General features: G+C 61.1%; 60 protein-coding genes, 1 tRNA gene and 2 pseudogenes (2 of these 63 only partly in view). 32 read left to right on the top strand and 31 right to left on the bottom strand.

Going from position 1 to position 53265, the window contains the following annotated elements:
- The 5 genes in view from ACQ4WO_RS10550 to wrbA are tightly spaced (at most 5 nt apart) and all read right to left on the bottom strand, a layout consistent with a single transcriptional unit that may run on beyond the window.
- A protein-coding gene (locus ACQ4WO_RS10550; RefSeq protein ID WP_436481352.1) for an FtsX-like permease family protein crosses the window boundary here: on the bottom strand, positions 1-2110 show its 5' portion. Its footprint begins 482 nt before the window's first position; the window shows 2110 of its 2592 coding nt (coding positions 1-2110); its start codon is at positions 2108-2110; the stop codon falls past the left edge of the window.
- The gene (locus ACQ4WO_RS10555) at positions 2098-2526 is read right to left on the bottom strand and encodes a DUF4124 domain-containing protein (RefSeq protein ID WP_436481353.1); all 429 of its coding nucleotides are present in this window, start codon (positions 2524-2526) and stop codon (positions 2098-2100) included. Before ACQ4WO_RS10555 ends, ACQ4WO_RS10550 begins: the two co-directional genes overlap by 13 nt.
- On the bottom strand, positions 2523-3944 hold the full coding sequence (locus ACQ4WO_RS10560) for an FAD-binding oxidoreductase (protein ID WP_436481354.1): 1422 nt from the start codon (positions 3942-3944) through the stop codon (positions 2523-2525). The genes ACQ4WO_RS10555 and ACQ4WO_RS10560 overlap by 4 nt, the downstream gene beginning before the upstream one ends.
- 5 nt (positions 3945-3949) lie before the next feature.
- Entirely contained in the window at positions 3950-4360 is a 411-nt protein-coding gene (locus ACQ4WO_RS10565; RefSeq protein ID WP_436481687.1) for a DUF2069 domain-containing protein, read from the bottom strand.
- Positions 4360-4968: an NAD(P)H:quinone oxidoreductase gene (gene wrbA, locus ACQ4WO_RS10570; protein ID WP_035827487.1), complete on the bottom strand. Its 609-nt coding sequence runs from the start codon at positions 4966-4968 to the stop codon at positions 4360-4362. Before wrbA ends, ACQ4WO_RS10565 begins: the two co-directional genes overlap by 1 nt.
- Before the next feature lie 67 nt (positions 4969-5035).
- Between wrbA and ACQ4WO_RS10575 the strand changes: the two genes are divergently transcribed.
- Together ACQ4WO_RS10575 and ACQ4WO_RS10580 are read left to right on the top strand one after the other, a co-directional pair.
- Complete coding sequence (locus ACQ4WO_RS10575) at positions 5036-6412, top strand: YihY family inner membrane protein (protein WP_436481355.1); 1377 nt, start codon at positions 5036-5038, stop codon at positions 6410-6412.
- Between the two features lie 121 nt (positions 6413-6533).
- On the top strand, positions 6534-7931 hold the full coding sequence (locus ACQ4WO_RS10580; RefSeq protein WP_436481356.1) for an esterase-like activity of phytase family protein: 1398 nt from the start codon (positions 6534-6536) through the stop codon (positions 7929-7931).
- A 22-nt stretch (positions 7932-7953) separates the two neighbouring features.
- Here the strand turns inward: ACQ4WO_RS10580 and ACQ4WO_RS10585 are convergent, their stop codons facing one another.
- From ACQ4WO_RS10585 to ACQ4WO_RS10600, 4 genes are read right to left on the bottom strand one after another with little or no spacing between them, the layout of a single operon-like run.
- Positions 7954-9942 carry a DUF6630 family protein gene (locus ACQ4WO_RS10585; RefSeq protein WP_436481357.1) on the bottom strand — a complete coding sequence of 663 codons (1989 nt, stop codon included), beginning with the start codon at positions 9940-9942 and terminating at the stop codon, positions 7954-7956.
- 29 nt (positions 9943-9971) lie between these two features.
- Positions 9972-11363, bottom strand: coding sequence for a PoNe immunity protein domain-containing protein (locus ACQ4WO_RS10590; protein WP_436481358.1), 1392 nt, complete (start codon positions 11361-11363; stop codon positions 9972-9974).
- A gap of 24 nt (positions 11364-11387) precedes the next feature.
- The gene (locus ACQ4WO_RS10595; RefSeq protein WP_436481359.1) at positions 11388-12200 is read right to left on the bottom strand and encodes an alpha/beta fold hydrolase; all 813 of its coding nucleotides are present in this window, start codon (positions 12198-12200) and stop codon (positions 11388-11390) included.
- 1 nt (position 12201) lies between these two features.
- The gene (locus ACQ4WO_RS10600) at positions 12202-13512 is read right to left on the bottom strand and encodes an O-acetylhomoserine aminocarboxypropyltransferase (protein ID WP_436481360.1); all 1311 of its coding nucleotides are present in this window, start codon (positions 13510-13512) and stop codon (positions 12202-12204) included.
- Between the two features lie 284 nt (positions 13513-13796).
- Between ACQ4WO_RS10600 and ACQ4WO_RS10605 the strand changes: the two genes are divergently transcribed.
- Both ACQ4WO_RS10605 and ACQ4WO_RS10610 read left to right on the top strand, forming a co-directional pair.
- Positions 13797-14420 (top strand): 2OG-Fe(II) oxygenase, encoded by a 624-nt coding sequence (locus ACQ4WO_RS10605; protein ID WP_436481361.1) that lies wholly within the window; start codon positions 13797-13799, stop codon positions 14418-14420.
- Between the two features lie 258 nt (positions 14421-14678).
- On the top strand, positions 14679-15125 hold the full coding sequence (locus tag ACQ4WO_RS10610) for a CBS domain-containing protein (protein ID WP_436481362.1): 447 nt from the start codon (positions 14679-14681) through the stop codon (positions 15123-15125).
- 67 nt (positions 15126-15192) lie between these two features.
- Here ACQ4WO_RS10610 and ACQ4WO_RS10615 read toward each other — a convergent pair whose 3' ends face one another.
- Positions 15193-17454, bottom strand: a complete 2262-nt coding sequence (locus ACQ4WO_RS10615) for a putative bifunctional diguanylate cyclase/phosphodiesterase (protein WP_436481363.1) — start codon at positions 17452-17454, stop codon at positions 15193-15195.
- Positions 17455-17872: 418 nt separating this feature from the next.
- Between ACQ4WO_RS10615 and aroC the strand changes: the two genes are divergently transcribed.
- Positions 17873-18967, top strand: coding sequence for a chorismate synthase (aroC, locus tag ACQ4WO_RS10620; RefSeq protein ID WP_046682932.1), 1095 nt, complete (start codon positions 17873-17875; stop codon positions 18965-18967).
- A gap of 153 nt (positions 18968-19120) precedes the next feature.
- Here aroC and ACQ4WO_RS10625 read toward each other — a convergent pair whose 3' ends face one another.
- Both ACQ4WO_RS10625 and ACQ4WO_RS10630 read right to left on the bottom strand, forming a co-directional pair.
- Positions 19121-20617: an HDOD domain-containing protein gene (locus ACQ4WO_RS10625; protein WP_436481364.1), complete on the bottom strand. Its 1497-nt coding sequence runs from the start codon at positions 20615-20617 to the stop codon at positions 19121-19123.
- Positions 20614-22353, bottom strand: a complete 1740-nt coding sequence (locus ACQ4WO_RS10630; RefSeq protein WP_436481365.1) for a putative bifunctional diguanylate cyclase/phosphodiesterase — start codon at positions 22351-22353, stop codon at positions 20614-20616. The genes ACQ4WO_RS10625 and ACQ4WO_RS10630 overlap by 4 nt, the downstream gene beginning before the upstream one ends.
- Positions 22354-22749: 396 nt before the next feature.
- Here ACQ4WO_RS10630 and ACQ4WO_RS10635 point away from each other — a divergent pair, with 396 nt between their 5' ends.
- The 4 genes from ACQ4WO_RS10635 to ACQ4WO_RS10650 all read left to right on the top strand — a co-directional run bounded on the left by ACQ4WO_RS10635 (position 22750) and on the right by ACQ4WO_RS10650 (position 26116).
- On the top strand, positions 22750-24432 hold the full coding sequence (locus ACQ4WO_RS10635; RefSeq protein WP_436481366.1) for an isovaleryl-CoA dehydrogenase: 1683 nt from the start codon (positions 22750-22752) through the stop codon (positions 24430-24432).
- Positions 24433-24578: 146 nt separating this feature from the next.
- A complete protein-coding gene (gene upp / locus ACQ4WO_RS10640) occupies positions 24579-25229 on the top strand; it encodes a uracil phosphoribosyltransferase (protein ID WP_046682928.1) in 651 nt (216 codons plus the stop codon).
- A gap of 22 nt (positions 25230-25251) precedes the next feature.
- The gene (locus ACQ4WO_RS10645; protein ID WP_436481367.1) at positions 25252-25614 is read left to right on the top strand and encodes an Hpt domain-containing protein; all 363 of its coding nucleotides are present in this window, start codon (positions 25252-25254) and stop codon (positions 25612-25614) included.
- A gap of 298 nt (positions 25615-25912) precedes the next feature.
- On the top strand, positions 25913-26116 hold the full coding sequence (locus ACQ4WO_RS10650) for a cold-shock protein (protein ID WP_010398811.1): 204 nt from the start codon (positions 25913-25915) through the stop codon (positions 26114-26116).
- 258 nt (positions 26117-26374) lie between these two features.
- Here ACQ4WO_RS10650 and ACQ4WO_RS10655 read toward each other — a convergent pair whose 3' ends face one another.
- Positions 26375-27286: a LysR family transcriptional regulator gene (locus tag ACQ4WO_RS10655; RefSeq protein ID WP_035819455.1), complete on the bottom strand. Its 912-nt coding sequence runs from the start codon at positions 27284-27286 to the stop codon at positions 26375-26377.
- A gap of 215 nt (positions 27287-27501) precedes the next feature.
- On the opposite strand from ACQ4WO_RS10655, the gene aceB reads away from it, so the two are divergent.
- Positions 27502-29100, top strand: a complete 1599-nt coding sequence (gene aceB / locus ACQ4WO_RS10660; protein ID WP_436481368.1) for a malate synthase A — start codon at positions 27502-27504, stop codon at positions 29098-29100.
- A gap of 79 nt (positions 29101-29179) precedes the next feature.
- Here aceB and gloB read toward each other — a convergent pair whose 3' ends face one another.
- Complete coding sequence (gene gloB, locus ACQ4WO_RS10665) at positions 29180-29989, bottom strand: hydroxyacylglutathione hydrolase (RefSeq protein WP_230518602.1); 810 nt, start codon at positions 29987-29989, stop codon at positions 29180-29182.
- A gap of 19 nt (positions 29990-30008) precedes the next feature.
- Between gloB and ACQ4WO_RS10670 the strand changes: the two genes are divergently transcribed.
- From ACQ4WO_RS10670 to ACQ4WO_RS10685, 4 genes are all read left to right on the top strand, one after another.
- Positions 30009-30785, top strand: a complete 777-nt coding sequence (locus tag ACQ4WO_RS10670) for a class I SAM-dependent methyltransferase (protein ID WP_070302723.1) — start codon at positions 30009-30011, stop codon at positions 30783-30785.
- Positions 30778-31215 carry a ribonuclease HI gene (gene rnhA, locus ACQ4WO_RS10675; RefSeq protein ID WP_034755581.1) on the top strand — a complete coding sequence of 146 codons (438 nt, stop codon included), beginning with the start codon at positions 30778-30780 and terminating at the stop codon, positions 31213-31215. The genes ACQ4WO_RS10670 and rnhA overlap by 8 nt, the downstream gene beginning before the upstream one ends.
- An 87-nt stretch (positions 31216-31302) precedes the next feature.
- Complete coding sequence (dnaQ, locus tag ACQ4WO_RS10680; RefSeq protein WP_034755584.1) at positions 31303-32019, top strand: DNA polymerase III subunit epsilon; 717 nt, start codon at positions 31303-31305, stop codon at positions 32017-32019.
- Positions 32020-32100: 81 nt separating this feature from the next.
- Positions 32101-32175, top strand: a tRNA-Val gene (locus ACQ4WO_RS10685).
- Positions 32176-32263: 88 nt separating this feature from the next.
- Here the strand turns inward: ACQ4WO_RS10685 and ACQ4WO_RS10690 are convergent.
- From ACQ4WO_RS10690 to ACQ4WO_RS10725, 8 genes are all read right to left on the bottom strand, one after another.
- The gene (locus tag ACQ4WO_RS10690; protein WP_436481369.1) at positions 32264-33274 is read right to left on the bottom strand and encodes a tyrosine-type recombinase/integrase; all 1011 of its coding nucleotides are present in this window, start codon (positions 33272-33274) and stop codon (positions 32264-32266) included.
- A 17-nt stretch (positions 33275-33291) separates the two neighbouring features.
- On the bottom strand, positions 33292-33522 hold the full coding sequence (locus ACQ4WO_RS10695; RefSeq protein WP_436481370.1) for a helix-turn-helix transcriptional regulator: 231 nt from the start codon (positions 33520-33522) through the stop codon (positions 33292-33294).
- Positions 33519-33956 (bottom strand): hypothetical protein, encoded by a 438-nt coding sequence (locus ACQ4WO_RS10700; RefSeq protein ID WP_436481371.1) that lies wholly within the window; start codon positions 33954-33956, stop codon positions 33519-33521. The genes ACQ4WO_RS10695 and ACQ4WO_RS10700 overlap by 4 nt, the downstream gene beginning before the upstream one ends.
- Positions 33953-34186 (bottom strand): hypothetical protein, encoded by a 234-nt coding sequence (locus tag ACQ4WO_RS10705; RefSeq protein WP_436481372.1) that lies wholly within the window; start codon positions 34184-34186, stop codon positions 33953-33955. The genes ACQ4WO_RS10700 and ACQ4WO_RS10705 overlap by 4 nt, the downstream gene beginning before the upstream one ends.
- Entirely contained in the window at positions 34183-34503 is a 321-nt protein-coding gene (locus ACQ4WO_RS10710; protein ID WP_436481373.1) for a hypothetical protein, read from the bottom strand. The genes ACQ4WO_RS10705 and ACQ4WO_RS10710 overlap by 4 nt, the downstream gene beginning before the upstream one ends.
- Before the next feature lie 9 nt (positions 34504-34512).
- Entirely contained in the window at positions 34513-34671 is a 159-nt protein-coding gene (locus ACQ4WO_RS10715) for a hypothetical protein (RefSeq protein ID WP_436481374.1), read from the bottom strand.
- Between the two features lie 207 nt (positions 34672-34878).
- Positions 34879-35250, bottom strand: coding sequence for a hypothetical protein (locus ACQ4WO_RS10720; protein ID WP_436481376.1), 372 nt, complete (start codon positions 35248-35250; stop codon positions 34879-34881).
- A 56-nt stretch (positions 35251-35306) separates the two neighbouring features.
- A complete protein-coding gene (locus ACQ4WO_RS10725) occupies positions 35307-35504 on the bottom strand; it encodes a hypothetical protein (protein ID WP_436481378.1) in 198 nt (65 codons plus the stop codon).
- Between the two features lie 192 nt (positions 35505-35696).
- Between ACQ4WO_RS10725 and ACQ4WO_RS10730 the strand changes: the two genes are divergently transcribed.
- The 4 genes and pseudogenes from ACQ4WO_RS10730 to ACQ4WO_RS10745 all read left to right on the top strand — a co-directional run bounded on the left by ACQ4WO_RS10730 (position 35697) and on the right by ACQ4WO_RS10745 (position 39258).
- Positions 35697-36227, top strand: a complete 531-nt coding sequence (locus ACQ4WO_RS10730) for a hypothetical protein (protein WP_436481379.1) — start codon at positions 35697-35699, stop codon at positions 36225-36227.
- Complete coding sequence (locus ACQ4WO_RS10735; RefSeq protein WP_436481380.1) at positions 36224-36658, top strand: helix-turn-helix domain-containing protein; 435 nt, start codon at positions 36224-36226, stop codon at positions 36656-36658. Before ACQ4WO_RS10730 ends, ACQ4WO_RS10735 begins: the two co-directional genes overlap by 4 nt.
- Positions 36655-37692, top strand: a pseudogene (locus ACQ4WO_RS10740) (DNA cytosine methyltransferase); the annotation flags it as partial. The gene ACQ4WO_RS10735 and the pseudogene ACQ4WO_RS10740, both read left to right, overlap by 4 nt.
- 1137 nt (positions 37693-38829) lie before the next feature.
- Positions 38830-39258, top strand: a complete 429-nt coding sequence (locus tag ACQ4WO_RS10745) for a DNA cytosine methyltransferase (RefSeq protein ID WP_436481688.1) — start codon at positions 38830-38832, stop codon at positions 39256-39258.
- 2 nt (positions 39259-39260) lie between these two features.
- On the opposite strand, the gene ACQ4WO_RS10750 is transcribed toward ACQ4WO_RS10745, so the two are convergent.
- Positions 39261-39932, bottom strand: a complete 672-nt coding sequence (locus ACQ4WO_RS10750) for a hypothetical protein (protein WP_436481382.1) — start codon at positions 39930-39932, stop codon at positions 39261-39263.
- Between the two features lie 215 nt (positions 39933-40147).
- Here ACQ4WO_RS10750 and ACQ4WO_RS10755 point away from each other — a divergent pair, with 215 nt between their 5' ends.
- Both ACQ4WO_RS10755 and ACQ4WO_RS10760 read left to right on the top strand, forming a co-directional pair.
- Complete coding sequence (locus ACQ4WO_RS10755; RefSeq protein WP_436481383.1) at positions 40148-40378, top strand: hypothetical protein; 231 nt, start codon at positions 40148-40150, stop codon at positions 40376-40378.
- Positions 40375-40677 (top strand): hypothetical protein, encoded by a 303-nt coding sequence (locus tag ACQ4WO_RS10760; protein WP_436481385.1) that lies wholly within the window; start codon positions 40375-40377, stop codon positions 40675-40677. Before ACQ4WO_RS10755 ends, ACQ4WO_RS10760 begins: the two co-directional genes overlap by 4 nt.
- 237 nt (positions 40678-40914) lie before the next feature.
- On the opposite strand, the gene ACQ4WO_RS10765 is transcribed toward ACQ4WO_RS10760, so the two are convergent.
- The gene (locus ACQ4WO_RS10765) at positions 40915-41622 is read right to left on the bottom strand and encodes a hypothetical protein (RefSeq protein ID WP_436481386.1); all 708 of its coding nucleotides are present in this window, start codon (positions 41620-41622) and stop codon (positions 40915-40917) included.
- An 80-nt stretch (positions 41623-41702) separates the two neighbouring features.
- Here ACQ4WO_RS10765 and ACQ4WO_RS10770 point away from each other — a divergent pair, with 80 nt between their 5' ends.
- From ACQ4WO_RS10770 to ACQ4WO_RS10800, 7 genes are all read left to right on the top strand, one after another.
- A complete protein-coding gene (locus ACQ4WO_RS10770) occupies positions 41703-42152 on the top strand; it encodes a nuclease domain-containing protein (protein WP_436481387.1) in 450 nt (149 codons plus the stop codon).
- A 189-nt stretch (positions 42153-42341) separates the two neighbouring features.
- Positions 42342-42779 (top strand): hypothetical protein, encoded by a 438-nt coding sequence (locus ACQ4WO_RS10775; RefSeq protein WP_436481389.1) that lies wholly within the window; start codon positions 42342-42344, stop codon positions 42777-42779.
- Between the two features lie 156 nt (positions 42780-42935).
- Positions 42936-43190, top strand: a complete 255-nt coding sequence (locus ACQ4WO_RS10780) for a hypothetical protein (RefSeq protein ID WP_436481390.1) — start codon at positions 42936-42938, stop codon at positions 43188-43190.
- Positions 43187-43459, top strand: coding sequence for a hypothetical protein (locus ACQ4WO_RS10785; RefSeq protein WP_436481392.1), 273 nt, complete (start codon positions 43187-43189; stop codon positions 43457-43459). The genes ACQ4WO_RS10780 and ACQ4WO_RS10785 overlap by 4 nt, the downstream gene beginning before the upstream one ends.
- A 13-nt stretch (positions 43460-43472) precedes the next feature.
- Complete coding sequence (locus tag ACQ4WO_RS10790) at positions 43473-43604, top strand: hypothetical protein (RefSeq protein WP_436481393.1); 132 nt, start codon at positions 43473-43475, stop codon at positions 43602-43604.
- Between the two features lie 301 nt (positions 43605-43905).
- Positions 43906-44226, top strand: a complete 321-nt coding sequence (locus tag ACQ4WO_RS10795; protein ID WP_436481395.1) for an HNH endonuclease signature motif containing protein — start codon at positions 43906-43908, stop codon at positions 44224-44226.
- A complete protein-coding gene (locus tag ACQ4WO_RS10800; protein WP_436481397.1) occupies positions 44226-44474 on the top strand; it encodes a hypothetical protein in 249 nt (82 codons plus the stop codon). Before ACQ4WO_RS10795 ends, ACQ4WO_RS10800 begins: the two co-directional genes overlap by 1 nt.
- Positions 44475-44520: 46 nt before the next feature.
- Here the strand turns inward: ACQ4WO_RS10800 and ACQ4WO_RS10805 are convergent, their stop codons facing one another.
- Positions 44521-44910, bottom strand: coding sequence for a hypothetical protein (locus tag ACQ4WO_RS10805; RefSeq protein ID WP_436481399.1), 390 nt, complete (start codon positions 44908-44910; stop codon positions 44521-44523).
- Positions 44911-45416: 506 nt separating this feature from the next.
- On the opposite strand from ACQ4WO_RS10805, the gene ACQ4WO_RS10810 reads away from it, so the two are divergent.
- Together ACQ4WO_RS10810 and ACQ4WO_RS10815 are read left to right on the top strand one after the other, a co-directional pair.
- Positions 45417-45959: a hypothetical protein gene (locus tag ACQ4WO_RS10810; protein ID WP_436481400.1), complete on the top strand. Its 543-nt coding sequence runs from the start codon at positions 45417-45419 to the stop codon at positions 45957-45959.
- 294 nt (positions 45960-46253) lie between these two features.
- Positions 46254-47478 (top strand): annotated as a pseudogene (locus ACQ4WO_RS10815) (IS3 family transposase).
- An 86-nt stretch (positions 47479-47564) separates the two neighbouring features.
- On the opposite strand, the gene ACQ4WO_RS10820 reads toward ACQ4WO_RS10815, so the two are convergent.
- Both ACQ4WO_RS10820 and ACQ4WO_RS10825 read right to left on the bottom strand, forming a co-directional pair.
- On the bottom strand, positions 47565-48086 hold the full coding sequence (locus ACQ4WO_RS10820; RefSeq protein ID WP_436481401.1) for a hemerythrin domain-containing protein: 522 nt from the start codon (positions 48084-48086) through the stop codon (positions 47565-47567).
- Positions 48087-48147: 61 nt separating this feature from the next.
- Complete coding sequence (locus ACQ4WO_RS10825) at positions 48148-48693, bottom strand: KGG domain-containing protein (RefSeq protein WP_436481402.1); 546 nt, start codon at positions 48691-48693, stop codon at positions 48148-48150.
- Between the two features lie 373 nt (positions 48694-49066).
- Here ACQ4WO_RS10825 and ACQ4WO_RS10830 point away from each other — a divergent pair, with 373 nt between their 5' ends.
- Complete coding sequence (locus ACQ4WO_RS10830; RefSeq protein ID WP_436481404.1) at positions 49067-49285, top strand: helix-turn-helix domain-containing protein; 219 nt, start codon at positions 49067-49069, stop codon at positions 49283-49285.
- Here ACQ4WO_RS10830 and ACQ4WO_RS10835 read toward each other — a convergent pair.
- Positions 49230-49601 carry a hypothetical protein gene (locus ACQ4WO_RS10835; protein WP_436481405.1) on the bottom strand — a complete coding sequence of 124 codons (372 nt, stop codon included), beginning with the start codon at positions 49599-49601 and terminating at the stop codon, positions 49230-49232. The two genes, ACQ4WO_RS10830 and ACQ4WO_RS10835, sit on opposite strands and share 56 nt — an antisense overlap.
- On the opposite strand from ACQ4WO_RS10835, the gene ACQ4WO_RS10840 reads away from it, so the two are divergent.
- Positions 49600-49782, top strand: a complete 183-nt coding sequence (locus ACQ4WO_RS10840; protein WP_436481406.1) for a hypothetical protein — start codon at positions 49600-49602, stop codon at positions 49780-49782. The two genes, ACQ4WO_RS10835 and ACQ4WO_RS10840, sit on opposite strands and share 2 nt — an antisense overlap.
- A 46-nt stretch (positions 49783-49828) precedes the next feature.
- Here ACQ4WO_RS10840 and ACQ4WO_RS10845 read toward each other — a convergent pair whose 3' ends face one another.
- Both ACQ4WO_RS10845 and ACQ4WO_RS10850 read right to left on the bottom strand, forming a co-directional pair.
- Complete coding sequence (locus ACQ4WO_RS10845) at positions 49829-50203, bottom strand: IS5 family transposase (protein ID WP_436481407.1); 375 nt, start codon at positions 50201-50203, stop codon at positions 49829-49831.
- Positions 50204-50541: 338 nt separating this feature from the next.
- Entirely contained in the window at positions 50542-52020 is a 1479-nt protein-coding gene (locus ACQ4WO_RS10850) for a hypothetical protein (RefSeq protein ID WP_436481409.1), read from the bottom strand.
- A 174-nt stretch (positions 52021-52194) separates the two neighbouring features.
- Between ACQ4WO_RS10850 and yddG the strand changes: the two genes are divergently transcribed.
- Positions 52195-53100, top strand: a complete 906-nt coding sequence (gene yddG, locus ACQ4WO_RS10855; RefSeq protein WP_436481410.1) for an aromatic amino acid DMT transporter YddG — start codon at positions 52195-52197, stop codon at positions 53098-53100.
- Positions 53101-53117: 17 nt separating this feature from the next.
- Here yddG and ACQ4WO_RS10860 read toward each other — a convergent pair whose 3' ends face one another.
- Positions 53118-53265 carry the 3' portion of an MFS transporter gene (locus tag ACQ4WO_RS10860; RefSeq protein ID WP_436481412.1) on the bottom strand. It continues 1016 nt past the right edge of the window, so 148 of the gene's 1164 nt are visible here — the last part of the coding sequence; its start codon lies beyond the right edge, outside the window; its stop codon occupies positions 53118-53120.

Here is a 53265-nt window from a genome sequence, read left to right on the forward strand (position 1 = left end):
GCGCTTTCAGGCGCTGTTGCAGCTCGTCGCCCGTGGCGTCCTTGGCCAGCCACAGGGCCGCATCGCTTACGTCATTGTCGCCGGTCAGGGTGCGGTAATCGTCGAGCGGCATCTGGATGGCGCCGGACGAGCGCGCATAGTCGCGCCAGATGCCGGCCACAAAGAACTGGTGCAAGCCGCCCGCCAGCGGCAGGGCTATCTGCTGGCCAGGTTTGACGTTGTACAGGTCGGCCGCCGCTTCGGACAGCCACACGGGTTTCGCGCCATTGGGAACGGGCAGGGTGTCACCCACCAGCACCATGCTCTTGCCCGGGTCTTGCAAATTGATGGGACGCGCCAGCAGCGCCACGTTCGGGCGGTCGGGCGCCAGCGACAGCGAACGTACGCGCTGGAAATCCACCCTGGCTACCTCGGGCAAGGCGGTGATGCTCGCCTGTTCGCGCGGGTTCAAGCCTGCCGTGCCGCCGCTGGCGGCCGTGCGCGCATACACGTCGGCGGGCAAGATCTGCAGCAGCCAATCGTCGACGGAGACGCGGAAACTCGACACCATGATGGCCATCGCCACCATCAGGCTAAAGCTCGACAGCACGCCGCCGAGGGCGATGCCGGCCTGGCCCGAGGCGTTCGCCAGGCGGGCCAGGGTCAGGCTGCGCACGGGCGCATGTTTGCTCGTTTCCGTGCGCAGCCAGGCGCGCTGCAGGAAACGGAAGACGACGGCGGCCAGCTGCGGCATCAGGGCGATGGCGCCGATCAGCAGCAGCGCGATGGACAGATAGCCGAACAGGGGCAGCTCGAACACGGGAGGCAGGAACGTCAAGGCGCCGGCCAGCAGCAAACAAGCCAGCGCCGGCCAGGTTTTTGCCAGGCGCGTCGTCACGACTTCCTCGCTGCCCGATTTCAGTGCGATGGCGGGGGCCGCGCGGGCCGCTTCCAGCGCGGGCGCGGCGCAGCCCAGCAAGGCGACACCGAGGCCCAGCGCAAAATAGACGAAGGCGGCGACGGGCGTGAACTGCACCTGCGGCTGCACGCCCGCGAAATAGCCGGCGCCCAGATCGCCGCCGAAAAAGCGCAGGGCCACGGCCGCCATGGCGTAGCCGCCAGCGATGCCCAGCGCGGCGCCGACGACGCCGAGGCTGGTGCCTTCCAGCAGCACCTGGCGCAGCAACTGCCCCCGCTCCATGCCCAGCACGCGCAGCAGCGCGAACTGGCCGCGGCGGCGGATGACGGACAGGGCCTGCGTGGAAAAGACCAAAAAGGCGCCCGTAAACAGGGCGACGAGCGCCAGCACCGTCAGGTTGACGCGGTAGGCGCGGCTCAGGTTATTGTTGCGGCTATTCTGGTTTTCATCATTGGGCTGGCCCACCTGGAAACGCCCCGGATACTGTGCTTCCAGCGTGCGCGCCAGGTCCGCCTGGAAGGCGTCGCGATTCACGCCCTGGCGCAGTTTCAAGTCGATGCGCGACAGCTTGCCCACCTTGTTGAAGCGCCATTGCGCCGCGCCGATATCCATCACGGCGATGCGCTGGCCGGCGCGCGCCCGTTGCAGTGAACCTGCCACGCGCAGCTGTACCGTGCCCGTGCCCGATTGCAGGGTGACGTGGCCGCCGTCGGCCACGTCGAGCCAGCGCAAGGCCGCTGGCGACAGGAAAACCGCGTCGTCGGCCAGGGTGTCGAAAGGCTGGCCTTCGGCAGGCGCGCCGATCAGGTCGGGCGAGATGAAGCCGGCACGGAAGACGTCGAGCGCCAGGATGTGCAGCGGGCCGCCGTCTTTCTTGCCGGTCACGCCGGCTTGCAGCTCCAGCACGGGCGAGGCCACGGCCACGCCGTCGCGCTGCGCCAGCTGCGGGTAGATGCTTTCGTCGAACAGCGCTTCGCGTCCGGCCACTTGCACGTCGGCCTGGCCGGACAGGCTTTTGACGGCCGTGGAAAATTCATTGAAGGCCGCCGCATTGATCAAATGGATGGCAAAGCCCAGCGACACGCCGATGGCGATGGCGAGGATGGCGACGAAGGCGCGCACGGGGTGAAAGCGCCATTCGCCCAGCAGCAGCCAGCGTGACAGCAGGCGCGTCGTTGCCGGGCTTTCCACCTGCGCACTCAATTCAGGCATTCGACGGCCAGGCGTTCACCGGCGCGCCGCGCTTTCAGTTGCGCCGCGTCGCGGGTTTTATCGCCCGCGCCGACGGCGTCCTGTGCCGCCCATTTCTGCTCCAGGCGCAGCTGCGCGCAATGCTTGTCGCGCGCCTCAAGCTGTTTTGCGGCCCGTTCACGGGCCTGGTCTTCGAGCTTCTCGCGCTGCTTGCGCGCCGCTTCCATCTGGCTGGCCACCCGTTCCTGGCGCGTGGCCGCGCCCTTGTCGACGGCAGGCGGAGGCGAGGGGACTTCCAGTATCTGCAGCTGCCCGCCCGTGCAGGGCGTGGCGCTGTAGCTGGTCTGGCCATCCTGCACGCATTTGTAGACGTCCTGCGCACTGGCGGAGCCGGCCAGCAAGACCATGGCACATAGCAGGAGGGACAGCGATTTCACAATATCTTCCCCGGATTCATGATGTTCTGCGGGTCCAGCGCCTGTTTGACAGCGCGCATCAGTTGCAGTTCCAGCGGCGACTTGTAGCGTGCCAGGTCGTCTTTCTTCAGCGCGCCGATGCCGTGTTCGGCCGATATCGAGCCGCCGAAGCCGTGGACCTGGTCATGCACAATGCGGTTGATGGCATCCTGGTTGGCCAGGAAGTCGCGGTCCGTCATGCCGGCGGGCGGCGCCACGTTGTAGTGGAGGTTGCCGTCGCCCAGGTGGCCGAAGCACACGAGCTGGCAGCCGGGGAAGGCCGTTGCCAGGGCCGCATCCGTGACGCTGATGAAGTCGGCGATGCAGGAAATCGGCAGCGAGATATCGTGCTTGATGTTCTTGCCCGCTTGCGCCTGCGCCAGCGGGATGTGTTCGCGCAGCTGCCACAGTCCCTCGGACTGCGCCACGGAACTGGCGACGACGGCGTCGGCTATCAACTCGTCTTCCAGGGCCGCGCCGATGCTCGCTTCCAGCAATTCCACGGCGTGCGCCTCGGACTGGCTGCTCGATAATTCGAGCAGCACATATTGGCCATGCTGCTCCGCGAAAGGCCGTGGCAGTTGCGGGAACTGTTTCGCCACCAGCTGCAGACAATACTGCGACATCAATTCAAAGCCCGTCAGGCTGGCGCCGCAATGGTCCTGCATCAGCGAGAGCAGGCGCAGCGCGTGGGCGGGCGAGGGCATGGCGGCCAGCGCCGTGATGCAGGCTTTCGGCTGTGGATACAGTTTCATGACCGCGCCCGTGATGACGCCCAAGGTACCCTCGGCGCCGATGTACAGGTCGCGCAAATCGTAGCCCGTATTATCCTTGCGCAGGCCGCGCAAGCCGCTCCAGATCTCGCCTTGCGGCGTGACCACTTCCAGGCCCAGGCACAGTTCGCGCGTATTCCCGTAACGCAGCACGGCCGTGCCGCCCGCGTTCGTCGCCAAATTCCCCCCGATGGTGCAACTGCCTTCGGCCGCCAGCGACAGGGGGAACAGACAGCCGGCGGCGGTCGCCGCTTCCTGGATGGTTTGCAAAATGCAGCCCGCGTCCACCGTGATGGTGCGGTTGACGGGATCGAGCGCGCGGATGCTGTTCAGGCGCGCCAGCGACAGCACGACGGCCGTGCCGGCGTCGTCGGGTATGCTGCCCAGCACCAGGCCCGTATTGCCGCCCTGCGGCACGACGGGCACCAGCCATTGCGCGCAGGCGCGCAGCACGCCCGCCACCTGTTCCACCGTGGCGGGGCGCAGCACGGCCAGGGCCTTGCCCGTAAACCGGTCGCGCCAGTCGGTAAGGAAGGGTGCCGTGTCGGCGTCGTTGGTGAGTACATAAGTGTCGCCCAGCAGGTCGCGGCAGGCGGCGAGGAAATCGGCTCGGTCAGTCACAGGCATGTCGCTCATTTTTTGATGCTCACTTTATTCACTTTTTCCAGCAGTTCTTTGGCCATGCGCTTGGCTGCCTTTTTATACGGGCGCAGATACAGCACGGCGCAGACAAAATAGATGCAGACGATGGCCGCCTCGCCCCAGGCCATCAGGGCCGAGGTGGCGTTGGTGTCGCTGTAGCCGCGCACCACGCCTTCCGTGAAGTACAGCAGGATCACCATCGACGACCATTGCAGGGTATAGACGTCGCGCTTGATGACGCCGTACAGTGGAATGAGCAGGGGTGCGGCCTTCAGGACGACCCAGGAGCCGCCCGGCTGCAGCGGGGCGATCAAGGTTTCCCACAGCACGCACCAGACGATCAGGGTGACGAGGCTGGCGATGGCGCCCCAGTGAAAATACTTGTGCAGTACGCCGTGCATCATGCGCCTGCCAGTTTCGCGGCGTTTTCCGCCAGGCGCCGTCCCAGGGCGATGGCCAATCGCTTTTCATCGTCGCTGAGCGCCTTGTCGCCATCGATGCCCGACCAGTGCGTGGCGCCATACGGCGAGCCGCCCGTGGACGTCGTCATCAGTTCGGGATGCGTGTAGGGCAAGCCCATGACCAGCATGCCGTGGTGGAAGAGGGGGATCATCATCGACAGCAGGGTCGATTCCTGGCCGCCGTGCAGGCTGCCCGTGGACGTGAATACGCAGGCGGGCTTGCCGGACAGGCTGCCGGCCAGCCAGTCGCTGGCCGTGCCATCCCAGAAGTACTTCATGGCGGCGGCCATGTTGCCGAAGCGCGTGGGCGAGCCCAGGGCCAGGCCCGCGCATTCCTGCAAGTCGTCCAGTTCCACGTAGGGTGCGCCATCAGGCGGCACCTCGGGCGCTGTTGCTTCGGCCACCGTCGAGACGGCGGGCACGGTGCGCAGGCGCGCGTCGCAACCGGGCACGCTTTCCACTCCCTGGGCTATCAGCTCGGCCAACTGGCGCGTGGCGCCATGGCGTGAATAAAACAATACGAGAATAATCAGATTGGTTGGCTTCATCATTGGTATTATAGGGCGCTTTACAGCCTGATACGACTGCTGTCATGGCGCCGTTCTGATTTTGCACATGTTTTCAAAATATATATTCCCGTTCTTTCAATACCTGTGGCGCACCCTGCACATCGGTGCCGACATTGTGCGCGGCCTGACGTGGTCCGAAACGCGCGACCTGCTGCAGTTCGCGCGCCGCCGCGTGCGCGAGGAAAGCCTGCCGCAAGTGGCCGGCAGCCTGACGTTCGCCACCGTGTTCGCGCTGGTGCCGCTGCTCACCCTGGCCCTGGCGATCTTCACCACCTTCCCCCTGTTTAATACCTTCCGCCACGCGCTGGAAGATTATTTCGTGCAAAGCGTGATGCCGAAGGGGATATCGAACACCATCCTCGATTATCTGACCACGTTTGCATCGAAAGCCACGCGCCTGTCGGCCATCGGCGCGGGCGCCCTGATCGTCACGTCGATAGGCATGATGGGCTTGATCGAGCGCGTCTTCAACCGGATCTGGCGCGTGCGCCAGGAGCGCCGCTGGACCAAGCGTCTACTGGTTTATTGGGCCATCGTCACCCTGGGACCGCTGCTGGTGGGCGTGTCGCTGACGGTGACCTCGCGCCTCTTCATGGCCACCAGCGGCGTGGTGGGCGCCGTGCCTTTCATCGGCGCCGTGTTTTATACCCTGGTGTCGATCGGCCTGACCATGCTGGCGTTTACCCTGCTCTACATCGCCGTGCCGAACCGCGACGTGGACTGGCGCGACGCGGCCTGGGGCGGCTTGCTGGCGGCGCTGGCGTTCGAGGTGGCCAAGCGGGGCTTCGGCGAATTCATCCAGGAATTCCCCACGTATTCGCGCATCTACGGCGCGCTGGCCGCCTTGCCGCTGTTCCTCGTGTGGATATACCTGAGCTGGATGATCACCCTGGTGGGCGCCTTGCTGGTGGCCGCCTTGCCCGTCGTAAAATATGAACGCTGGTGGTACGAAGCGGCGCCGGGCAGCGAATTCGTCGATGCCGTCGCCATCCTGAAAGTGCTGCACCAGGCCTGCCAATGCGCCGATTCGGCCCTGGTGGGGGCGGCCGAGATCCGCCGCAGCACGCGCCTGGGTTTCGAAGAGATGGAAACCCTGCTCGACAAGATGGTGCAGCAGGGCTGGGTGGGCCGAGTCAACGTGGATGGCGCCGTGCGCGTGCAGTGGGGCAAGCGCGTGGCCGACAGTTCCGACCACTGGGTCTTGCTGGGCAACGTCAACCGCATCAGCCTGGCCGATGTCTACCGGCTGTTCGTCTTCGGCGGCATGCGCGTGAACTCCGGCTATCCGGCCGGCTCCACCAATGAGCGCGACATCAAGGCGGCGGAAGAAGCGGCCGCGCTGGCGGCGCAGGTGGAAAATGCCGTGGAGCAGGGGCTGGGTTTGAGTCTGGCCCAGCATTTTGGGGAGGTGCGCTGCGCGTGACGGGCCGGGGAGGCCGCTTCCTTGCCCGCCTATGCCCCGCACGATAGGGCGCGCATGTCATAAACTGGTCACCGAAGGCCGGTAAGCTTTCCTCTTCATTTATCTTGTTGAGGAAGCAAATATGCGTTGTCATTTGAGCGATTTGAATGTGTGCCGCGGCTTGGCCATCGTGGTGGTCAGCGGCGTGCTCGCAGCCTGCGGCGGCAGTTCCTCTGCCGCTCCTGAAGCGGCGCCCAAGGACGGGGAAGGCTTGCCGCACCAGCTTGCCGGCTGGGCAGCGCTGCCTGACACGGCGCGCTGGCCAGGGCCGGTTACAGGACAGTTCACAGCCGCAGTGCTGGGCGTCACCCCGCCGTTTGCCAGTGGCGTGCCGATTCCCGGCTTTTCCGCGCTGCTCAGGAATGACGACGGCAGCTGGACTGCCATGGCCGACAATGGCTATGGCGCCAAGGGCAATTCGGCTGATTTCGTGCTCGGCCTGTATAACGCCAGCATCAACTTCCGCACGGCCGCTGACGCCAGCAAGACGCCTGGCAGCATCAAGCTCAACAGCTTCCTGGCCTTCAACGACGCCAAGGGTTTCTTAAACGACGGCAAGGGCATCGATCTGAAAATCACGGCCGACTACGCCAACTACCCCAGCAACACCACCGGCGGCCTGGTCTTTGCCGACAGCGGTATCGCCGTGGATGCACGCATTCGCGCTGGCCGTTTGCTGACCGGTTTCGATTTCGACATCGAGTCGCTCGCGCGCGCTGCCGACGGTACTTACTTCGTGGGCGAGGAATTCGGCCCCTATATCCTGCACTTCGACAAAAACGGCACGCTGATGGGCGACCCGGTTCCCCATCCTTTCCTGCGCAGCCCGGCCAATCCGGAAGTGCTGGGCAAGGGCGCCAGCATTACCTTGTCAGGCAGCCGCGGCTTCGAAAGCCTGGCCTACAATGCCGACAGCAGCCTGCTCTACGCGGTACCGGAAGCGGCGCCAAGCGATCCGTCGCTGCGGCCCGTCGTAGCCGATGAACGTTACCTGAACATCTTCGAGTTCGACCCCGGCACCATGCGCTACACGGGCAAGAACCTCGTGTACCGCAAGGATGGCGCGGCCAAGGACAATGGCGTCGTGATCGGCGACATGACCAATGTGGGCGGCAGCAAATTCGTGCTGATCGAACGCGACGGCTTCTGGGGCGCCAAGGCCGTGATCAAGCGCCTGTACCTGGTGGATCTGAAAGAAAAAGACGCTGACGGTGCGCTCAAGAAAACGCTGTTGGTGGACTTGCTGAACATCTCCGACCCCAAAGGCATAGGCGGGCAGGCGAGCAATATGCCCATGGGTAAGTTCAGCATGCCTTTCGACTCGGTGGAGAGCGTTGAAGTACTCGATGCCCAGACGCTGGTCGTGGCGATCGACACGAACTACCCGGGTGAAGACGGCCGCAAGCCGGGCAAGCCGGACGACACCGAAGTCATTACCCTGCGTTTTGACAAGGCGCTATTCGACCGTTCCACCAAATAAAGACGACGTGCCTGCAATCCGCTCATAGCAGGACCGGCCGCAAGGCCGCCTGCAGCGCCACTGTCTTGAACGCTTCCACATCCTGCGCCCGCACCACGCCCAGGTAATACGTATCCTCGCCGTCCTGCATGTTCACCAGGCGTAGCTGGTGCGGCGCCAGGTGCGCCGCGATGGCGGCCAGTCCCTCGGCCATGGCGTCGCCGTCTTGCTGGTCCGCCCAGCGGAAGTCCCGTAGCGCGGGCAGGCCGATATACTGGCCGATGAGGGCGATCTGTTCGACCGATTTCCAGTCCAGGGTGGTGCCGTGGCCCAGCGTGTCGGCGGCCGTCGACCACAGCAGGAAAAAGCACGCCGCTTCGGGCGAGTCGCCGTCGTATTCCTCTTCCGGATCGTCCTCCGCCAGCGCTTCCAGCGTGATGTCCACGCAGCGCGCGGCCAGTTCCCCATCGCCCAGCAAGAGCAGGGCGGCCATGGCGCGCAATTGCCCGCGGTCGGCCTTGGCCAGGATCTGCGCCGGCGTGAAGCTGCGGCGCTTGGCTGGCTTTTTCTTGCCCAGGCCCAGGGCCGCGCTCAGCTGGGCCGTGACGGCTGCCTTGAAGTTTTCCACGGTGTCGAACTGTTCCAGCAGCTGGCCCGTGAAATCCATGCTCCAGGCCATGCCATCCTTGACGACATATAAGAAATCGCTTTGCACGGCCACGCCGCGCAGATGGTGGGCGGGTGGATACAGGGGCGTGAAGACCTGTTTTCCATCGAGCGCCAGCATGCAGGCGAGACCCTGCGCATCGATGGCGAAGATCAGGTTCTTGCGCAATTTGGGTGGCGACGAGGTCGTGGCGCAGTCGATGGCTTCGTACTGGCAGGGCGCCAGCAGCTCGCCCTGGCTATTGACCAGGCCAAACAGGAAGCGCCCGGCGATGCGCTGGCTGACGACGGCGATTTTTTTCTTCGTGCCGAAATCCTGCACGGAGCTGTAGGCCGGCGGCACTACGACCTTGCCCGTGGCGTCGATCACGCCGCAGACATTGTGCTCGTCATCGTGCGTCTGGCGTTCGATATCGATATAGCCATCGTCGCGCTGGCCGATTTGGTGCACGTTTTCGAACAGCAGCGCGCCGTCGGGCAGGTGCAACAAGCGGCTGGCGCCGTCTGTATCGATCTGCTGCACCAGGTGGGGGCTGATCACGTACAGAGCGCCGGGGGCGGGCGGCAGCACCAGCGTGCCATTGAGGTCCAGCACGCCGTGCGCATCGGGTGCGCCCGCCGTGGCAAAGGTAATCCAGCCATTTTCCGCATCGTGGGCACGCAGGTCGACATAGCGCTGCGACAGCGGCACGATCCAGCGGCCGTAGGGCGTGACCAGGCCGGTGACGGCCGGTTCGCCGGCGGTGCGCACCTCATAGCACAGCGCGTCCTCTTCCCAGCCCACCACTTCCAGGCCTTGCAGGAAGGGCAGGTCTTTCCCTTCAAGCTCCTCGACATCGGCAAGTTGCGCATCGGCCGTGGCGGACCAGTAGCCGGTGGCCGGCGACGCGGCGCCGATGGTCAGCAATGGCGCCAGCGCGTCCCGGTCGCCACGCAGCAGGGCAGAGTGCAAGGCTTGCGCTTCAGCGCGCAGGGCCTCGAGCGCGGCCGCGTAGCCCGGCGTGTCGATATCGTACGGAATCAGCTGCACGCAATCGAGGATCAGCCACGGCTGGCCGCCGGCCAGCAGGGCGCTGATGGCGCTGCGCGCGACGATGGCGGCCGCGTCGCGCGGCTTGTCCATCAGGGCGGACAGGGCTTGCCAGCTGGCTTGCGCCTGCGCCATTGGCGCGGCCAGCACGCAGGGGCAGTCTTCGCCATCGCCGTAGATGGGCCAGGCGACGGCTTGCGTGCCGGCGCCGACGAGCAGCTTGAACAGCATGGGGATGTCCAGCCGCCATTCGGCCAGGCCCGTGATTGCGTCGGTGTCGAAGCCGGCCTGGCCGGGCAGGGAGGCGGTGCTGAACAGGGCTGCGGTATTGATCATTGATATTTATCTAAAAGTGAACGGGATATTCAGGGCGATGGCGGCATGAGCCAGTGCGCCAGCGCGCTGCGCTCGAGGCCCAGCTGCTTGGCCACGGCGGCTGCCTCGAAGGCCCACAGGCCGTAGTAGCCGCCCAGGCCCTGCGCGCGCAAATGGCCGTTGAACCAGTCTTCGCGCACCAGCGCACCGTGCCAGCTGGCCAGGTAGTGCCGCAGGTGCTCGAGCTGCTGGGCGGGATCGTCTGCGTCGAGGCACTCGAACAGGGCCGAGTAGGGTTCTGCGAAATACCATTCATCGACGGCGGGACGCTGCGGATCGATGGTGGCCAGCAACGCCTCGTACACGCCGTCTTCGCCGTCAAAAGCCGTTTGCAGGGCGGCCAGGCGCATGGCCAGATCGCGGCGGCCGAACAGCAGGGTCGCGCCCAGCAGTTGCAGGGTGCGCGCATAATCGGTCAACTGTTCGAAATCAAAGGCGGGCAAGGCATCGTCATCATAGGCGGCGCCCAGGGCCGCGCGCGCCGTTTCGCAGGCGGCAATGGCCGCTTCCAGCGCTGGCTCCACTTCCGGCAAGGGCAAGCCTGCCGTGTAGCGCAACGAGAAGACCTGGTAAGCCGTGCTGGCGGCCGCGCATGCCCAGTAGGCCGCGTCGCCGCCATCGTCTTCCGCCTGCGTCTGTGCGCGTGCGTAGCCGGCCAGCAAAGTGTCGAGGTAGGCGAGGTTGCGGGCAAAATCGAACGGTGCGGGCGGCGTCTGGCGCGGCGTGCAAGGCCAGGGCGTGGACGAAGCCGGGCAGGCGTCGGCGCAAGCGCGCTGGATGGCCCAGTCGGCGAACACTTGCTGCAGATACTGCGCCGTCTCGTCGTCGTGCGCGATGGCGCCGGCGCCCACCATGGTCGTGCCCAGCAGGGTGTAGCCGGGAAAGCGGCTGCTTTCGTAGGCGATGGTCGTCACGCTCTGGATGGCCTTGCCGTCACTGAGGTCGCGCACGCGGAAGTATACATCGTCCCAGCCCGCCAGTGGCGGCGCTGGCGGTTCATTCGGCAAGATGGTCCAGTTGCCGTCGGCCTGTTCTTCATAGGCGTCGAGCAGTTCATCGAGTCCGCCGGGGCGGTCGATGCGGTTGTTGGCGTCGTATTGCAGTCCCAGTTCGGCCGCGAATGCCGCCGCGTGGCGGCCCGCGAAGACCAGGTATTGCGCGTTCAGGGTGCCGACCAAAAGGTCCGTCTGCTGGCCTGCCACGGCCAGCGCCTGCGGCAGCCGGTACCAGTGGTGGCCGGGGATGCCCGCCATGGGGCCGTTTTCGTCCGCTTGCTGGTTGGCGCAGCGTAGCTGTTCCAGCCAGTTGTAGCGTTCGTGCCGCGCCGCTTCCGTGCCGCTGCCGCGGCCAGTCAATTCGTCAAACAGGGTATTCAACAACATGTGCATCTATCCTAAAAAAAGCGTTCATGCCGCTGCCGTTTGCGCAAACGCAAACAGCGCGTCGAGCACGGCGTCGGGTTGTTCGGCCATCAATTCGTGCCCGCTGTCGACCTGCACCACCGTGCCATGCGCGATGCTTGACGTCAGCAGCTTGGTCGACTTGGGCGGTGTCATCATGTCGCGCGCGCCGAAAATGAATAAAGTGGGGCAGTGTACCGAAGCGGCGGCGATTTCGCCGTTCGCGTAGGCATTGCAGGCGAAAAAATCCGTGTGAAATACATGACCGGGGTTGAGGGCGGCGATGCGCTGTTTCAAGCGCCGCGCGCCGCCCATGGCATAGAATCCGGGGCCGGGGAACGACGGCTTTTGCGCGATCGACGAGTGCGACCAGATATTGACCATGTCGATGGCCGCCTGTTCATCGTTCAGCGATGTTTCCAGCAGGGCCGGCGAGACTTTCATCGGGTAGGTGGAGCCGAGCATGGCCAGGTGGCTGACCCGTTCCGGCGCCAGGTGCGCCGCTTCCAGCGCGATCAGTGAGCCCATGCTGTGGCCGATCAGCATGGCCTTGTCCGCGCCGGCCGCATCCAGCACGGCCAGTATCCAGCGCGCCAGCTCTTCAACGCTGCTTTTCGCCGCGCCCAGGCTGCGGCCATGGCCCGGCAAGTCGACGGCCAGCACGTTCCAGCCATGGTGGGCAAAATAGCGCGTTTGCAGCGCCCACACGGAGTGGTCGTTCTGCGCGCCGTGGATGAAGACGGCCGTCGGCTGATGTGGGTTAAAAGCCTTGCCACCCGTGTAGCAGTAGGCGACGGTATTGTCGATGGTGAACAGCATCTCAGGCGCCTTTCTGCGACAGTTTCAGGCCACGGGCCAGGTCTTCGATCAAATCGTCCGCGTCTTCCAGGCCCACGGACAAGCGCATGGTGCCTTGCGTGATGCCCGCCTGCGCCAGCTGGTCGTCGGGTACGCGGAAGTGCGTGGTGGAGGCGGGGTGGATGACGAGCGACTTGGCGTCGCCCACATTGGCCAGGTGCGAGAAAATCTTGAGGCTGTCGACAAAGCGCTGGCCGGCCGCGCGGTCGCCGCGCAGGCGGAAGGTGAACACGCCGCCCGCGCCTTTCGGCAGCAGGGTTTTCGCCAGCTCGTAATCGGGGTGCGACGGCAGCTCCGGATAGGAGACGGACTCCACGGCCGGATTGGCCAGCAGAAAGTCGATGATTTTGCGCGTGTTGGCCACGTGGCGGTCCATGCGCAGACCCAGGGTTTCGACGCCCTGCAGGATGGCGAAGGCATTGTGCGGACTCATGACGGCACCGAAATCGCGCAAGCCTTCGCGCCGCGCACGCAGGGCGAACGGCGCTACAGTCGATTCCTCGGCGAAGACCATGCCGTGGAATCCCTCGTACGGTGCGCACAGTTCGGCGAAACGGCCCGTCTTGTCGTACGCCGTTTGCCAGTCGAAGGTGCCGCCATCGACGAGCAGGCCGCCAATGGCCGTGCCATGGCCGCACAGGAATTTGGTGGCCGAGTGGAACACCAGGTCGGCGCCATGCTCGAAGGGTCGCAGCAGATACGGCGTGGTAAACGTCGAATCGAGCATCAGCGGCAAGTGGTGTTCATGCGCCAGGGCGGCAATGGTCGGGATGTCCAGCACGTCGAGACCGGGATTGCCCAGGGTTTCGGCAAACAGCACTTTTGTATTTGAGCGGATGGCGGCGCGCCAAGAGTCCACGTCGCGCGGGTCGACAAAGGTCGTCTCGATGCCGAAGCGTTTCAGTGTGTAGGCCAGCAGGTTGTGCGAACCGCCGTACAGGGCGCGCGAAGCAACGATGTGCGAACCGGCGCCCGCGATGGTACATAAACCAAGATGCATGGCGGCCTGGCCGCTGGCCGTGGCGATGCCGGCCACGCCCCCTTCCAGCGCGGCGATGCGCTCTTCCAGCACGGCGTTCGTGGGATTCGAGATGCGCGAGTAGACGTGGCCGGCCCGCTCCATATTGAATAGCGAAGCCGCATGCTCCGAACTCTTGAAGGCAAACGAGGACGTGAAGTGGATGGGCGTGGCGCGTGCGCCAGTGGCCGGATCGGGCGCGGCGCCCGCATGCAGGGATAAAGTATCGAAACCGGGGTATGTCGGGCCGCTCATGGTGTCTCCGCCAAGTTTTATAGTGGCAAGATCGTAACCTGATTTGCAGCTGAGCAAAAGGGCTCCTGTGCAGGGCGCATGGCGCCGTGCTGGCGGGCAGGGCCTGTAACCTGCAGTGTAAAAAAAGTGACCGGCGCGGTGCGGCGGTGGTAGGATACCGGATCAGCGATATTCGGGCTGTTTGACCTGTGCGCGTGCGCCGCGCCGCAGGGAAGGCGGCTACGTGCCAGCGAATTCCTGGGCTTCAGGCGAACTCTCATCGCAAGTCCACCAGGAAAGATTTTATGCCCGCAATATCGTTCGACGGCTCCCTTGCCGTTCCCGGACTCTCTATCGTCGACGGCCTGTGCCAGGCAGGTTGGCTCATGCAAGAGCATTTTATCTCCCCTGAACTGAGCCGCCAGCTGGCCGCCGAATGCGTGCAATCCATGCTCAGCGGCAAGATGAAGGGCGCCGGCGTGGGCAGCGGCCATGCGCCGCTGCTGCAGCCCGATATCCGCGGCGACCATATCGAATGGCTGGAAACAGGCCGTTCCGAGGCGTGCGACCGCTACCTGGCACACATGGAAGCGCTGCGCCGCATGCTGAACCGCGAGCTGTTCCTGGGGCTGGAAGAATACGAAAGCCATTTCGCCCTGTACGCGCCGGGCGCCTTTTACCGGGCCCATCTGGACCGTTTCCGCGACGACGACAAGCGCACCGTGTCCGTCGTGCTGTACCTGAACGACGACTGGCTGCCCGAGCACGGCGGCGCGCTGCGTCTGCACCCGCAAGGCGCGCCCGTGTTGGACATCCTGCCGCAAGCGGGCCGCATGGCCATGTTCATGTCGGGCGAGATGCTGCACGAAGTGCTGCCGACTGCGCGCCAGCGCCTCTCCATAGCTGGTTGGTTCCGCCGCAGGGGCTGAAGACGTCTAACCAAAACTACTGCGCGTCGCGGGGCGCGGCCGGCGATGCTCGCTGTACTAGTGTACAGCTGCGCTTCTCGGCCGCGCCGCGCATCCGCTCGCTACGTTTTTGTTAGACGTCTTGATAGTGGATCTTGTTGCGTGCAATCCCCCACGATTTGATTGCGCGCAAGGCTGGATTTTTCCGCAGGCATAGGCTACAGTCGCAGTAAGGGCTAGAATAACTAAAATACCAATCACGCGGACAGGACGGCCAATATGAAAGTATCTGAAATTCTCCAAGTCAAGGGCAATATTCTCTACACGGTCACGCCTGACCAGCCCCTGCTTGACGCGGCCAATACCATGGCTGAAAAAGACATCGGTTCGCTGGTGGTCATGGAATTTGGCGACCTGGTCGGCATGCTGACCTTCCGCGAAGTGTTGAACGCGCTGCATGAAAACGCGGGCCAGATCGGCGGCGGCACCGTGCGCAAGCACATGGATGACTACCCGATCACCGTCACGCCCGACACGGAAGTGAACGAAGTGCGCCGCATCATGCTGGAAAAACACGCGCGCTACCTGCCCGTCATGAACGCCAAGACCCTGCTGGGCGTCATCTCTTTCTACGACGTGGCGCGCGCCGTGCTCGAAGCGCAAAGCTTCGAGAACCAGATGCTCAAGGCATATATCCGCGACTGGCCGGCCGAAACGACGGACTGATACCACCATGCAGTAAAAACGACGCCGGCAACTGCCGGCGTTTTACATTGACTATCCAGGGTGGCGTCTACGCCGCCCCCTGCAGCGCCTCGTTGTTCAGCCAGCTGCCCAGCGCGCTGGCCGTCATCGGGCGGGCGAACAGAAAGCCTTGTGCCATCGGGCAGCCCAGCGCCTGCAAGATTTGCGCTTGCCGCTCGTCTTCCACGCCTTCCGCGATCACGGCCAGGCCCAGGTTGCGGCCCAACTGGATGACCATCTCGGCGATGCTGCTGCCGCGCGCCGAACCGGTGATTTCCGTCACAAACGCGCGGTCGATTTTCAGGCGGTCCACCTGCAGCCGCTGCAAATAGGACAGCGAGGAAAAACCCGTGCCGAAGTCGTCGATGGCGATGCTGACACCCGTCTGCTTGATCTGCCACAGCATCTTGATCAGCAGGTCCGGCTCTTCCATGGCCATCGATTCCGTGATTTCCAGCTCGATGAACTCGGGCGGCGCCTGTGTCTCTTCCAGCGCCGCGCGCAGCATGTCCAAAAATAGCGGATGGCGGAACTGCACCTGCGACACGTTGATGGACATGACGAAGTTGCGGTGGCCCTGTTCGCGCAGCAGCACCAGTTCGCGGCAGGCCGTGCGCAGCACCCATTCGCCCAAGTCGATGATGATGCCCGAGTATTCGGCAATCGGGATGAAGCGGTCGGGCGAGATGAACTTGCCGTCCGGCGTCTGCCAGCGCAGCAGCGCTTCCGCGCCCACGGGGCGGCGCGTCGTCAGGTCGATCTGCGGCTGGTACACGACAAACAGCTGGTCCTGGCTGAAAGCCGTGCGCAGCGCGTGCATCATGCGCACCCTTTCGCGAATTTCGATGCCCATGCTGCGTGAGAAATAGAAGTGGCCGGCGCGCTGCTGGCTTTTTGCCCGCTTCAGGGCGATATCGGCATCTTTGAGCGCATCGGCGCCCGTGCCCGCATGTTCACCGAGCCGCACCAGGCCCAGGGTGGCGGACAGCTGCACGTCCTGGCCGTCAATGCAGAACGGCGGCTGGAACAGGGCGAGGATCTTGTTTGGGTTGACTTGCGACGAATCGCCCAGCACGCAAAAGATGTCGCCGCCCAGGCGCGCCACCGTCAGCTGGGGACCCAGCTGGGTTTGCAACCGGCCCGCCACGGCGATCAGCAAGGTGTCGCCGAACTGGTGACCCAGTGCGTCGTTGGTCTCGGCAAAATGGTCGAGGTCGACCAGCGACAACGTGGCGTCGTCGCGCGCGGGGCCGGCCAGGGTGGCGTCGAGGATTTCCACCAGGCGCGTGCGGTTGGGCAGCTTCGACAACTGGTCGTAAAAGGCGGCATTGTGCAGGTGCGACACCAGCTCGACGTTGTCCAGGCCCACGGCGACGTTGCTGCAGAAGACTTCCAGCAGGCTTTCATCGATGGCGGAAAGGGGGCGCGGCAGCATCAGGTAGGCGGCCGCATCGCGGCTGGCCTTGCCCGCGAAGTACAGGGTGGCGTAGTCGTGCGCGTACACATTGCGCCGCTGCGCCAGCGTGTGCTCGATGGCGGCCATCACGCGGGGATTTTGCAAGCCGCACAGAGCGCTGTGCGGCAGGCTGGAAAAGCTGCCCGTGCAGGCCGAGACGAGCAGCTCCTTGCTGCCGTTGTCCTGCAAGTCCTGCACGCACAGCACGCCGTCGGCGCGGATGCCCAGCAGGTCGGCGATCTGCGCCAGCACGCCGGCCGAGAAGTTCTGCACGCCGTGCAGCGCCATCAGCTGCGTGCTGGCGTGGACGATACGGTCCAGGCCGCGCCGGCTGCTGTTGATCGAACGGATCTGCTCGTACGAGCGGATGGCCGCCGTCACCGTCGTAAACAGCTTGATGCGCGTCAGTTCGGATTTGGTCTTGTAGTCGTTGATGTCGAAATCGCGGATGGCGTCGATTTCCGGCGCATAGCCTGGCTGGCCCGTACGCAGGATGATGCGCACATCCGTCATTTTCAGGGTTTCGCGGATGTAGCGCACCAGGTGCAGGCCCGCGTCATCCTGTTCCATCACCACGTCGAGCAGGATGACGGCGATGTCGTCTTCATGTCTGAGCAGTTCGCGCGCCTGGCCGGCCGAATACGCATGCACGAATTCCAGCGGGCGGTGCTGCATTTCCAGGTTGCCGAGGGCGAAAGTGGTGGTGGAGTGGACGTCTTCATCGTCGTCGATGATCATCACCCGCCAGACGCTGCGCGGTGCGGCGGCCAGCGGCGCCGCTGGTTGTTCATCGAGGAATACCAGGTCGTCGTGATCGTCCTTGTTGGCGTCAAGGGGGATGATCGGTGCGGGCATGTATAGCTTCTCCAGGATGACTCGATGTTTATACGAGCGCGTCGCAAAAGCCCATGGCGTTGTTGCGTTGCCTCGCCGTACTTGCGTACTGTCTTCGGCAACGCGCCTAGCCCTGGACATTTGTGACGTGCTCTCGGCGCAGTCCAGATCGGTTTGACAACCAGTATTGTGTGGTGCGCTTTGATCCAAGTATATAGCTATTTAATAAGCAAAATGTTTTTTTAAATCTATTCTGTGGAGCAATATTTCTTGTTTTGCATTATTGCAACTCATATTTGGTGTTTTTGTGTGAAAAAATACACGGGATGTAAAAATGGCGATTTGGGTGGGGGAATATCGGGCCTGGGCGCGGCATTAGCGGCATGGCACGCCCCGCAGGCTGGTAGAATTGAGTTTTCCAGTCCTCACACTTCCTACTATGTCCGGCAATTCTTTTGGCAAGCTGTTTACTGTTACCACTTTCGGCGAATCGCACGGTCCGGCCATCGGCTGCGTGATCGATGGCTGTCCGCCGGGATTGATCCTGTCGGAAGCCGATATCCAGCCCGAGCTGGACCGTCGCAAGCCGGGCACGTCGCGCCACGTGACGCAGCGCCAGGAATCCGATACGGTCGAGATCCTCTCCGGCGTGTACCAGGGCGTGACGACGGGTACGCCCATCGCGCTGCTGATCCGCAATGAAGACCAGCGCAGCAAGGACTACGGCAATATCGCGGAAAGCTTCCGCCCCGGCCACGCCGACTACACTTACTGGCACAAGTACGGCGTGCGCGATCCGCGCGGCGGCGGGCGCTCGTCGGCGCGCCTGACGGCGCCCGTGGTGGGCGCGGCGGCGATTGCCAAGAAATGGTTGCTGCAGCAATACGGCACCACGTTCAAGGGCTGCATGAGCCAGCTGGGCGACATTCCCGTGCCGTTCCAGTCGTGGGAACACGTGCATGCGAATCCGTTCTTTGCCGCCAGCGGCGACGCGGACCTGATCGCGCGCATGGAAGAGGCGATGGACCAGTTGCGCCGCGACGGCGATTCCATCGGCGCGCGCATCGACGTGATCGCGCAAAACGTGCCGGTCGGCTTGGGCCAGCCCATCTACGACAAGCTCGACGCCGACATCGCCTACGCCATGATGGGCATCAATGCCGTCAAGGGTGTGGAAATCGGCGCCGGTTTCGATTCGGTGGCGCAAAAGGGTTCCGAGCACGGCGACGAACTGACGCCGGAAGGTTTTATCGGCAATAACGCGGGCGGCGTACTGGGCGGCATTTCGACGGGGCAGGATATCAGCGTCTCGATCGCCATCAAGCCGACCTCGTCGATCCGCACGCCGCGCCGTTCGATCGATAAAGAAGGCAATCCCGTGATGGTCGAAACATTCGGCCGCCACGACCCGTGCGTGGGCATCCGCGCCACGCCGATTGCCGAAGCCATGCTGGCGCTGGTGCTGATCGACCACGCGCTGATGCACCGCGCGCAGTGCGGCGATGTGTCTGTTTCGACGCCGAAGCTGAAGTAAGTTGAATGGTGTCGGATGGCGGGCCTGCGTTGCGGTGATGTCGGGTTACGCCATTCTGGCTAACCCGGCCTACGGCCCACGCCATGCGTGCGTGTAGGTCGGATTAGCGGGGCATCGCCCCGCGTAATCCGACAACATCGTTGGCGCTTCCGGTCACGCCACCTTGTTCGCCACCAATTCCAATTGGTGCCGCATCTCCACTGACTGCACCAACAAAGCCCGGATATCGTTAATCAGGTTGAATTCCGTCTGGTTCAATTGGATCGGCGGGAAGCTGTCATCCCAGTCGCCATATAAAAATCCCGTGGGGTGGCCGTTGGCCGACAGGGGCAGCACGACGAAGCTGCGCGCTTCCGACAACGTCGCTTTCCACCATTGCGGCAGCTTGGCGGCAAATTTCGGGTCGCGCGCATTGTCGATGAAGATCACGCGGTCGCTATTGAGGGCCGCGTGGAACACGTTCGGTTCATACGCGTCGCCAAACACCATCAAATCCTGCAAGTCGGCCATGCCTTCGCCCATGCTGATGCGCGCCGAATACAGATGATCCCTGTGGTTGCGCACGAACGCCACCGAGCGCGAAAAATCGAAGCCCTGGTGCAGCGTTTCAAGCGCCATCGAGACCATCTGTCCCGGGCTGGCGCTGCCGATGGCGCTGCGCAGGTCGGCCAGGCCGCCGATCAATACGCGGTTGCCTTCGGCGCGCATGCGCGTCGACGCCAGCTGGCGCGCGCGCCGTTCGGCCGGTTTCGACAGGGGCGCGATCGACAGGTCGGCCGCCGCCATCGCCTTGGCCTTGTCCACCGCCGCCACGAGGTCGGTCGCCGTGACGCCCAGGGTGCCCGCATAGTCGTCGATCAGCGCGTGCACTTGCGCCGCGCCGGCCGCATCGTCATGCCACAGCGAATCGGCGCAGCGCGCCGCCATCGTCGACAGGCCCGCCATCCAGTCGGCACCGCTGACGGGAGAGTTGTCCGGCGACGGATCCATCGGACGCATGCCGTTGATAAGGTGCTGCGGCAAGCCCCAGTGGGCGGCCGTGGCATAGCCCACTTCGGGCAGCGACAGCCCTAAAATTTCGCGCGCGGCGGCCGCCTCGTTGCCGGGACCCGCATGCGCCTGCATGCGCGCCCAGAAATCCGTCATGTAGAACGTCACCATCATGCGGCCCAGGGTGTGCAGCATCGAGCAGACGACTGCCTGCTCCGCCTGCAGGCTGCCGGCGCTGGTGGCCACCTGTTGCGCCACCATCCCGGCCAGCACGGCCTTTTCCATTTCCACATGGGCGCTGACGGAATCGGGCGACGCCTGCGACAGCTCTTCGATCAGCTTCAGGCCCAGCGCCAGGTGGCCGATGGCGTCGATGCCCAGCACCAGCACGGCCTTCGACACCGTGTTGACGCGCTGGCCAAACGCCGAATACATGCCGCTGTTGGCAAGCCGCAGCACCTTATGCGTGAGGACAGGGTCGGACAACACCGTTTGCGTGATGTCGAATTCGTGGTCATCCTCGCCGCGCATGGCGCCCAGGATGGCGCTGATGGCTTTCGCGAAGCCGGGCATGTCGCCCTGCTGGCGCGTGCGCGCCCACAGCAGGTCCAGGGTGTTTTTGCCCAGCTGTGTCGGTACCGTGAAATGACCTGGATTCATTGCACCCCTCCGCGCGGTTCATTGGCAGACGGCACAGGCACCAGCGCCGCATAGGTTTTGTCGCTCAAGGCCGCTAGCGCGGCGTGGGCCGGCATCGGTTTGCCCGTCAGGTAGCCTTGCACGTACTGGCAGCCGCGCGATTCGATGAAGTGCATTTGCTCTTCGGTTTCCACGCCTTCGGCCACCACGGACAGGTTCAAATGCTTGGCCAGGTCGAGAATGGTGTTGCAGATGGCCGCATCCTTGCTCGATTCGGGCAAGTCCTTGATGAAGGTGCGGTCGATCTTCAGCACGGAAATGGGGAAGCGTTTCAGATACGCGAGCGAAGAGTAGCCGGTGCCGAAATCGTCGATGGCGATGCGCGCGCGGCGCTCCGTCATCTTGACGAGGATGGTTTCCGCATGCACGGGGTCGATCATCAAGGTGCCTTCCGTAATTTCCAGCACCAGGTGTTCGCCCGAGAGTCCCGAAAACGCGATGGCGTCATCAAGCACGTCGAGGAATTTGTCGTTGCGGAACTGGCGCGGGCTGATGTTGACGGAAATGTACAGCGGCCGCTTGGCCACTTCCTGGAACTGCTTGAGCTGCACGCAGGCCGCCTTCAGCGCCCAGGCACCGAGCAGGTTGATCAGGCCGTTGGCTTCGGCAATCGAGATGAAGCGCACGGGCGGCACCAGGCCCAGGGTCGGGTGCTTCCAGCGCATCAGGGTTTCGAAACCCTGGATTTGCCGCGTGTGCGCATCGACGATGGGCTGGTAAAAGAGCAGGAATTCGCCTTCGCGCACGGCGTGAAACATGGCCGCTTCCAGCGAAATATCGTGTTCCGACGGACCATTCAGGCGCGGGCTGTAGACCAGGCAGCGGGCCTTGCCCGTTTCCTTGGCGCGTGACATGGCCGCATCGGCCAGCGCCACCAGGCGCACTTCATCTTCCGCATGCAGCGGGTAGATCGACACGCCCACGGACGCGCCCACGTAGATCGTGTGGCCATCGACTTCGAATGGGGCCTGCAGGGTGGCCAGCAGGCGGCCTGTCACCAGTTTGATTTGCGCGTCCGTGGCGCTGCCGGGCAGCACGGCGACGAATTCATCGCCGCCCACGCGCGCCAGCGTGTCGCTGTCGCGCAAGGTCTTGCGCAGGCGCGCGGCGGCCAGGCGCAGCACGGCGTCGCCGACGGGGTGGCCCAGGCCGTCGTTGACCTTTTTAAAGCCATCGAGGCCGATGGTGGCGACGGAAAAACCTTGGCCCGAACGGGCGGCCTGGGCGATCACCATGCGGATGCGGTCCGACAGCAGCAAGCGGTTCGGCAAGCCCGTGAGTGCATCGTGCGTGGCCATGTGGCGCAGCCGTTCTTCCGTATTGTGCTGGGCCGACGTGTCGCGACCGACCACCAGCAATTCGGCCACGCCTGCCGCGTTCATATAAGAAGACAGGCGCAGCTCGAACCAGATTTCCTGGTCCGGCGTTTGCAGGCGCACTTCGAGGCGGCCTGGTTCTTCCAGCGCGTCTTCCAGCGCCGCCTGCAGCGCCGCGCGCGACGCTTCAGTGGCCAGCGGCAGCAGCAAGTGGCCCGTCATGCCCGATGGTGCGCCAAACAGGGTGGCCGCGCGCTTGCTGGCGAACAGGATCAGGCCGTCCGTATCGAGCCGGAACACGACGTCGCCTGCCTCTTCCATGAGGTTGTCCAACTCGTGGCGGGCCTCGCGGTGGGCGGCGGATGGGGTACTGGAAAACATCGTGCTGGCTTTTACCTTTTTATTATCAGTGCCGGCGCTCGCTGCAGGGCAGGGCGCCAACGGAAAGAGTGCGTCTTGCGTGACGCGCGCCATAGGGGCCGAAAGGCGGCTATCGGAACGCGATCCACACGAAATGTATCATTGAAAAGCACCCGATTACATGAAATAGAGCAACATTGCTTCAGGTTTTGTAAATATTCCTGCCTTCCATGAAAAAAATCATGCTGCGCGACACACACAGGCATTTTCATTCTGCATGGAAACATTTATCTGCGCTTGCTTCCGCTGGTGCGCTTGCCCCGCCATGCGCTTTACGCTAGTCTGGCTGGCAGACGGTGTTGACGGTGCGTCCGCGGCAGGCAAGGGCGCCATGATAACAAATCGCGGGAGACCCCCATGAATGCTTTTGACACGCATGAAGTTTTCAACCAGGCCACGCCGTTTGAAAACGTCAATCTGTTCGCCTGCGACCCGGCGCTGATCGAGGCGCTGCTGCGCGAGGGCGGCGGGGCGGCGCTGCAGGAGCTCGACGCGCTGGGCGAAAAGCTGGGCCGCGCCGAAACCTATGCGCTGGCGCGCCTGGCCAATATCCACACGCCCGAGTTGCAGCAGTTCGACCGGGCCGGGCGCCGCATTGATGAAGTGCTGTTCCATCCGGCCTGGCACGAACTGATGGCCATCCTCGTGGGCGCGGGCGCGCATGCTTCGCCGTGGGCCACGCCCGGTCCCGGTGCCCAGGTGGCGCGCGCGGCCGCTTATCTATTAGTGGGGCAGGTGGAAAACGGCACGCAGTGCCCCGTGACGATGACGTATGCCTCGGTGCCCGCCTTGCGCCAGGCGCTGGATCTGCCGCAGATCGCGCAGCGCTGGCTGCCGAAAATCCTCTCGCGTGACTACGATCCCCGTTCCCTGCCCGTGGAGCTGAAGCGGGGCGCACTGGTCGGCATGGGCATGACGGAAAAGCAGGGCGGTTCGGACGTGCGCAGCAATACCACGCGCGCCGTGCCCGTGCCGCCGGCCGAGGCACAGGCCCTGTTCGGCGGCGAGGCTGATGGCGTCTGGCGCATCGTCGGCCACAAATGGTTTTTCTCGGCGCCCCAGTGCGACGCCCATCTGATCCTGGCGCAGGCGGACGGGGGCGGATTGTCGTGCTTCTTCCTGCCCCGCTACCTGCCCGACGGCAGCCGCAACGCCATCCGCGTGCAGCGCCTGAAGGATAAATTGGGCAACCGCTCGAATGCTTCGTCGGAAGTGGAATTTACCAACGCCTACGGCTGGCTCGTGGGGCAGCCGGGGCGGGGCATACCCACGATTCTAGAAATGGCCAGCCACACGCGCCTCGATTGCGTGCTGGGCAGCGCCGGTATCATGCGCGCCGCCTTGACGCAGGCGTTGCACCATGCGCGCCAGCGGGCCGTGTTCGGCAAGCCGCTGGCCGAGCAGCCGCTGATGCAAAACGTGCTGGCCGACCTGGCGCTCGAATCGGAAGCGGCCACGGCCTTTGCGCTGCGCCTGGCCCGCTGTTTCGATGAAAAGGACGACCCGCAGCAAGCGATGCTGGCGCGCGTGCTTACGCCGGCTGGCAAATACTGGATCTGCAAGCGCGGTCCCGGCTTTGGCTTCGAGGCCATGGAGGTGCTGGGCGGCACCGGCTATGTGGAAGACGCGCCGCTGGCGCGCCTGTACCGCGAACTGCCCGTCAACTCGATCTGGGAAGGCTCGGGCAATGTCATGTGCCTTGACGTCTTGCGCGCCTTCGGCAAATCGCCGGCCGCGCGCGATGCCCTGGCGGACGAGCTGGCGCTGGCCGGCGATGATGACGCCGCCTTTGTTGCCTACCGCGGGCGGCTGCTGGCCGACCTGGACGGGCCGCAAACGGATGAATTTGGCGCCAGGCAATTGTCCGAACGCATCGTGCTGGCCGTGCAGGCGGCCTTGCTGCTGCGCCATGCGCCGCCGTTTGTTGCGCAAGCATTCCTGCGGTCGCGGCTGATGCAGGCGCCGGGCGGGGCGTATGGGCGCTTGCCGGCAGGCACCGATTGCGCGGCCATCCTGGCGCGCGCGTTGCGCGAGTATTGATTGCAATAAATCCGATTATTTCGAAAATTCCGGCCACAGGCGGGCTGCGGGCTGGGATAATGCTGCAATCCATCATTTTATCGATACACAGCGCGCTTGCGGCCCAGGCTTGCCGCCGCGCCAGACAGTAGAGAAAGAAAAACAATATGAAACAAGACCCACGCTTCCCGAATTTGTTCATTACCGATCACCCTTTGATTCAGCACAAACTGAGCCACATGCGCGAGCACGACACATCGACGCGCACCTTCCGCGAATTGCTCAAGGAAATCACTTTGCTGATGGGCTATGAAATCACGCGCGACCTGCCGCTGACCACGCGCGAAATCAAGACCCCGCTCGTCACCATCGACGCGCCTGTTATCGCCGGCAAGAAACTGGCCATCGTGCCCATCCTGCGCGCCGGCATCGGCATGAGCGACGGCTTGCTGAACCTGGTGCCATCGGCGCGCGTCGGCCACATCGGCGTGTACCGCGACCCGGCCACGCATATGCCCGTGGAATACCTGGTGCGCCTGCCCGACTTGAACGAGCGCACCTTTATCCTGTGCGACCCGATGGTAGCGACCGGTAATTCGGCCGTGTATGCCGTCGACGTGCTGAAAAAACGTGGCGTGACGGACGAGCAGATCATCTTCCTGGCCCTGGTGGCCGCACCGGAAGGCGTGACCGTGTTCCAGAACGCGCATCCGAACGTCAAGATGTTCTGCGCCGCGCTCGATTCGCACCTGGATGACCACGCTTACATCGTGCCGGGTCTGGGCGACGCCGGCGACCGTATCTTCGGCACCAAATAAGCCACGTCAGGCGAGTATTGCGATGGCAACCTTGATCGACCCGGACTTTCGCGCGCGGTTGCGCGCCCTGAATGAAAAATATGCGGCTGGCGTGCCGGCCCTGTTGCAAGCGATCACGCAGGCAAGCAGCCGCTGCGACAGCGATGGCCCCCGTCTGGAACCGTTGACGGAGCTGCACCGCGCGCTGCACGCCGTAGCCGGCTCGGCCGCCACCTTTGGCTTCGCCGCGCTGGGCCAGGAATGCCGGCGCATCGAACAGCTGGTGCGCGCCATGCTCAATGCCCCCGCGCAAGCGGTGGCGGAATGGCCTGTTGTGCGGGCGCAAGTGACGGCGTTGCTGGACTGGGCGGGACGCGATGCGGCCGCCACCCATTTCACGGCGTGAGCGACCGCAATATATAGCTGTGGTTGCAATGATTCATTTGATGCAACGCAAAGCACCCGCGTCGAAGATTAGGATATAGTGTGTCCATGCCGCTGGTACAGGGCGCCGCAAGACGGGGATTTGGCTATTAAAGTAGTGTTCGTAAGTTTATTTTGCGAAAGAATGGTTTTTCTCAGTTTTGTTGGTATAATTGGGCATCGTTGGATTCGAGGTAGTAGTGCAGTTTGTCTGTCATTTCTTTCTTGCTTCAAACGATATAACGGGCGCAAGCCCAACTTAACTGAAATAGGAAATTGTAATGGCAACTGGCATCGTAAAATGGTTCAATGATTCGAAGGGTTTCGGCTTTATTACCCCTGACGAAGGCGGCGAAGATCTGTTCGCTCACTTCTCGGCTATCCAGTCGAACGGCTTCAAGTCCCTGCAAGAGAACCAACGCGTTTCTTTTGAAGTGACCGCTGGCCCTAAAGGCAAGCAAGCTTCGAACATTCAGCCAATCTAATACGCTGGATCAAACGAAATAAAGAAATCCTCGGTCTCCGAGGATTTTTTTTCGCCTAAATTTCCGTGAAGTATCGGTTTTGCTTGGACTGCGCGCTTTTTCGGCGTGCTTTGCGTCATCAGGTAGGTCGGCCTAGCGCTTGCGCGTAAGCCGACAAAGGGTGGTGTTGGCAGATGTATGGGCTGGTGTCTACGCCGACCTACACCGACCTACGCCAGCCTGCGTCAAACTGCGCTCTACCGGTCCTGCCGGCAGTGACTAGATTGCCCGTTCGCGCCAGTAGTCGGGTTGCGAATAACTGTGCCTTAAAAAATCCACAAACGCCCGTATGCGCAGCGGCAAGTGGCGGCGTTGGGCGAACACGGCGTAAATGTCATTGCCCGGGGCGGCGAACTGGTCCAGCACCGTCACCAGTTGGCCCGAGGCGATTTCGGCGCCCACTTCCCACATTGAGCGCCACGCCAGGCCCTTGCCCGCCAAGGCCCAGTCATGCAGCACTTCGCCATCGTTGCAGACCATATTGCCCGCCACTTTTAAAATCACGTTCTTGCCGTTTTCGCGGAAGGTCCAGCCCCGCTGGCTGCCTTCGCTGCTGATCGCCAGGCAATTGTGTTTGGCCAGGTCGGCCGGGATACGGGGCGTGCCCGCCCGTTTCAGGTAGGCGGGAGAACCGACGAGCACGCGCTGGTTGTCCGCCAGCTTGGTGCTCACGAGCGAGGAATCGGACAGGCTGGCGATACGGATGGCCACGTCGATGCCTTCGCCGATCAGGTCGACGAGACGGTCGTTCAGGTTCAGCGACACCGTCACGTCGCGGTGTTCGGCAACAAAAGAGGGAATCAGCGGTGCCACGTGCTGGCGTCCGAAGCCGGCCGGCGCGGAAATGAGTAAATGGCCGCTGGCCTTCACGCTGCGTTCGGCCACGGCCGCTTCCGCCTCTTCCAGTTCGCCCAGGATGCGCTGGCAATCTTCGAGGAAGGCGGCGCCTTCATTCGTCAAGGCCAGCTTGCGCGTCGTACGCTGCAGTAATTTGACGCCCAGGCGCTGCTCCAGCGCATCGAGGCGCCGGCCTATCATGGCCGGTGCGATGCCTTCCGCGCGCGCGGCGGCCGAAAGGCTGCCTTTCGCTACCACTTCCACGAACGTCGATATTTGTCTGAACTGTCCCATGCCGTGCTCCCGCAATACCTTCACTTGTGATAAAAACGCATAGATGAAGTGATTTTTAATCTCGTTTCCATGCCTTATAGTGCAATACTATAGAACAAACGCGCCGCCTGGCAGAGTGTTTTTGCGCCTCTGCCCAGCTTGTCCGCGCAGCCGTTCAGCTTATACTTGGCTCACCAGATTACCTTGCTTATATTGACTAAAAAACGGAGAACTTCATGACGCAGAACACGATCGCACTTCCAGAAGGCATGCAAATCACGGGTGACATCCAGCCCGGCTATGAACAGATATTGACGCCGGCCGCGCTGGCGCTGGTGGCCAAGCTGACGCGCGCTTTCGAGCCGCGCCGCCAGCAGTTGCTGGCTGTGCGCGGGGAGCGGGCCAAGCGCCTCGACGCGGGCGAGCGTCCTGATTTCCTGCCAGAAACCGCGCACATCCGCGAAGGCGACTGGAAGATCGCGCCGATTCCGAAGGCGCTCGAATGCCGCCGCGTGGAAATCACGGGTCCCGTCGAGCGCAAGATGGTCATCAACGCCTTTAACTCAGGCGCGGACAGCTACATGACGGACTTCGAGGACTCGAACACGCCGAACTGGGACAACCAGCTGACGGGCCAGATCAATATGTTCGACGCCGTGCGCAAGACGATTTCGCTCGAGCAAAATGGCAAGTCGTACAAGCTGAACGACAAGACCGCGACCCTCGTCGTGCGTCCGCGCGGCTGGCACCTCGATGAAAAGCACGTGCTGGTCGACGGCAAGCGCATTTCCGGCGGCATTTTCGATTTCGCCCTGTTCATGTTCCATAACGCCAAGGAACAGCTGGCCCGCGGCGCCGGCCCGTATTTCTACCTGCCGAAGATGGAATCGCACCTGGAAGCGCGCTTGTGGAACGATATTTTCGTGATGACGCAAAACGAATTGGGCTTGCCGCAAGGCACGATCAAGGCGACCGTGCTGATCGAAACCATTTTGGCCGCGTTTGAAATGGATGAAATCCTGTACGAACTGAAAGAGCACAGCTCGGGCCTGAACGCGGGCCGCTGGGATTACATCTTCTCGTGCATCAAGAAATTCAAGCTGGACAAGGATTTCTGCCTGGCCGACCGCGCGAAAGTGACCATGACGGCGCCATTCATGCGCGCCTACGCCTTGCTGCTGCTGAAAACCTGCCACAAGCGTGGCGCGCCAGCCATCGGCGGCATGGCAGCCTTGATCCCGATCAAGAACGATCCGGAAAAGAACGACATCGCCATGGGCGGCGTGCGCAATGACAAGGCGCGCGATGCCACCGACGGCTACGACGGCGGCTGGGTTGCCCATCCGGGTCTGGTGGAACTGGCCATGGGCGAGTTCACGAAAGTGCTCGGTGACAAGCCGAACCAGATCGAGAAACAGCGTCCCGACATCGATGTGAAAGCATCGGATCTGCTGAACTTCCAGCCGGAAGCGCCGATCACGGAAGCGGGCTTGCGCTACAACATCAACGTCGGTATCCACTACCTGGGCAGCTGGCTGGCCGGCAACGGGTGCGTGCCTATCCACAACCTGATGGAAGACGCGGCCACGGCCGAGATCAGCCGCTCGCAAGTGTGGCAATGGATTCGCTCGAGCAAGGGCGTGCTGGAAGACGGCCGCAAGGTGACGGCCGAGATGGTACGCGCCATGATTCCGGAAGAGCTGGCCAAAGTGCAGCGCGACGCGCCAGGTGGCAACGGCCCGACCTACGTACGCGCCGGCCAGATATTCGAGGAAATGTCGACGTCGGAATCGTTCGCCGAATTCCTGACCTTGCCGCTGTACGAGGAAATCTGATCCTGATTAAATAGATCAATAAAAAATCCCGGCGGTACCTGATGGTATCGCCGGGATTTTTCTTTTTGGAAGTAGAAGCTTAAAAGCTGTTTTTCCACATCCGTAGCGCGGCAAACGCTTCCACGGGGGAGGCATCTGCCGTCAGCTTGCCTTCCACCTTCAGGCTGGTCAGGATCGCCGGTTCGCGGTAGCGCAGGAAGGGATTCGTGGCCTTTTCAAGGGCGATGGTCGACGGCACGGTCGATAAACCCTGCTGGCGCTTTTCCGTGTCGATGGCGATGCGTTCCTGCAAGGCCACATTGCCCGGCTCGACGGCGTTGGCAAAGCGCAAATTGGACAAGGTGTATTCATGCGCGCAAAATACCTCGGTATCGTCGGGCAGGGCGGCCAGCTTGCCCAGCGAATCGGCCATCTGGCCCGGTGTGCCTTCGAACAGGCGGCCGCAGCCGCCCGCAAACAGGGTGTCGCCGGAAAACAGCCATGGTGCGCCGCTACGCTCGTCACGCTGGCGCACATAGGCGATATGCCCCTTCGTATGGCCGGGCACGTCGATGACGGTCATTTGCAGGCCCAGCTCGGGCACGTGTGCGACATCACCTTCGGCAAGCGGTTCCGTGATGGCTGTGATAGCCTCATTGCGTGGGCCGAAGACGGGTACGGCGAAATGCTGCAACAATTCAGGCACGCCACCCGTGTGGTCGGCGTGGTGATGCGTGAGTAAAATGGCGGACAAGGTCAGCTGATGGGCTTGCAGCGCATCGAGGATGGGCATCGCGTCGCCGGGGTCGACCACGGCGGCGTGGCGGCCGTCGTGGATCAGCCACAGGTAATTGTCGGCAAAGGCGGGCACGGCAAGTACCGATAGAGCGTGTTCAGGGGAGTGTGTCATGAGCAAAAGAGAAAACTGAATGGACAGTGTGGCATCCGAAAAATCCATTATAGCGCTTGACGGCTGGCTGCAGACGCCGGCCGGTCTGTACGTGCGCGCCTGGGAGCAGCAATGTCTCGACAGCCTGACCGTCGATATCTTCGGTTTTAATGCCGTGCAGATCGGTTTGCCCCAGCTCGACGCGCTGGCCGCCAACCGCATGCCGAACAAATGGCTGCTCGATGCGCGCTTGCCTCCGCGCCCGCCGCAAGAGAAGCGCCTGACCCTGGTGTCGGCCTTTGACGAGCTGCCGTTCGATTCGCAAAGCCTGGACCTGGTGGTCTTGCCGCACGTACTCGAATTTGCCGCTGAGCCGCACCAGGTCTTGCGCGAAGTCGAGCGCGTGCTGATCCCGGAAGGGAGGGTGATCGTCTGCGGCTTCAATCCCGCCAGCCTGTGGGGCATGCGGCAGGGCCTGGGACGGGTCACGGGCCGCCACTACCTGCCGCAGGCGGGCGAGCTGATCTCTATGCCGCGCATGAAAGACTGGTTAAAATTGCTCAACATGGGCGTCAGCCAAAGCTACTTTGGCTGCTACGCACCTGCCTGCAGGACAGAAAAATGGCTGCGCCGCAACGCCTTCATGGACAAGGCGGGCGCGCGCTGGTGGCCATATCTGGGCGCAGTGTATATAGTGCAGGCGATCAAGCGCGTCAAAGGGATGCGTTTGATCGGTCCGGCGTGGACCAAGAAACCGGCGACGGCGCCCGCAGGCGCACCGGTCACGAATAAAAGGCGGGAACAGCAAGATGGATAAGGTTGAGATTTACGCCGATGGCGCATGCAAGGGCAACCCCGGCACGGGCGGCTGGGGCGCGCTGATGGTGGCCGATGGCGCCAAGAAAGAAATTTATGGCGGGGAACTGAATACGACGAATAACCGCATGGAATTGAAGGCAGTGATCGAAGCCTTGACGGCGCTCAAACGTCCCTGCCAAGTGGTGCTGTATACCGATAGCCAGTACGTCCAGAAGGGCATCAGCGAATGGATCCACGGCTGGAAAGCGCGCGGCTGGAAAACGGCGGCCAAGGCGCCAGTGAAGAACGTCGACCTGTGGCAGGCGCTGGACATCGCCCAGGCCGTGCACGAAGTGGAGTGGCGCTGGGTGCGCGGCCATAATGGGCATCCGGGCAACGAACGGGCCGATCAGCTGGCCAACTTGGGCGTGGAAACCGTGCGCGCGTAAGAGTATCCAAGCTCGGGAGTTGTAATCGCAGGGCACAGGTTTGCTATACTGTGGCCTTCGCTTTTTGCTTTTACGAATGAATCCGCCATGCGTCAAATTGTTCTCGATACTGAAACCACCGGCCTGAACCCGCGCACGGGCGACCGCATCCTGGAGATCGGGGCGGTCGAGCTGAACAACCGCATGTTGACGGGTAATAATTTTCACCATTACATCAATCCCGAGCGCGATTCGGAAGAGGGCGCGTTGGCCGTCCACGGATTGACGACGGAATTTCTCAGCGACAAACCGAAATTCGCGGAAATCGCCGACGAGTTTCGTGCCTACATCGCTGGCGCCGAACTGATCATTCACAACGCCCCGTTCGATATCGGCTTCCTCAACGCGGAATTCAAGCGCCTGAACCTGCCACCCGTGCATGAGCAAGTAGTTGGCGTGATCGACACCCTGGTGCAGGCGAAGGAAATGCATCCGGGCAAGCGCAACTCGCTTGACGCCCTGTGCGACCGCTACGGCGTCTCGAACGCCCACCGCAAGCTGCACGGCGCGCTGCTCGACTCCGAATTGCTGGCCGACGTCTACCTGGCCATGACGCGCGGGCAAAACAGCCTGAGCATGGAAGAAGAAGTGGAAGTGGCCGCCGACGGCGCCGTGCTGGAAATCGTTCCCCTGGCCGAAGTCATCTTCCAGAGCGCCACTGCCGACGAGCTCGCCGCCCATGAAGCCACCATCGCCGGCCTCGACAAGGCCGCCAAAGGCCAGTGCATCTGGACCGCCGTCACGTCGCCGCCAGCGGCCGCCTGAGAAAAAAGCGGGGCAAGGTAAATTTCCTGTTGCCAGCCCTTGCAGATGCCGCAACACCTATGCGATAATTCGCCTCGCTTCGGGAGGTTAGCTCAGGGGTAGAGCACTGCATTCACACTGCAGGGGTCGCAAGTTCGAAACTTGCACTTCCCACCAAGAATACATAGTGAAATCAATCACTTACAGAGAAAGCCGACACATCATGTGGTTGGCTTTTTTTTCGGGTGTGATTTCCGGGTGTGATTTACTTTTTTTGTACCAGGGCCGAAAGCTTGCTGAGTGCTGCACGCTGCGCGTCGACTTGTAGGTGGGCATAACGCTGAGTCGTTTGCACATTACTGTGGCCGAGGATTTTGCTGATTGTGTAAAGGTCAACTCCCAAGCCCAGCATGATGCTTGCACACGAGTGGCGCAGGTCGTGAAAATTCACATGCTCCATCCGCGCTTTTACCCTCGCTCTACGCCAAGATGATTTCAGGCCGTCGACTGAGATCGTGAGCGGAAAGTGCTTGAGCCAAGGCCTCAGTGCAGGGATGATCGGTATCACCCGGGTCTTCAACGTCTTTGTGTGGCTTGCTGGCAGCCTGATGGTGTCGACGCCGATATCTTCTCGCCGGATCTGGAAAAGCTCGCCACGTCTTGCTCCAGTCAGAAGTGCAGCCCAAATCGCCGCCTGAGCCTGCTCGGTGCAGTGCTCTGCAATTATTCTCACCTCGTCCACGCTCAGGAATACTTCGCGCTTGTTATCTACGCTAACGTTTTCTATTCTCAAGCCATAGTTTCCCGGGATAAGGCGACGACGCCAAGCGAGCGCCAAACCCTTCTTTGCGCATGCCAGCGAACGATTGATCGTAGTGGGCGCGTAGGCCGCCTTCATTTTTCTTGTTGTCTTATCAGTGACCTTCTTGCTCATATCCCTGATCACGTGGTCGGCAAATTCTTGCGCCTCGCTCGCTTTGTATTTGACTGCCCATGGCCCCAGACGCATAGCATGGTGCCGCGACGTTTCGGCGCTGCGCAGACTTTCCGAATGCTCTACATATATCGCGAGAATTTCGGTCATCGGCGGGTCGCCGGGTATATTGACCTGCCTGGGTGATGCTGCTGTCGCGCGTACGAGTGCAGAGCGAAGCTCCGCCTCTACTCGCTTGGCATCACTCGCAGTTGCACCTTTCGGCAACTTTCGGTGAACTCTTTTCCCGCCAACCTCAAGGCCGACGTGTTTCCTGCCGTCTTTGTCGTCCCAGATGGACATTGATTATTCTCCTTTAACTAGTTCTTGCATTCATTCAGGTCGTAGCGCTTGGAGCGCGTGCCGACCGGTGTATAGGGCAGGCCAACCTGTTCGAGCCGGCGGATCGTTGATTCGCTGACGCCCAGCGCGGCGCAGATCTGTTGCCTGTTCAGTTCGGAGGCCGTGTTGGCGGCGCGCTTTCCACTAGCCTTGTCCAACGCTGCCACCATTTCGGCGATGTGTCGCATCTCGACTTCGCTCATGTTCATGGCGCGCTCCCGGACACCAATGTCGGCACTGCTACCGGCAGAGGCGAGTGCTTCGGCTTCTCCGCCTGCTTGGCGCGGATCGCCTCGACCTTCGTCCAGATCCTGGCCAGTTCCGTCTCGCCAGCGGCGTGCATGTCCAAGCCCTGGGCCAGGCACAGCGCGGCCAGCGTGACCATGATGCCTCCGACTTCCTGCGCGCGCTCGCCGACAGGGCGGCCGTACACATAGTCGACCAGTTGGTGCGCTTCGCTGGCCGTGCAGCCGCATGCCTGCACCAGTTCTAGCGATTCTTCCAGGAAGCGGTGATTGCGCTCGGCACCGTCAGCAGAGATTTTGGCGCCGAAGCACGCCATCATCCATGGCTGCACGCGGCTCTGGAATGAATCGGTGGGCGTTGCACTGACGGGTGGATTGTGTTGCTCGTTATTTATCATTGCGGTTGCTCCAATATGGTTATTTCGGTGGGCGCAACCGGTTCGGCCAGGCCCTCTATGTACACGGTCATGTCGGCATCGCCTTTGTGCCAGCAGAACCCACTGATAAAACAGTTCAAGCCCCGGTAGCCCAGCGGCCTGGCCAGCTGCTTTGCGCGGTGCAGGCGCAGGTCGTGCTGGTCGGCCAGCTCGCGCGGCGATTCGGCCGGCGCCGGCGTGCGGGCGCTCATGTTGCCGCTGGCGCACGAGAGGCGGACCAGGCCACCGGGCCGTCCTCGGTGTCGTAGATGGCCAGCAGGAACCAGTCCGGGCCCGGTGAGGTGGGCGTCCAATCGGCGGTCGCGGCGATGTCACCATCCATCACGCGGTCGTTGAGCTCGTCCGAGGCGTCGTCCTCCATGTCGACGCGCTTGGCCATGATCTGATGCTGTGCAAGCCACAAGCGGTACTTGTCGCCTTCATCCTCTTCAAAGCCTGGTAGGTCGGGGTGGCTCCAAAAGCCATATTCATCGCGTGCCACCGGTGCTGCTTCAATCATCTTTTTCATATTCGTCTTTCAGGTTGTAGCGGCCAAGACGCCCGCCAGGGTCGCCGCCACGTAAATCAGGATCAGGGTCACCGCCACCTGCGCGGCGGCCGGCCGTTTCGTTTTGCCGCTCATCGCGTCGCGCGGACGCTGCCAGTGCGAACCCAGCGAGCGATGCCCAGCTCGCATGCGCTGGTCAGCGCCACGCCGTTTGCCATCCCGCTATGGGTGGCCGGGCCGTTGCAACCGCAGTAGCAGGTGCGCCGCCGGCCAGGGCGCTTGGGCTTCTTCTCGCTGTAGCGGACATGGTCATCGGCAGAGCCGATGTTGCCCCAGCCAGCGGTGCCGCCACGCATTGCGGCTGACAGCGCGCTTTGCTCAGGTCGTTCAAGTCGGTCATGGCACCTCCGCAGGCGGCTCAATGCCGCGCCAGGCGTAGTAGGCCGGCAGATCACCTTGCGCAACGTACAGTTCTGGCGATCCATATTCGTAGGTCGCGCCGTATCGTGAGCCCGGGAATAAGAATGAAACAGTGCACTTCATTCCGCCGCCATCGTCGCGGGGCTCCAGCTTGGCGCCGTAGACGTGCACTGCCTTGATCGAGCAGCCGGGAAACTTCGCTTCAAACAGCTCAATCAAAGCAACCTTTGCGGCGCCGTTGGCTCGCCGCTCGGCATGGTTCCGCGCCTGGCAAGTCGAGCAGCAAAACACGTTCTGGCCCGACGCCACAGGAGTGCAGTTATCTGGATCGAAGTTCTCGTCGTCCATGTAGTCATCGATCTTGCGGCTGCAGTGATGGCATTCAAACCATCATCCATGCTCTATCAGCACGAGCGGCGGTACTGGCCCGCGGGCGCGTACTGGTCAAAATGAGGCCGGCGACGGCAGTGCTCCACCTCGCCAAACTCGCAGTCCAGCTCGCTTCCGCCCTCGCGCCGCGCTGCGGCGTTGTTGGTAGCGAAGACGATCACGCAATGGCCCTCGTTAGGCTCTCGCACCTCATAGGCAAGCAGGCGCTTCATGGCGTCACCCGCTTGAACGTAATGGCCCAGCACCACGCATTGGCATCCCAGTCGCCGCCTGTCGATTCCCACAGGTCGCGCCAGGCCGAGCGCTCGGTTGCGCGACCGCTAGCGCCAGACCCTTTGCACACGATGTCGTAGCGATCCTGCGATTCCGCTAGCGCTTCCATATCGATAACTGTGGTTGAGGCCATGCTCCCGTCGTTTTCGCTGTTCGATGCCGCAGCTCATGCCGAGCGCCTGGCACGCCAAAGGAAAATGTCCAATGCTGTCTGCGAGAAAATGCTCAGTGGCGCCCGCATGGAAGGGGTGATTGCTCTTGCTGCCAGCCATTTGCGTTTGGCGCTGTATGCAGCCGAAGTGATGAACTCCACAATGCAATATTTGGTTCGATTGTGGGGAATCGCAGTTGGTTGTGATGCTTCCGCTGCTCAAATCCTTTTCCTGCGGCTTGTTACTGATCAGCGCGTGACACACGCGCAGCTGATCTCGCACATGGCTGCTGGCGCCGTCAACGAGCTTCACCAACTGCGCGGCGCCGAACTGCCAGCCGACAAATTCATTGAAATGGCATTTCTCGCTCTCGACAATAACTTTGATGAGGCGGACATGCTGCTTTCCGTCACTGACGTGTGGAATTTTTGGCGTGAAATGGACGACAGTGCGCTTAATCTCGCACCGATTGAGGGCGTCGATACCGGATCTGGCGAGGTGGCATTGTGACTGGCCAAGCTGACAATCGCACGCGCCCGCCTGCTGGCGTAGCATCTATCCGCAATTCTGCCAACGCCGACCGCGCCGCCGATATTCTGGCAACGGTCAAGCGCTGTGGCGCCGCAACCATTGGCGATATCGCCCTGGACCTGACTCTTCACCGCGAAACCGTGCGCAAGCGCTTGGCCAAGCTGGTCAAGGCCGGCCACCTTGTGCTGATCGAGGCCGCCGCAACCCATTCGCGCGCCCTGTACGGCATGCCCGACTTGGACGACCAGGACGAATTCGACCTGTACCGCAATCGAAGCAGCAACTGGCCGCGCGGCGAGCACGGCCGCGATCCGTTGGTGGCAGCTATTTTCGGTGCACCCGTGACAATGACCACCTCCAGTCCGCCATGCGCTCATTTTGCACCTCAGTTTGTCGAGGTGCGCCCATGAAGCGCGACGTCTTCACCTTGTCCCTCGACTTGGGCAGCGAGCTCATTATCGACAATTTCGCCGGTGGCGGCGGGACCAGCATCGGCCTGGAGCAAGCATTCGGCCGCCCGGTCGATATCGCCATCAACCATGACCCCGAAGCGTTGGCCATGCATGCGGCAAACCACCCGCACACCACGCACCTGTGTGAGAGCGTATGGGACGTCGACCCGATCAAGGTCACAAACAATCGTCCCGTGGGCCTGGTCTGGCTGTTGCCAGATTGCAAGCATTTTAGCAAGGCCAAGGACGGCAAGCCCGTCGAGAAACGCATCCGTGGCTTGGCCTGGGTGACGCTGCGCTGGGCGGCTAAGTGCAAGCCGCGCGTCATCATGCTGGAAAACGTCGAGGAATTTAAGACGTGGGGCCCGCTGCTGGTCGAAGCTGACGGCACCGCCAAGCCGGACCCGGCCAAGAAGGGCAAGACGTTCGATTCGTTCATCCGCCAGTTGCGCGCCCACGGCTACACCGTCGACTACCGCGAAATGCGCGGCTGCGACCACGATACTCCCACCATCCGCAAGCGCTTCTTCCTGGTAGCGCGCCGCGACGGCATCGCCATCAAGTGGCCAGAGCCAACCCATGGCGCGCCGGACAGCATCGGCGTGCGCGCCGGCAAGTTGCTGCCGTATCGCACGGCGGCCGAGTGCATCGATTTCAGCCTGCCATGCCCGTCGATCTTCGAACGCGACCACCCGCTGGCGCCGGCCACGCTGCGCCGCATCGCCAAGGGCATCATGCGATATGTGGTCGATGCGGCCAATCCGTTCATCGTCGGCGCCGGCGGCCCGGCACGCGCTGGCGAGCCACGCCCGACGGCCAAGCCGTTCGGCACATTGCTGGCGCGCAACGACAGCTATTTCTGCGCACCCACTATCGTTCCGGTCACTCACCAGGGCGGCGACCGCACCGAATCCATCGGCGAGCCATTCCGCACCATCACTGGCGCACATCGCGGCGAGAAGGCGCTGGGCGTGGCCACGCTGGTGCAGGTGGGGTATGGAGAGCGGCCGGCGCTGTACCACTGCGAGGCCTGCGGCGACAAATTCCACGACCAGCACGCTACTGGCGTCGGCGGATTGGCGCCCGCCGAATGCCCGCGCTGCGGGGAAGAGGAAAACATCATGCTGTTGCAAGCGGCGCAGGAGCCGCGCGCGCTCGACATTGAAAAGCCGCTGGGCACGGTGGTGGGCGCGGCATCGAAGCATGCGCTGATCGAAGCCGAGCTTGCCCCGTTCGTCATGACCAATACCACTGGCCACCCTGGCGCTAGCGCCGACATGCCGGTACCGACGATCACCGCTGCCGGCAACCAGGCGCTGGTATCGGCGCTGCTGACCGGCGTCGGCGGCCGTGCTGGCCAGAGTCGCCCGCGCGGCGTTGACGAGCCGACAGCAACAGCCACGTCGAAGGCCGACGCGGCGCTGGTGACAGCCGTGCTGGTTGATGCCGCTCACGGCGAAGTGTCGCCCGGCGGCGTCAAGCGCTGGGGCACTGGTGCGCACGACGTCGAGGCGCCACCGGGTACCGTTACGGCCAGCGGCAACAAGGCCGTGGCCACCGCATTCCTGGCCAAACATTACACGGGCGTCGTCGGCTCCGACCTGACCGACCCTATCGATACAGTCACCGCATGCGACCACCACAGCCTGGTAACGGCATTCTTGACGGAGCACGCCAACGCGAGCAACCAGCGCGTGATGCCGGCCGACGAGCCGCTGCGCACGATATGCGCCCAGGTTAAGGGAGGCCATTTCAGCATGGTGTCGGCGCACATCACTAAATTCCGCACGGGCGCCACCGGCAGTCCCCTCGATGAACCCTTGCACACGGTCACTGCTGGTGGCCGGCAGGCCCGGCCCGGCACCGGCAATGCCATGGGCATCGTCACGGCAAATATGGAGCCGATCAGCCCTCAAGCGACGCTTTCATCGCAGGCGCCGGTCGAGCAGCAGGCCGCTGCATTCCGCACGATGCAAGAATGGGCTGACCGTGCTCGCAGCGAAGATGCCAGTGCCATAGCGGCGCATATCCAGCGCGACATGGGCGCCAGCGTGGGCCACGCCGCCGATGCGCCACTTGGCACGGTCACGGCAGGCGGTGGCGGCAAATCAGCGCTTGTCACCAGCAACATGATCAAGCTGCGCGGCACCAGCACGGCGGCAGGTACCGACGAGCCGCTGGGCACCGTCAGCGCCGGCGGCCAGCACCATGCCGAGGTGCGTTCATTCCTGCTGGCTTACTACGGTACCGACCAGTCCCAAGGCCTGGCCGACCCGCTGGCCACCGTCACCAGCCGCGACCGCTTCGGCCTGGTGACGATACACGGCCAGGACTATCAGATCGTGGACATCGGCTTGCGCATGCTGCAGCCGCGCGAACTGTTCCGGGCCCAGGGATTCCCTGACGATTACATCATCGGAGACGACCCGGCCCAGGGCCTGAAATTGACGAAGAGCGCCCAGGTGCGCATGTGCGGCAATTCAGTCTGCCCACCCATGGCGAAGGCGCTGATCCTCGCCAACTTCATGCATGAGCGCGAGATTGCGAGGGTGGCGTGATGCTATTCATCGGGCTCACCGTAGAGATCAAGTTGAGACGGCGCGACAGCGTGGGTCTGTGCAGCATCGTTCATCTGCCGCGCTATCACATTAACTCGATCGGCGAGATCTTCTACCCAGTCAAGCCAGACTCGCGCGGTAGACGGAGGAAGCGGGCGGCGCGGGTCTCCAGCTGTTTGCGCGTAGGCCGCAATGTCGCTTTTTACCATCGAAAATTGCGATTGGACGAATGCCAGTTTTGTTGCGCAATTATCGGACATGCTTTCGAGGGCGATCAGTTCTTCAGTGCTAGCCGGCTCATAGTCGATGTTTATAAATTTTGCCGCCACCTCATGCGGGCGCCCATGAGTCATTTCTTCCCATTCTGTGAAGATCAGTTCTCCCTGGAAGCAACTTATTTGATAGGCGAGTTTGTTCAACCGAGGCGCCAATGCAGCGGCCACTATAAACCCTCGCGCTGCCTCCTGTCGCGCGCGCCGTCGAGACTCCGAAGTGGCCAGCCAAGTCGTGCCCAGCAAGGTCCCCACAGTGCCAACTGCGGCGATCCAGTAAGCCCATTCTGCCGTATTGAGACCCGCATACAGACCAGTAGTTGTCAAGGCGCAGGTGAGCCCCAACGCAAACAATGGGTACCGGATAACCCTCGTTTTGAAATGATTGATTGTAATTGCCATAAGGAAATTCTAGCATGATCCCGGACCTATCGAGGACTACCCGCCAGCATTTGGCGAATCAGAAGGCGCCGGCATTCTCGCTGATCCGCCAGCGTTGCTCCTGCGGCAAACGTACCACCGCCAAGCAGCTGGCCTAGCGCGGCAAATGTGCAGCATGCGCGCTGGCGGCCGTCCGCGACGCGATCCTGCCTGGCGACTTCGCCAAGCTGCAGCACATGCTGGGCGCCGTGACGCAATACCCGAAATCCAAGTGGGGCTGGCGCAATTACTTTGCCGCTGGCAGCGGCCAGCAGCACGAGGCCATGCAGCGCCTGGTGGTTGCCGGCCTGGCCACGGCTGGCCGCGCTGCCAACGAAATGACTTATTTCCACGCTACTCGCCTGGGCTGTAAGGCTGCTGGACTCGACGGCGCTGGCGTCAAGCGCGCGATGGAGGATGCATCGTGAGCGAATTGACCTTTACCGGCGCCGAGATCGACACCCTTGTAGCACTCATCGAATGCGGCCCTTTGTCGCATGGTTACGAGCCGAGCAAATCTGCGCGCGACAGTCTGATCGAGCGTGGCCTGGCCGTGTCGATCGTCAACAAGCTTGAGGACGGCTGGACGGCCGCGACACTTGAAGGCCGCGATGCGTACAAGGCGCACTTCGGCACCGCGCTGGACGGCAAGGCGGACTCTATGCTAGAGGCCCACGCTGCGCGGCTGGCACGCCGCGCAATCCGTAGTGCTGGGAGTGCGCCGTGAGCCAATTGCCGTTATTGCGAAAGGAATTTCGCCATGAGTGAGAGGAATATTTTTTGTGCGTCAAATAGCCCGACCGAAGGAGCGGACGAACCAAACATTAGTTTGGGCTATTTGACGGGAACGCTTTATTTGGACTTCGTCGGCAGTGGTCTATGTACTGCTATACGACCAGGCGGAATCACTTCCGTCTTTACTGATCTCGTAGCCGGTGGTGGCGGTGGCGGCGGTGGTGGTGGCTTACTTGCCATTTGGGCTCCTAGGTGGTGGTGCGGAAGGGCGTCGGTCATCTCTCACGTGACGTGTGGGCGGCGGCGGCGGCGGGGGCGGTGCAGGCGGATGGGCGGCCATTTCAACTCCTTTCAGTGGGATGGAAGAAACAATATTCACTTCGATGGGTTTCGTGCGAAGCGATTTATCAAGTCCGCCAAAAAAGTAGCAGGCAAAAGTTATCGAGACAAACACAACTGCAACGATGAAGTACTTAATTGTGAAGTGATACCTGTACGAACGCTTTTCGTTAATGGCCGCATTTACGGTGGCGCAATCAATATATTTATCTCGAATGCATTTTTGCAAGGCTCCCTCTATCAAGGCAGCGCGTTTTTTTGCGGGTTGAGATGCGTACAGCGTGATGCACTGCTGGTGATAATCATGCCACTGACTGGCAAAGGAAATGAAATCGTAATTGTATCCCCATGCAGATTTAATGCAGTAGCCGGCACTGATGAGAATGAGCGCCGCTGCAATGCCGAAATTAATTTGGAAAGCAATGGTCCAGTTGCCAAGTTGATCCCTGTCCAGGTTTTGCACCATGAATCCCATGACGCCGATCACGGCTATCAGCATGGCAAGAGGGATTTGCAGCCGCGTCGTCATTTGCTCACGAGCCTCTATTTCGTGGAAATAGAGCTTTTCGTAGAAATCGAATCTGGCTTGATTATTCACGTTGTGGGTACTCGTTGCGCCACTGAAGGTCAAAAATTCTTCGGCGGCGGTTGTTTGAAGTTGCTTATTGGAATAATAACATGAAGACAAGCACGTTAAATAAAAGAAAAAAACCGCTGGCACGCACCCCATTCAAGCGCACCTCGCCCATGCCCACCACCGGCATGCTCTCCGTGCAGTCGCACCAGCGCACGGCGCCGAAGCGCAAGGCCGGCTTGAAGTCGAAAGGCCCTGTCCCGACGCCGATCCGGCGCGCCGCGCGCGGCCAGGACTGCACGCTCAATTTCCCCGGGATTTGCCATAACGACACAGCCACAACTGTGTGGGCGCATTCAAACCGATATTGCGACGGCAAGGGCGCGGGCTTGAAAGCGCGCGATGAAGAGGGCTGTTTCGCTTGCTTTTTGTGCCATTCGTGGCTGGACGGTGGATACGCGGGGAATATGGCGCGATCGGACGTTGACGCTCGATTTGATAAGGCTCGGATTACCAGCCAAGCCATTCTTAGGCAAAAAGGATTGATGAAATGAAAATAGTTAAAGGAACACGATGCGGCAAGTTGGTTGTGCTGCGGCTAATCAAACACCCAAAGAATCCAATAGCTGAATGTCAGTGTGATTGCGGGAAAGTTGTTACACGCCAACGGGGGTGGGCTTTCATCAGGCCGAACCACGTCATGTGGCTGCGAGAAAGCTAAAGCTGCCAGGTTGCAGGAAACAGTGCATGGCAAGGCCGGCACCGCCATCTATCACATCTGGCAAGCGATGCTTGCGCGTTGCTACCGAAAAAGTAACAAGGCCTTTAAAAACTATGGCGCCCGGGGAATTAAAGTCGAATGGGCAACGTTTGAAGCGTTTTACGCAGATATGGGTGATTGCCCTGAAGGGCTGACTTTGGAGCGGCGCGACACCAATGGGAACTACGGTCCAGGCAACTGCTTATGGGCAGACTGGACAGCGCAGGCTGAGAATAAGCGCACCTCCAAACGTTGGTCGGTAAATGGCGTGGAGTATTCCAGCTCGGCTGCAGCTGCGGCCGCGCTTGGTGTCGGTATGAGCACCATCAACAGGCGCACGAACGGCAGGATCGTTGATGGCAAGACTTACTCTCCAGCACCAGGTTACGAAAACAGGCTCGCGTATGACGATAAATCCTGACGTGCTCGACGGCCGGCGCCCGCGCCCGGCTGATCTGTCACTGGCTGGCCTTGAGGTCGCCTTTCGCGCGGCCGTGAACCGCACCCACGAAATTTTACGGTCGATGGGCCTGCTCGCTGCAGTTCCCAATGACCAAAAACAAAATATGGAACACACATGACGCGCATTAACTTCCGTGAATTCGTGCTGGGCGCCATGCCCGGCACCAAAGCCGATATCGTCATCAAGTCAGGCGTCAGCCAGGCGGCAGTGCTGCGCTGGATTCGCTTGCTGCACGCTGATCGCAAGATTTGCATCGCCAGTTGGAAGCCGCATCCGCGCGCCGGCGCGACCATGGCCGTGTATGCCGTCGGCAAGGGGAACAGGAAGGGAAGGAGACTCTTGTCGAGCAAACTCAGCTCGACCACGTGAAGACGATCTTCGCGTTCTGGCAAAAAGTCATGGACTCGCCCAAGTCGGTTCTGGACGAAAAACGCAAGCGCCTGATCGTCAAGGCGCTCAAGGGCTACTCGCCGGCCGACATCTGCAAGGCCATCCGTGGCTGCTCGAAGACGCCGCACAACATGGGGCAGAACGACGCCCAAACGAAGTACAACGACCTGGGCCTGATCCTGCGCGATGCCGACCACATCGACCGCTTCATCCGCAACGATGGCCGACGGTGCGCTGGAGGCGCATGAAGTGAAGGGGTACATGATGGAGGATGCAAATGTGAAGATTAAGGTTGCCGCCGATCTCTATCCAATCCGCTTTTTGATTGTCCGCGCCAAGCCTAAGCGCGAGGGCGGTGGTTGGAGAATTGAAGGGGGCGGCAATGGCGATTAATGCGGCTGGACTGGATGTGGCTGGATCCAATAACCCGCGCTGGAAGGGCGGCCTGATTAACAAAGAATGCGAAATATGCAAGACACAATACTCCGTGAAGCCAGTCCATGCGGCATCCCGTTTTTGTTCGCTTAAATGCGTTGGCATGTCGCAGCGTGGAAGGCATCTCACGCACGCACCGCTCAAGCGAACGGAGAAGCAATGCGAGGTATGTTTAGCCCCGTTTTCAGTGCCGACCAGTCACGCGAGGCGCCATCATTGTTGCTCCAAGATGTGCTCGTTCGCACGTCGATCGACGCTCATGAAGGGCAAGGACAATCCCAGTTGGTCCGGAGGGATGTCGCGCTTTCCCTATCCGTGGAATTTCCGTGAGATCAGTAAGGCGATCATCGAGCGAGACGGAGCTACTTGCAGAAACCCGACTTGCGCCGGCGTGGATTCCAGATTAACTACGCACCACATCAACTATGAGAAGCAGGATTGCAGGTCTGATAATTTAATCTGCTTGTGCTCAGCGTGCAATTCAAAAGCGAATTTTGGCCGAGAGGAGTGGAAGGTCTTTTATCAAAAGATGATGGCCGATAGAAAAATTGCTGGTGAATTGAAAACGGAGGAATTCTGATGGATGTGAACAAGAAACCGCGAAAGCGGCACATCTCGAAGCCTGCCGTGCTGCCGTCAGGCACGCACCGGGCTATGGCATTTGAAATGCCGGACTTCCAGTCCAGCAAGGTGATGGGTAAGGCTTATTTCCTTGGAAGGAGAGAAACTACTATATTTCGAAACAAATTTATCGATGTTAATTGTGCTGAGGCAATAATCGATAAAGAAAGCGATGCTTGTATAGATAATATTATTAAATTTGGCTGAGTGGTTACATAAAATCATTACTTGATTTTCGTACTGCTGGTGCTAATTAAGCGATTGCGAAACGCAATGTGCCGAGGCTGCGGACCTGGATCACGCCGTCCTGATTTACGAACGAGCGCACGCCCTCGGCGAGAATACTGTTATCAGTTTGGTAGGCTCCAGTCCAAACATCGTTAATGCAATATGGACGGCCGTCAGGACGAGAACTGCCGCCAAAACCGATGGTGAATGGTGCTACGCCATCCCTGCCTTGGCTCTTGTTAAACACCCATGCATAGTTGCCAACTTTACCTTCGGCGGTCAGTGGGCCGACAGGGCTATAGTTTGCGTTATACACGCCGGTGATGACGCCATTCGACGAATCGGCCGAACTTATTTTGAATGTGAAATTCTTATCTTCAGAAACATAGTTTCCCGGTACAGGTACATTGCTCATGATAAATTACCTTTCAATGTAAAAGAAAATAAATGTAACGACTCAGCTGAGAGGAATGCTACACCTCTTGTTGTGGAAAAAAACATTTTTCAAAATAATTTTATTTGAACTCGATATGCTTCTGAAAATGTCACGCAAATACTCGCTTTGTCACCAATTATAACTGTTAAAGTTTAATATTATGGCCAGCAGCGTGGGTAAATTCGGATGACACATTTTTGAACTATATTTTCCAGCGCCTGATGAGGTTCCCGAACGTTCTTGTTACCGGACATCAAGGTTTCTTTATGATAGTAGCGATGCGGGAAATTTCATCAACAACCTTCGAGAGTTTGTCCGCAATCCAGCTTGGCGCCGAGTGTGCGAACCTTGTGTCAGGTACATGTTGAGGTTTTTTTGTTTTAACTAAAGTTAGCGACACATAGCTTGCGCAGCTCCTGACGCTTACCTCTGCCAGGCTGCTGACATCGCATGCTACGATTGTCGAATTCGGACAGGAGTAGAGCATGGGATTTGCTGAAAAGTACATTGCGTCGATTGGATCGAGCAACCTGATGGACGACGCGCAGCACCACCAGACGGACCCGCTGGCCGCCGCGGCGCTGGCTGGCGATATCGGTGCGCTGCTGTGCCGCGTGAAGTACGCCGACGGCACGCTCAACCGAATGTTCGAGGGCAACCAGCAGAACCTGGCGCAGCTGCTGCGCATCTGGACGGTCGAGGTGATCCGCCGCGGCCAGATGCGGCGCTGGGTACCGGCGAACACGGCATGGGATGCTGCGGCGGCGCAGGCGCTTTACCGGCGCGTGGCCGAGAAGTCGCTGGCGCATTGGCTCGACAGTACCTGCAAGGGCTGCAGCGGCACCGGGGTCAAGGCGCTGCTGGGCAACGGCATCTGCACCAGCTGCAAGGGTTCCGGCGCCGCCGCTATTCACGGCACGGCCGGCCTGGAGTTGGAGCGCGTCAAGGATATGGTGTCCGAATTGAGTGCCATTGCCGACAGCCACTCGGGGCGCGCATCTGGCCTGTTGCGCGGCGGCGACCGATAGCGAAAAATATGCCGCGCCTGTGTTTACAAACAGTATTCCGTTGTATAATGCAGGCTCTTATTCAAGAAAACTCTTCCGGAAATCGTAATGTGCGCCTGGCGCCACCGATAGCTGGAACATGCGACAGTACCCAGACCCAGCGTCGTGTCTGCACGCCCTGAATTTGCCGCTCACCACGCGCTATAGTCGTGGGAGCAAGTCAAGCCCGACGCTCGCGCGATTCGGGCTTTTTTGTTTTCTGTGACCCATTCTGGAATAAGTTGACACTTTTTCGATACAGAGAAGGAGTGTCCGATGGAACAAGGATTTCGGCGCAGTCAGCGAGATTACAGCCTGGCTTTTACATTGAGCGTTGTGGAGCAGGTGGAAAAAGGCGAGCTGACGTACAAGCAGGCGCAAATGCGCTATGGAATACAAGGTCGGTCGACAGTTTTGGTATGGTGTCGCAAACACGGCCTGCAGGATTGGACGCATCCCAGGGGCCGAAGCCAACGGAGAGCGACCATGACAGACACACCGACCAAGCCACTGACGCCAGAGCAGCGCATCAAGGAGTTGGAACGCCAACTCAAGGAAGAAAAACAGAAATCCGCGCTGTTCGAGGCGGTCATCGACGTCATACGTGACGAATATGGCATCGTGGTAAAAAAGCCTTTAGGCAGGTCATCTCGCGCAAGCAAGTCCAAGGATTAAGCGTTGAGAAGGCCTGCCGCTGCATGGGCATTAGCCGCCAAGCATATTACCAAAGCCATCAGCGCGAACGGCAGTGCAAGGCGCGGGCACAAGCGGTCATGCAACTGGTGCAATCGATACGCTTGCGCCAGCCTCGTGTGGGGACACGCAAGTTGCACAGCATGCTGGGCGACGCATTTTCCCAGGCGAATATCAAGGTAGGGCGTGACGGGCTATTCGATATCTTGCGGCGGGAGCGATTGCTGGTGCAGCCGCAGCGGGCCTATCACAAGACGACGAACAGTCATCACCGGTTCCGGCGCCATCCCAATTTACTGAAAGCAGGACCGGATCAAGTGCTGGCGACACGAGCGGAGCAAGTATGGGTAGCCGACATCACTTATCTGCCGACCGCCGGCAAATTCGTCTATGTCAGTTTGGTAACGGATGCGTATTCGCGCAAGATCGTGGGCTACCACGTGCACGCGAGCCTGCAAACCGAAGAGGTCAGCGAAGCCCTGAAGATGGCCCTGCGAGCACGACGGCGCAAGACGCCGTTGATTCACCATTCTGATCGTGGCATTCAGTACTGCTCCACTTATTACCAAGAAATTCATCGTCGTCATGGACTGACTTGTTCCATGACGGATGGCTACGACTGCTATCAGAATGCGCTGGCCGAACGGATCAATGGCATTCTGAAAGGCGAGTTCTTGCTCAATCGGCCGGCAGACCTGAAGCAAGCGAGCAAATGGTGGCGCAATCGGTGCTGATCTACAATCAGGAACGGCCGCATACGGCCTTGCAATACAAAACGCCCGATGCGGTGCATCGGGCGTTTAGATAGCAATAAATACTGTCAACCTATTTTAGGACTGGACAGTGTGAAACCTCAATAGTAAGGCTGGGGGTAACGCTTCTACACTTAAGCTATCAATGTTGGCTAGGTTCCGGCAGTGTAATTTCTGTTTTCCTAGCAGCAATTTGTGCTCCTAACGAAGCTAAATCAAGTTTTGCATCGCGCGCTTGGGGGAACATTTCACCTTCCTCCTCCTTCACATGATGCTTGATTTGCTCAGATAGGACTTTTACCTTTGCGTCGTAAAGGTCTTCGCTGGGTTCCATTGCCAAAATTTGCGCAATCAGTTCTTTGGCGGACGCATGTTCGACGGTTGCTTCGTCGATAGTATCTGCATTTTTTCTATTCGCCTGGCGAACAGCGGGATAGAAAATTTCTTCCTCGGCGGTGGCATGTTTTGTAAGTTCAAGGCAAATTTTTTGTGCGAGTTTTTTTTTGCTTGCAAACGCCCGCTCGCTCAGTGATTCATACTGTTCGAAAAGGTCTTCGACGTTTCGATGGTCTTGGGTAAGAAGTTCGATTGCATCGATTTTGTCTTCACTCAAAACCGAATTCGAATTGTGACTGGCAGCTGCCTGAGTACGTTGGGTGGCCATGATTATTTCTCCAGGTAAAGAAAGGCGCACTTCTGATGAAGTGTGCCTTAATGCTCAAAATTTATTTCCGCTTGCCCGAGCTGGAATCGGACGATTTCGAGTGGCCGCCGTTATTGCCACCGCCCGACGACGAATGGCCCCCACCTGAGCCGGTACCTCCCGAGCCGCTTTGCTGATTGCCGTCATTTTTGTGACTTTGACGGCCTGCTTCAGCGTGTTGTTCAGGCGTGCCGCCGCGCGTGGCGCCACCCGACGAGTTGGACGACGATTTCGAGTTGCTGCTGTCACTGCCGCTTTGTTGATTTCCATCGTTCTTGTGACTCATGGCGCCAGCCGCGCGCGCTTCTTCGGAGCTGAACTCGTGAGCATTTCCAGAAGCATGCGCAGCACGTCCGCCTTCTGCAGCGATCTCGCGTTGCTGAGCAGGATCCATCGATGCAAAACCGCGGCCGCTGTTGCCATCGCTACCGCTTTGGCTGTTGCCAGATGCGCCTGATTTTTTCTGGCCGCCAGCCGAACTGGAGGTGCCTGCCCCTTTACTGGAATTGCGATCATCGGATTGGTTTTTACCTTGATTGCCGTGCTGGTTGTCTTGGTTGTTTGCCATGATATATCTCCAATTTGATTTCAGAAACACTGCCGTGATGTTTGCCATCGCGTAGTGAGAAATTAAATTGTAGATAAGAAGACTAACGAATCGTGTAGGACATTCACTTCCCCTGAGGTAGGCGTACTCAGCACGGCAGATTGTATCCAAGGACACAAATTCTATAGAGAATTGGTTGTTTGCCGTATGACTTTTCCGTATCTATCTTCCGTGAAGAAATCTGCCTGCAGTGGTGTCGTACTGGCGCCCAGATGCAGGGGAACTGGCCGTGTTGAATGCCGGCGACGCCGTTCGGCTGTGGGTAGTGGGCTCAACGATGCCGCCCGTGATGCTCGACTTGGAGCCATCCCCGTAGCAAAGAAATGGAATACACATGGGGCGCAAATCAGCATTGACCGAAAAGCAGTGGGCAGCGGTAGGCCAGCGACTCCTCAAGGGGGAGGCGGCCCGGGCGCTTGCCCGGGAATTCGGCGTATCCGAAGCCGCGATCAGGAAGCGCTTTGGTGCGCAGACGAAACAAATAAAAGACGTTGCAATCAATTGGTTGCGGCAGAGTCGGCATTTAGTGCGCTGCCGATTGGTGCGCAGATAAGTGCGCGCACTTTGGCCGACGAGCTGAAAGAAATCTCGATGCACTTGGCAGGCGCCGCACGATATGGCGCTGCCACCGCGCATCGGCTATCCGGCATCGCGCACAACAGGGCGGCGAGACCGATGACGCCGAGCCGCTGGACGACCAGAGCCGCCTGGCCTTGGGCGATATCGCAGTGCTGACGAGGATGGCCAACGGCGCCGCCGAGATCGGCATGAACCTGCTGAAAGCCAGTAAGGACGTGAAGCCGGACGACGACGCGCCAACTGCCGCGCACGCTGGCCGAGCGCGTGCAGGTGCGCGATACGCCGGCCATGGCCAGGATCCTGAAGGAAGACTTCAAGGACAAAGGCCACCAGGTGAAGATTTTCCCGGATGCGTCCGGCCAGAACACCAGCAGCAAGAATGCCGGCGAGTCCGACCTGTCCATTTTGCGCCAAGCGGGCTTCCTGCTCGAAGTGAACCACTCAAACCCATTGCCATCGACGCACAGATGAATCTTGCTGGTGAGCCCACTGCGGGAGCGCTCTAGCCGCTCGTCAGTTACGTCCCCCTTTTTTCTGCCGCAGGCAGTGTTTTCCTCGCGCCAGCAGCGCTACGTTGCGCCTTCACACGGATTGCGTCGAGCGCGGCGCCATCCCAATCGATACGGCCGGATGCCTGCGCAACTGCTTGCATGACCTTGAGCTGCCGCTGCCACTTGCCATCGCGCGACCAGCGCACGAATCTGTCGTAACAGGTCTGCCATGGGCCATAACGCGGTGGGATGTCACGCCATGGTGCGCCAGTTCTCAAACGCCATAACATCCCATTGATCACCTGTCGATGCTCAACATAGGCATGACCATGATGTGGGGTGGGCGGAAAATGTGGCTCCAGCTGCCGCCATTGCTGTTCAGTTAGGTCAGTTCGGCTCATCGCCTTTTGAGCACATGACGAAAATTTCGTTCAGTCAGTCAGACCCTGGCCGGCGATTTCGGTCGCGGTGTATCTTATGTAATTGGCGGGAAGGAGAAATTCGGCAATGCTATGGTGAATCAGGTGACGCGACAATTATCCTGACACCGGAGGGTATTAATAATTTTATAAGCAGCCATTTGACGGGATACTGCCGCCAGCGTGCTGTAGCGAGCGGCGAGGGCGAAGCTGTTCGTGCCGACAATTGCCGCGAAAAGATGACTGTTCAGGGCGGCGGCCTGAGTCGTCAGGATGCGCCTCCCGGCATCAAGCCATGCTGCGGCAATTGCTTGCGTATGTTAATTACCCACGGCCCGATCCGGGATGATCCATTGGAAATCCGTGAGGGTGAAGGGTGCCAGGCATGAACTCTTGGGGTTGAGCGAGGCGCGCAGGTTCGGGCATTGCGGATTTTGATAGCTGGCCACGCCCGGAGTCATGGCTTTAAAACTGCTGGGCCAGCCTGCGTTGGCGTGGCAGGTGTAGCAACTGGTGCCGACCGGATGCGTCACCAGTTCGATGTACGGGTTGGTGGCGACGGGGAGCAGGTCCGGGTTGTCTTTTTCCGGGATGCCGTAGGCTTCCGTCAGCAGATAGTGTTTCCATGGTCCAGTGGCCTGGATGTCGGCCGGGCGGTTGGCGGCATAGGGCATGCTGTCGGGGCGGTCGGACCACCACACGCTTTGCAGGCCCCAGCTGGGAATTTCCTTGGTATTGATGTGCATGGCGACGGTGACCAGGTAGTCGCCGGCGCCGAAGGGCTGGCCGTTCAGCCAGTAGCTGGCGGCGTTGATGATGGCCTTGTCGGCTTCGTCGAAACTGGCCCAGTCGGCTGCACTCACCTTGTGGTGGTAGAAGTCCTGCAAACCGTATACCTTGGCGGCTTTGGTGATGACGGGCCATGGCGTGGTGGTATCGTGCTTGTACAGGCCGTGCAGATAGCTGACCTTGGCCATCTGGCCCACCTGCTTGCCGTCCGGGTCGATGGCAACGGCCGTACGCCACTTTTCGTAGCCCGCATAACCGGTATATTTGGCGCTGAAGTCGTCGTGCCACACGGGCAATGCGGTCAATCCCTTGGCTTTTACAGGCCAATACATGTGCTTGGTTACGACATAGCTGGCTGGCGCCTTCAGGTTGTGCACGCGCTTGGCTGGATCGTCCTTGCTGTACAAGGCATCGAGCGTGCTTTGCTTGTAGACGGGCTGTTTCGGGTCGCGGATGAAATCGAGCGCCTCCTTGCTCAGCGATTCCGTCGCGATCATGATATCGCCGTTGAAGGCGAAGTGGATGCCGTCGCGGATGCTGATTTTGATCTTTCCCCCTTCCGTCGTGCGGACTATGGCGCCAGGATACGCGGCGATGACCTGTTCCGGGATGCGGTAAAACGGCGTGTTTTGCACGTTGACGGGAGTCAAAGTACTCGCCCCCATGCGGCCCATGCGGCGCTTGGCTGGCTTCACGTCCGCCGTGGCGGTTGCCGCATCGCCGCTCAACGCCGCCGTGTCGGCGAACGCGTCGGTGCCGTTGGGCCAGGTGTACCAGACTGGCCAGTCCAGGCCGGTGGCCGGCTGCATGATGCCGGCCCACAGACGCCAGCCGTGCGCGCGCACGACGGCGTTGTCGCCTGTCTTTACGGCCGTCTGCAGCGCGCGGGTTTCTGCCGGTTCCAGATAGCCATAGCCTTTGGGGAAGGGCTGGTAGGCGGGCGTGCCGGCGGCTGCGGCGGCGCAGAACAATACGGCGAGGCTGGCGGACACTAACTTGGGAGCGGACATGAATGCACCTGTTTAAGTTTGGTTACTGGAATATAGTATCCGCAAATAATTGATGAAATCTCAATAATTGTCACCGCTGATTGCCCTGGCGAACGACACCGTGTATGGTTTCGCAAGCCCGGCGCCTGGCTGGTGCCGCCGGGCGTTTGATTGCCTCACCTGAATGACATACACATGAAAAATACCAACAACGCCACCCTGACCGGGCTGGGCGCCATTCTGCTGTGGAGCTCGATTATTGGGCTGATCCGCAGTGTCACTGACTTGCTGGGGCCCACGGGCGGGGCGGCGATGATGTACAGCGTGGCGTCGGTATTCCTGCTGCTGTCCGTGGGTTATCCGAGGCTGAGCGAATTTCCGCGACGCTACCTGGTCTGGGGCAGCGTGCTGTTCGTCACCTACGAGCTGTGCCTGGCGCTATCGATAGGCTATGCCAGCACGGCGCGCCAGGCCATCGAGGTGGGCATGGTGAATTATCTGTGGCCGACCTTCACCATTGTTGCGGCCATCTTGTTCAACGGACAAAAGAGCAATTTCCTCATCGTGCCGGGCTTCCTGCTGTCCGTCGCCGGCATCTGCCGGGTGCTTGGCGGCGAGCAGGGCTTTGACGTGGCCGGCACCGTGGCCAATGTACGGAGCAGCCCGCTCAGCTATGGTCTGGCCTTCGCGGGTGCGCTGATCTGGGCCGCGTATTGCACCGTGACGGCGCGCCTCGCGCAGGGCAAGAATGGCGTGACCCTGTTTTTCCTCCTCGTTTCCATCAGCTTGTGGACCAAGTACCTGCTGCAAGGGGGCGGCCAGATGGCGTTCACTGCCGAGGCCATCATCTATCTGGTCCTGGCCGCCGGCGCCATGGGCTTTGGCTACGCCGCGTGGAACGTGGGTATTCTTCACGGTAACGTCACTATCCTCGCTGGCGCCTCGTATTTCATCCCCGTGCTGTCCGCCGCGCTGTCGTCGCTGCTGCTGCGCACACCGCTGTCGCTGGCCTTCTGGCAAGGCGCGGCGATGGTGTGCGGCGGCGCCATCCTGTGCTGGCTGGCGACGCGCGCCAGACGCATCAAACCAGTCAGCAACTAAGACCGCGCCGCCAGCGGCTAATGCGACAGCACCGAATCGCGCGACTTGTGCCCGAGGTAAGGCAGCAAGCTGATGAGACCAAGTATGGCCAGCGCGACACCGACCCACAGCGGCGAGCGCAAGCCATAGCCGGCGGCGATGCCGAGGCCGCCGAGCCAAGAGCCG

Origin of the sequence: Janthinobacterium aestuarii, assembly GCF_051380835.1 — a bacterium.
Classification (GTDB): Bacteria; Pseudomonadota; Gammaproteobacteria; order Burkholderiales; family Burkholderiaceae_D; genus Janthinobacterium; species Janthinobacterium aestuarii.

Excerpts from the sequence above, each read along its gene's own strand:
- ACQ4WO_RS10560 (WP_436481354.1), bottom strand. The coding sequence starts at position 3,944 with ATGCCTGTGACTGACCGAGCCGATTTCCTCGCCGCCTGCCGCGACCTG.
- ACQ4WO_RS10565 (WP_436481687.1), bottom strand. The coding sequence starts at position 4,360 with ATGCACGGCGTACTGCACAAGTATTTTCACTGGGGCGCCATCGCCAGC.
- wrbA (WP_035827487.1), bottom strand. The coding sequence starts at position 4,968 with ATGAAGCCAACCAATCTGATTATTCTCGTATTGTTTTATTCACGCCAT.
- ACQ4WO_RS10575 (WP_436481355.1), top strand. The coding sequence starts at position 5,036 with ATGTTTTCAAAATATATATTCCCGTTCTTTCAATACCTGTGGCGCACC.
- ACQ4WO_RS10580 (WP_436481356.1), top strand. The coding sequence starts at position 6,534 with ATGCGTTGTCATTTGAGCGATTTGAATGTGTGCCGCGGCTTGGCCATC.
- ACQ4WO_RS10585 (WP_436481357.1), bottom strand. The coding sequence starts at position 9,942 with ATGATCAATACCGCAGCCCTGTTCAGCACCGCCTCCCTGCCCGGCCAG.
- ACQ4WO_RS10590 (WP_436481358.1), bottom strand. The coding sequence starts at position 11,363 with ATGTTGTTGAATACCCTGTTTGACGAATTGACTGGCCGCGGCAGCGGC.
- ACQ4WO_RS10595 (WP_436481359.1), bottom strand. The coding sequence starts at position 12,200 with ATGCTGTTCACCATCGACAATACCGTCGCCTACTGCTACACGGGTGGC.
- ACQ4WO_RS10600 (WP_436481360.1), bottom strand. The coding sequence starts at position 13,512 with ATGAGCGGCCCGACATACCCCGGTTTCGATACTTTATCCCTGCATGCG.
- ACQ4WO_RS10605 (WP_436481361.1), top strand. The coding sequence starts at position 13,797 with ATGCCCGCAATATCGTTCGACGGCTCCCTTGCCGTTCCCGGACTCTCT.
- ACQ4WO_RS10610 (WP_436481362.1), top strand. The coding sequence starts at position 14,679 with ATGAAAGTATCTGAAATTCTCCAAGTCAAGGGCAATATTCTCTACACG.
- ACQ4WO_RS10615 (WP_436481363.1), bottom strand. The coding sequence starts at position 17,454 with ATGCCCGCACCGATCATCCCCCTTGACGCCAACAAGGACGATCACGAC.
- aroC (WP_046682932.1), top strand. The coding sequence starts at position 17,873 with ATGTCCGGCAATTCTTTTGGCAAGCTGTTTACTGTTACCACTTTCGGC.
- ACQ4WO_RS10625 (WP_436481364.1), bottom strand. The coding sequence starts at position 20,617 with ATGAATCCAGGTCATTTCACGGTACCGACACAGCTGGGCAAAAACACC.
- ACQ4WO_RS10630 (WP_436481365.1), bottom strand. The coding sequence starts at position 22,353 with ATGTTTTCCAGTACCCCATCCGCCGCCCACCGCGAGGCCCGCCACGAG.
- ACQ4WO_RS10635 (WP_436481366.1), top strand. The coding sequence starts at position 22,750 with ATGAATGCTTTTGACACGCATGAAGTTTTCAACCAGGCCACGCCGTTT.
- upp (WP_046682928.1), top strand. The coding sequence starts at position 24,579 with ATGAAACAAGACCCACGCTTCCCGAATTTGTTCATTACCGATCACCCT.
- ACQ4WO_RS10645 (WP_436481367.1), top strand. The coding sequence starts at position 25,252 with ATGGCAACCTTGATCGACCCGGACTTTCGCGCGCGGTTGCGCGCCCTG.
- ACQ4WO_RS10650 (WP_010398811.1), top strand. The coding sequence starts at position 25,913 with ATGGCAACTGGCATCGTAAAATGGTTCAATGATTCGAAGGGTTTCGGC.
- ACQ4WO_RS10655 (WP_035819455.1), bottom strand. The coding sequence starts at position 27,286 with ATGGGACAGTTCAGACAAATATCGACGTTCGTGGAAGTGGTAGCGAAA.
- aceB (WP_436481368.1), top strand. The coding sequence starts at position 27,502 with ATGACGCAGAACACGATCGCACTTCCAGAAGGCATGCAAATCACGGGT.
- gloB (WP_230518602.1), bottom strand. The coding sequence starts at position 29,989 with ATGACACACTCCCCTGAACACGCTCTATCGGTACTTGCCGTGCCCGCC.
- ACQ4WO_RS10670 (WP_070302723.1), top strand. The coding sequence starts at position 30,009 with ATGGACAGTGTGGCATCCGAAAAATCCATTATAGCGCTTGACGGCTGG.
- rnhA (WP_034755581.1), top strand. The coding sequence starts at position 30,778 with ATGGATAAGGTTGAGATTTACGCCGATGGCGCATGCAAGGGCAACCCC.
- dnaQ (WP_034755584.1), top strand. The coding sequence starts at position 31,303 with ATGCGTCAAATTGTTCTCGATACTGAAACCACCGGCCTGAACCCGCGC.
- ACQ4WO_RS10690 (WP_436481369.1), bottom strand. The coding sequence starts at position 33,274 with ATGTCCATCTGGGACGACAAAGACGGCAGGAAACACGTCGGCCTTGAG.
- ACQ4WO_RS10695 (WP_436481370.1), bottom strand. The coding sequence starts at position 33,522 with ATGAACATGAGCGAAGTCGAGATGCGACACATCGCCGAAATGGTGGCA.
- ACQ4WO_RS10700 (WP_436481371.1), bottom strand. The coding sequence starts at position 33,956 with ATGATAAATAACGAGCAACACAATCCACCCGTCAGTGCAACGCCCACC.
- ACQ4WO_RS10705 (WP_436481372.1), bottom strand. The coding sequence starts at position 34,186 with ATGAGCGCCCGCACGCCGGCGCCGGCCGAATCGCCGCGCGAGCTGGCC.
- ACQ4WO_RS10710 (WP_436481373.1), bottom strand. The coding sequence starts at position 34,503 with ATGAAAAAGATGATTGAAGCAGCACCGGTGGCACGCGATGAATATGGC.
- ACQ4WO_RS10715 (WP_436481374.1), bottom strand. The coding sequence starts at position 34,671 with ATGCGAGCTGGGCATCGCTCGCTGGGTTCGCACTGGCAGCGTCCGCGC.
- ACQ4WO_RS10720 (WP_436481376.1), bottom strand. The coding sequence starts at position 35,250 with ATGGACGACGAGAACTTCGATCCAGATAACTGCACTCCTGTGGCGTCG.
- ACQ4WO_RS10725 (WP_436481378.1), bottom strand. The coding sequence starts at position 35,504 with ATGAAGCGCCTGCTTGCCTATGAGGTGCGAGAGCCTAACGAGGGCCAT.
- ACQ4WO_RS10730 (WP_436481379.1), top strand. The coding sequence starts at position 35,697 with ATGCTCCCGTCGTTTTCGCTGTTCGATGCCGCAGCTCATGCCGAGCGC.
- ACQ4WO_RS10745 (WP_436481688.1), top strand. The coding sequence starts at position 38,830 with ATGATCAAGCTGCGCGGCACCAGCACGGCGGCAGGTACCGACGAGCCG.
- ACQ4WO_RS10750 (WP_436481382.1), bottom strand. The coding sequence starts at position 39,932 with ATGGCAATTACAATCAATCATTTCAAAACGAGGGTTATCCGGTACCCA.
- ACQ4WO_RS10755 (WP_436481383.1), top strand. The coding sequence starts at position 40,148 with ATGCTGGGCGCCGTGACGCAATACCCGAAATCCAAGTGGGGCTGGCGC.
- ACQ4WO_RS10770 (WP_436481387.1), top strand. The coding sequence starts at position 41,703 with ATGAAGACAAGCACGTTAAATAAAAGAAAAAAACCGCTGGCACGCACC.
- ACQ4WO_RS10780 (WP_436481390.1), top strand. The coding sequence starts at position 42,936 with ATGACGCGCATTAACTTCCGTGAATTCGTGCTGGGCGCCATGCCCGGC.
- ACQ4WO_RS10790 (WP_436481393.1), top strand. The coding sequence starts at position 43,473 with ATGATGGAGGATGCAAATGTGAAGATTAAGGTTGCCGCCGATCTCTAT.
- ACQ4WO_RS10795 (WP_436481395.1), top strand. The coding sequence starts at position 43,906 with ATGAAGGGCAAGGACAATCCCAGTTGGTCCGGAGGGATGTCGCGCTTT.
- ACQ4WO_RS10800 (WP_436481397.1), top strand. The coding sequence starts at position 44,226 with ATGGATGTGAACAAGAAACCGCGAAAGCGGCACATCTCGAAGCCTGCC.
- ACQ4WO_RS10805 (WP_436481399.1), bottom strand. The coding sequence starts at position 44,910 with ATGAGCAATGTACCTGTACCGGGAAACTATGTTTCTGAAGATAAGAAT.
- ACQ4WO_RS10810 (WP_436481400.1), top strand. The coding sequence starts at position 45,417 with ATGGGATTTGCTGAAAAGTACATTGCGTCGATTGGATCGAGCAACCTG.
- ACQ4WO_RS10820 (WP_436481401.1), bottom strand. The coding sequence starts at position 48,086 with ATGGCCACCCAACGTACTCAGGCAGCTGCCAGTCACAATTCGAATTCG.
- ACQ4WO_RS10825 (WP_436481402.1), bottom strand. The coding sequence starts at position 48,693 with ATGGCAAACAACCAAGACAACCAGCACGGCAATCAAGGTAAAAACCAA.
- ACQ4WO_RS10830 (WP_436481404.1), top strand. The coding sequence starts at position 49,067 with ATGGGGCGCAAATCAGCATTGACCGAAAAGCAGTGGGCAGCGGTAGGC.
- ACQ4WO_RS10840 (WP_436481406.1), top strand. The coding sequence starts at position 49,600 with ATGGCCAGGATCCTGAAGGAAGACTTCAAGGACAAAGGCCACCAGGTG.
- ACQ4WO_RS10835 (WP_436481405.1), bottom strand. The coding sequence starts at position 49,601 with ATGGCCGGCGTATCGCGCACCTGCACGCGCTCGGCCAGCGTGCGCGGC.
- ACQ4WO_RS10845 (WP_436481407.1), bottom strand. The coding sequence starts at position 50,203 with ATGAGCCGAACTGACCTAACTGAACAGCAATGGCGGCAGCTGGAGCCA.
- ACQ4WO_RS10850 (WP_436481409.1), bottom strand. The coding sequence starts at position 52,020 with ATGTCCGCTCCCAAGTTAGTGTCCGCCAGCCTCGCCGTATTGTTCTGC.
- yddG (WP_436481410.1), top strand. The coding sequence starts at position 52,195 with ATGAAAAATACCAACAACGCCACCCTGACCGGGCTGGGCGCCATTCTG.